This window comes from Pseudomonas sp. DVZ6 (genome assembly GCF_024259445.1).
GTDB lineage: Bacteria > Pseudomonadota > Gammaproteobacteria > Pseudomonadales > Pseudomonadaceae > Aquipseudomonas > Aquipseudomonas peradeniyensis.
The window spans coordinates 56,381-113,155 of sequence record NZ_JANCLM010000012.1 but is presented as its reverse complement, the minus strand read 5'-3'; the positions used below and the strand labels follow the sequence as shown (position 1 = coordinate 113,155).

48 protein-coding genes and 1 pseudogene (1 of these 49 running past the window's edge) are annotated in these 56,775 nt (G+C 65.7%); 25 read left to right on the top strand and 24 right to left on the bottom strand.

Going from position 1 to position 56,775, the window contains the following annotated elements; genetic code table 11:
• From NMG10_RS09455 to pcaC, 8 genes are all read left to right on the top strand, one after another.
• Positions 1–780, top strand: the 3' portion of a protein-coding gene (locus NMG10_RS09455) for an MFS transporter (RefSeq protein ID WP_203647857.1). It extends 567 nt beyond the left edge of the window; 780 of the gene's 1,347 nt are visible here — the last part of the coding sequence; its start codon lies beyond the left edge, outside the window; it ends in the stop codon at positions 778–780.
• Positions 781–947: 167 nt separating this feature from the next.
• Positions 948–1,808, top strand: a complete 861-nt coding sequence (locus tag NMG10_RS09450) for a CoA transferase subunit A (RefSeq protein WP_203647856.1) — start codon at positions 948–950, stop codon at positions 1,806–1,808.
• A complete protein-coding gene (locus NMG10_RS09445; RefSeq protein WP_203647855.1) occupies positions 1,805–2,584 on the top strand; it encodes a CoA-transferase subunit beta in 780 nt (259 codons plus the stop codon). The genes NMG10_RS09450 and NMG10_RS09445 overlap by 4 nt, the downstream gene beginning before the upstream one ends.
• A complete protein-coding gene (gene pcaF / locus NMG10_RS09440; protein ID WP_254464239.1) occupies positions 2,581–3,786 on the top strand; it encodes a 3-oxoadipyl-CoA thiolase in 1,206 nt (401 codons plus the stop codon). The genes NMG10_RS09445 and pcaF overlap by 4 nt, the downstream gene beginning before the upstream one ends.
• 214 nt (positions 3,787–4,000) lie before the next feature.
• Complete coding sequence (locus NMG10_RS09435) at positions 4,001–5,290, top strand: MFS family transporter (protein ID WP_203647854.1); 1,290 nt, start codon at positions 4,001–4,003, stop codon at positions 5,288–5,290.
• A 9-nt stretch (positions 5,291–5,299) separates the two neighbouring features.
• Complete coding sequence (locus tag NMG10_RS09430) at positions 5,300–6,652, top strand: 3-carboxy-cis,cis-muconate cycloisomerase (RefSeq protein WP_254464231.1); 1,353 nt, start codon at positions 5,300–5,302, stop codon at positions 6,650–6,652.
• 12 nt (positions 6,653–6,664) lie between these two features.
• Positions 6,665–7,456, top strand: coding sequence for a 3-oxoadipate enol-lactonase (gene pcaD, locus NMG10_RS09425; protein ID WP_254464230.1), 792 nt, complete (start codon positions 6,665–6,667; stop codon positions 7,454–7,456).
• Between the two features lie 10 nt (positions 7,457–7,466).
• The gene (pcaC, locus tag NMG10_RS09420; protein WP_234560689.1) at positions 7,467–7,859 is read left to right on the top strand and encodes a 4-carboxymuconolactone decarboxylase; all 393 of its coding nucleotides are present in this window, start codon (positions 7,467–7,469) and stop codon (positions 7,857–7,859) included.
• Positions 7,860–8,000: 141 nt separating this feature from the next.
• Here pcaC and NMG10_RS09415 read toward each other — a convergent pair whose 3' ends face one another.
• On the bottom strand, positions 8,001–8,525 hold the full coding sequence (locus tag NMG10_RS09415) for a DUF962 domain-containing protein (protein WP_203647851.1): 525 nt from the start codon (positions 8,523–8,525) through the stop codon (positions 8,001–8,003).
• A gap of 92 nt (positions 8,526–8,617) precedes the next feature.
• Here NMG10_RS09415 and NMG10_RS09410 point away from each other — a divergent pair, with 92 nt between their 5' ends.
• Positions 8,618–9,304: a Crp/Fnr family transcriptional regulator gene (locus tag NMG10_RS09410; protein WP_254464229.1), complete on the top strand. Its 687-nt coding sequence runs from the start codon at positions 8,618–8,620 to the stop codon at positions 9,302–9,304.
• On the opposite strand, the gene NMG10_RS09405 is transcribed toward NMG10_RS09410, so the two are convergent.
• From NMG10_RS09405 to ttgA, 5 genes are all read right to left on the bottom strand, one after another.
• Complete coding sequence (locus NMG10_RS09405) at positions 9,204–10,187, bottom strand: LysR family transcriptional regulator (RefSeq protein WP_232854637.1); 984 nt, start codon at positions 10,185–10,187, stop codon at positions 9,204–9,206. The two genes, NMG10_RS09410 and NMG10_RS09405, sit on opposite strands and share 101 nt — an antisense overlap.
• A 212-nt stretch (positions 10,188–10,399) precedes the next feature.
• Positions 10,400–11,653, bottom strand: coding sequence for an OprD family porin (locus NMG10_RS09400; RefSeq protein ID WP_254464228.1), 1,254 nt, complete (start codon positions 11,651–11,653; stop codon positions 10,400–10,402).
• A 324-nt stretch (positions 11,654–11,977) separates the two neighbouring features.
• A complete protein-coding gene (locus NMG10_RS09395) occupies positions 11,978–13,423 on the bottom strand; it encodes an AdeC/AdeK/OprM family multidrug efflux complex outer membrane factor (RefSeq protein ID WP_232854635.1) in 1,446 nt (481 codons plus the stop codon).
• Positions 13,420–16,572, bottom strand: coding sequence for an efflux RND transporter permease subunit (gene ttgB / locus NMG10_RS09390; RefSeq protein WP_203647847.1), 3,153 nt, complete (start codon positions 16,570–16,572; stop codon positions 13,420–13,422). Before ttgB ends, NMG10_RS09395 begins: the two co-directional genes overlap by 4 nt.
• 3 nt (positions 16,573–16,575) lie before the next feature.
• A complete protein-coding gene (gene ttgA, locus NMG10_RS09385; protein ID WP_011535416.1) occupies positions 16,576–17,730 on the bottom strand; it encodes a toluene efflux RND transporter periplasmic adaptor subunit TtgA in 1,155 nt (384 codons plus the stop codon).
• Between the two features lie 247 nt (positions 17,731–17,977).
• On the opposite strand from ttgA, the gene ttgR reads away from it, so the two are divergent.
• Complete coding sequence (gene ttgR / locus NMG10_RS09380) at positions 17,978–18,610, top strand: efflux transport transcriptional regulator TtgR (RefSeq protein WP_028690203.1); 633 nt, start codon at positions 17,978–17,980, stop codon at positions 18,608–18,610.
• Between the two features lie 159 nt (positions 18,611–18,769).
• Here ttgR and NMG10_RS09375 read toward each other — a convergent pair whose 3' ends face one another.
• A complete protein-coding gene (locus NMG10_RS09375; protein ID WP_254464227.1) occupies positions 18,770–20,221 on the bottom strand; it encodes an MDR family MFS transporter in 1,452 nt (483 codons plus the stop codon).
• A gap of 428 nt (positions 20,222–20,649) precedes the next feature.
• Between NMG10_RS09375 and NMG10_RS09370 the strand changes: the two genes are divergently transcribed.
• Positions 20,650–21,519 carry an oxaloacetate decarboxylase gene (locus NMG10_RS09370; RefSeq protein ID WP_197866695.1) on the top strand — a complete coding sequence of 290 codons (870 nt, stop codon included), beginning with the start codon at positions 20,650–20,652 and terminating at the stop codon, positions 21,517–21,519.
• A 6-nt stretch (positions 21,520–21,525) separates the two neighbouring features.
• Here the strand turns inward: NMG10_RS09370 and NMG10_RS09365 are convergent, their stop codons facing one another.
• Both NMG10_RS09365 and NMG10_RS09360 read right to left on the bottom strand, forming a co-directional pair.
• Positions 21,526–21,699, bottom strand: a complete 174-nt coding sequence (locus tag NMG10_RS09365) for a hypothetical protein (protein WP_177330819.1) — start codon at positions 21,697–21,699, stop codon at positions 21,526–21,528.
• Positions 21,700–21,775: 76 nt separating this feature from the next.
• The gene (locus NMG10_RS09360; protein WP_110737414.1) at positions 21,776–22,684 is read right to left on the bottom strand and encodes a LysR family transcriptional regulator; all 909 of its coding nucleotides are present in this window, start codon (positions 22,682–22,684) and stop codon (positions 21,776–21,778) included.
• A 103-nt stretch (positions 22,685–22,787) separates the two neighbouring features.
• Here NMG10_RS09360 and NMG10_RS09355 point away from each other — a divergent pair, with 103 nt between their 5' ends.
• Together NMG10_RS09355 and NMG10_RS09350 are read left to right on the top strand one after the other, a co-directional pair.
• On the top strand, positions 22,788–23,663 hold the full coding sequence (locus NMG10_RS09355) for an MBL fold metallo-hydrolase (RefSeq protein WP_254464226.1): 876 nt from the start codon (positions 22,788–22,790) through the stop codon (positions 23,661–23,663).
• A gap of 28 nt (positions 23,664–23,691) precedes the next feature.
• A complete protein-coding gene (locus NMG10_RS09350; protein WP_254464225.1) occupies positions 23,692–24,306 on the top strand; it encodes an NAD(P)-dependent oxidoreductase in 615 nt (204 codons plus the stop codon).
• Between the two features lie 126 nt (positions 24,307–24,432).
• Here the strand turns inward: NMG10_RS09350 and NMG10_RS09345 are convergent, their stop codons facing one another.
• Positions 24,433–25,314 (bottom strand): LysR substrate-binding domain-containing protein, encoded by an 882-nt coding sequence (locus NMG10_RS09345; protein ID WP_203647842.1) that lies wholly within the window; start codon positions 25,312–25,314, stop codon positions 24,433–24,435.
• A 112-nt stretch (positions 25,315–25,426) separates the two neighbouring features.
• On the opposite strand from NMG10_RS09345, the gene NMG10_RS09340 reads away from it, so the two are divergent.
• A complete protein-coding gene (locus NMG10_RS09340; protein WP_254464238.1) occupies positions 25,427–27,064 on the top strand; it encodes a 5-guanidino-2-oxopentanoate decarboxylase in 1,638 nt (545 codons plus the stop codon).
• A gap of 72 nt (positions 27,065–27,136) precedes the next feature.
• Here NMG10_RS09340 and NMG10_RS09335 read toward each other — a convergent pair whose 3' ends face one another.
• Complete coding sequence (locus NMG10_RS09335) at positions 27,137–28,057, bottom strand: AraC family transcriptional regulator (protein WP_110737424.1); 921 nt, start codon at positions 28,055–28,057, stop codon at positions 27,137–27,139.
• A gap of 202 nt (positions 28,058–28,259) precedes the next feature.
• Between NMG10_RS09335 and NMG10_RS09330 the strand changes: the two genes are divergently transcribed.
• Positions 28,260–28,553, top strand: a complete 294-nt coding sequence (locus tag NMG10_RS09330) for a putative quinol monooxygenase (protein ID WP_050703928.1) — start codon at positions 28,260–28,262, stop codon at positions 28,551–28,553.
• 42 nt (positions 28,554–28,595) lie between these two features.
• Positions 28,596–28,829 carry a hypothetical protein gene (locus NMG10_RS09325; protein ID WP_232854631.1) on the top strand — a complete coding sequence of 78 codons (234 nt, stop codon included), beginning with the start codon at positions 28,596–28,598 and terminating at the stop codon, positions 28,827–28,829.
• Here NMG10_RS09325 and NMG10_RS09320 read toward each other — a convergent pair whose 3' ends face one another.
• The 7 genes from NMG10_RS09320 to bglX form a co-directional block, all read right to left on the bottom strand.
• On the bottom strand, positions 28,830–29,435 hold the full coding sequence (locus NMG10_RS09320; RefSeq protein WP_203647840.1) for a flavin reductase family protein: 606 nt from the start codon (positions 29,433–29,435) through the stop codon (positions 28,830–28,832).
• Between the two features lie 118 nt (positions 29,436–29,553).
• The gene (locus NMG10_RS09315) at positions 29,554–29,958 is read right to left on the bottom strand and encodes a heme utilization protein (RefSeq protein WP_254464224.1); all 405 of its coding nucleotides are present in this window, start codon (positions 29,956–29,958) and stop codon (positions 29,554–29,556) included.
• A 350-nt stretch (positions 29,959–30,308) separates the two neighbouring features.
• A complete protein-coding gene (locus NMG10_RS09310; RefSeq protein WP_254464223.1) occupies positions 30,309–31,460 on the bottom strand; it encodes a Fic family protein in 1,152 nt (383 codons plus the stop codon).
• A gap of 126 nt (positions 31,461–31,586) precedes the next feature.
• Positions 31,587–32,888: an MFS transporter gene (locus tag NMG10_RS09305; RefSeq protein ID WP_203652700.1), complete on the bottom strand. Its 1,302-nt coding sequence runs from the start codon at positions 32,886–32,888 to the stop codon at positions 31,587–31,589.
• 276 nt (positions 32,889–33,164) lie between these two features.
• Positions 33,165–34,499, bottom strand: coding sequence for a sigma-54 dependent transcriptional regulator (locus NMG10_RS09300; RefSeq protein WP_232854628.1), 1,335 nt, complete (start codon positions 34,497–34,499; stop codon positions 33,165–33,167).
• Positions 34,493–36,250, bottom strand: a complete 1,758-nt coding sequence (locus tag NMG10_RS09295) for an ATP-binding protein (RefSeq protein WP_203647835.1) — start codon at positions 36,248–36,250, stop codon at positions 34,493–34,495. The genes NMG10_RS09300 and NMG10_RS09295 overlap by 7 nt, the downstream gene beginning before the upstream one ends.
• A gap of 118 nt (positions 36,251–36,368) precedes the next feature.
• Positions 36,369–38,660 carry a beta-glucosidase BglX gene (gene bglX / locus NMG10_RS09290; RefSeq protein ID WP_234560680.1) on the bottom strand — a complete coding sequence of 764 codons (2,292 nt, stop codon included), beginning with the start codon at positions 38,658–38,660 and terminating at the stop codon, positions 36,369–36,371.
• Between the two features lie 203 nt (positions 38,661–38,863).
• Here bglX and NMG10_RS09285 point away from each other — a divergent pair, with 203 nt between their 5' ends.
• The 4 genes from NMG10_RS09285 to NMG10_RS09270 all read left to right on the top strand — a co-directional run bounded on the left by NMG10_RS09285 (position 38,864) and on the right by NMG10_RS09270 (position 41,822).
• Positions 38,864–39,472 carry a TPM domain-containing protein gene (locus NMG10_RS09285; protein WP_234560679.1) on the top strand — a complete coding sequence of 203 codons (609 nt, stop codon included), beginning with the start codon at positions 38,864–38,866 and terminating at the stop codon, positions 39,470–39,472.
• 195 nt (positions 39,473–39,667) lie between these two features.
• Positions 39,668–40,888: an SAM-dependent methyltransferase gene (locus NMG10_RS09280; RefSeq protein WP_203647834.1), complete on the top strand. Its 1,221-nt coding sequence runs from the start codon at positions 39,668–39,670 to the stop codon at positions 40,886–40,888.
• 167 nt (positions 40,889–41,055) lie between these two features.
• A complete protein-coding gene (locus tag NMG10_RS09275; RefSeq protein WP_232854625.1) occupies positions 41,056–41,328 on the top strand; it encodes a hypothetical protein in 273 nt (90 codons plus the stop codon).
• Positions 41,328–41,822 carry an AlpA family transcriptional regulator gene (locus NMG10_RS09270; RefSeq protein WP_062572979.1) on the top strand — a complete coding sequence of 165 codons (495 nt, stop codon included), beginning with the start codon at positions 41,328–41,330 and terminating at the stop codon, positions 41,820–41,822. The genes NMG10_RS09275 and NMG10_RS09270 overlap by 1 nt, the downstream gene beginning before the upstream one ends.
• A 33-nt stretch (positions 41,823–41,855) precedes the next feature.
• On the opposite strand, the gene NMG10_RS09265 is transcribed toward NMG10_RS09270, so the two are convergent.
• The 4 genes from NMG10_RS09265 to NMG10_RS09250 form a co-directional block, all read right to left on the bottom strand.
• Positions 41,856–44,408, bottom strand: a complete 2,553-nt coding sequence (locus tag NMG10_RS09265) for a TonB-dependent receptor (RefSeq protein ID WP_232854624.1) — start codon at positions 44,406–44,408, stop codon at positions 41,856–41,858.
• A gap of 120 nt (positions 44,409–44,528) precedes the next feature.
• Complete coding sequence (locus NMG10_RS09260; RefSeq protein WP_203647832.1) at positions 44,529–45,476, bottom strand: FecR domain-containing protein; 948 nt, start codon at positions 45,474–45,476, stop codon at positions 44,529–44,531.
• The gene (locus NMG10_RS09255; protein WP_203647831.1) at positions 45,473–45,994 is read right to left on the bottom strand and encodes an RNA polymerase sigma factor; all 522 of its coding nucleotides are present in this window, start codon (positions 45,992–45,994) and stop codon (positions 45,473–45,475) included. Before NMG10_RS09255 ends, NMG10_RS09260 begins: the two co-directional genes overlap by 4 nt.
• A 76-nt stretch (positions 45,995–46,070) precedes the next feature.
• Positions 46,071–47,087 (bottom strand): DUF4917 family protein, encoded by a 1,017-nt coding sequence (locus NMG10_RS09250; protein ID WP_254464222.1) that lies wholly within the window; start codon positions 47,085–47,087, stop codon positions 46,071–46,073.
• A gap of 142 nt (positions 47,088–47,229) precedes the next feature.
• Between NMG10_RS09250 and NMG10_RS09245 the strand changes: the two genes are divergently transcribed.
• From NMG10_RS09245 to NMG10_RS09225, 5 genes are all read left to right on the top strand, one after another.
• Complete coding sequence (locus NMG10_RS09245; protein ID WP_203647829.1) at positions 47,230–48,288, top strand: glycerophosphodiester phosphodiesterase family protein; 1,059 nt, start codon at positions 47,230–47,232, stop codon at positions 48,286–48,288.
• 406 nt (positions 48,289–48,694) lie between these two features.
• On the top strand, positions 48,695–49,231 hold the full coding sequence (locus NMG10_RS09240; RefSeq protein ID WP_203647828.1) for an RNA polymerase sigma factor: 537 nt from the start codon (positions 48,695–48,697) through the stop codon (positions 49,229–49,231).
• Entirely contained in the window at positions 49,224–50,186 is a 963-nt protein-coding gene (locus NMG10_RS09235; protein ID WP_203647827.1) for a FecR family protein, read from the top strand. The genes NMG10_RS09240 and NMG10_RS09235 overlap by 8 nt, the downstream gene beginning before the upstream one ends.
• 76 nt (positions 50,187–50,262) lie before the next feature.
• Positions 50,263–52,626, top strand: coding sequence for a TonB-dependent receptor (locus NMG10_RS09230; RefSeq protein ID WP_254464221.1), 2,364 nt, complete (start codon positions 50,263–50,265; stop codon positions 52,624–52,626).
• A gap of 7 nt (positions 52,627–52,633) precedes the next feature.
• On the top strand, positions 52,634–54,229 hold the full coding sequence (locus tag NMG10_RS09225) for an esterase family protein (protein ID WP_254464220.1): 1,596 nt from the start codon (positions 52,634–52,636) through the stop codon (positions 54,227–54,229).
• A gap of 355 nt (positions 54,230–54,584) precedes the next feature.
• Here the strand turns inward: NMG10_RS09225 and NMG10_RS09220 are convergent.
• Positions 54,585–54,782 (bottom strand): annotated as a pseudogene (locus NMG10_RS09220) (helix-turn-helix domain-containing protein); the annotation flags it as partial.
• A 108-nt stretch (positions 54,783–54,890) separates the two neighbouring features.
• A complete protein-coding gene (locus NMG10_RS09215) occupies positions 54,891–56,591 on the bottom strand; it encodes a SulP family inorganic anion transporter (protein ID WP_254464219.1) in 1,701 nt (566 codons plus the stop codon).
• Between the last annotated feature and the right edge of the window lie 184 nt (positions 56,592–56,775).

Sequence of the window (56,775 nt, the reverse complement as noted above, 5' to 3'; positions counted from 1 at the left end):
GGGGTGCTGCCGTTGCTACTGGCACTGGTGCTGCTGGTCTGGCTGCCGGAGTCGGCGCGGTTCCTGGTGGTGCGCAACCGTGGCACCGAGAAGGTGCGCCGGACCCTGGCGCCGATTGCTCCGGCGCTGGTGGCACAGGCCGCGAGCTTCAGTGTGCCGGAGCAGAAGGCGGTGGCGGCGCGCAACGTGTTCGCGGTGATCTTCTCGGGTACCTATGGCCTGGGCACCGTGCTGCTGTGGCTGACCTATTTCATGGGCCTGGTGATCGTCTACCTGCTGACCAGCTGGCTGCCGACCCTGATGCGTGACAGCGGCGCGAGCATGGAGCAGGCCGCCTTCATCGGCGCGTTGTTCCAGTTCGGCGGCGTGCTCAGCGCGGTGGCCGTGGGGTGGGCGATGGACCGCTTCAACCCGCACAAGGTGATCGGCGTCTTCTACCTGCTGGCGGGTGTGTTCGCCTATGCCGTGGGGCAGAGCCTGGGCAACATCACCTTGCTGGCCACGCTGGTGCTGGTCGCCGGCATGTGCGTGAACGGCGCGCAATCGGCCATGCCGTCGTTGGCGGCGCGGTTCTACCCAACCCAGGGGCGCGCCACCGGGGTGTCGTGGATGCTCGGGATCGGTCGCTTCGGCGCGATTCTCGGTGCCTGGAGCGGGGCGACGCTGCTGGGTCTGGGGTGGACCTTCGAGCAGGTGCTGACCGCGTTGCTGGTGCCAGCGGCGCTGGCCACCATCGGCGTAGTGGTGAAGGGGCTGGTGAGCCACGCCGACGCGACCTGAGGCGATAGGTACGCGTTAGATAGTAGAGTAACAAATGGTTCGATAATCGCACGAAAGTGCGATTATCGGATTGTTACCATCCCGACAGCCGCCGTAATCTGGGCCCATCGCAGCGACGCAATGGCCCGCTGCTCACTGACTCGACTCGACCTGACCAGGAGTCTCCAATGGCAGCAATCCTCTCGCTTCACGAGGCCGTGAAGCAGTTCATCCAGGATGGCGACAGCGTCGCCCTCGAAGGCTTCACCCACCTGATTCCGACGGCGGCCGGTCACGAGATCATCCGCCAGGGCAAGCGCGACCTGACCTTGGTGCGCATGACCCCGGACCTGATCTACGACCAGCTGATCGGTGCCGGCTGCGCGCGCAAGCTGATCTTCTCCTGGGGCGGCAACCCCGGCGTTGGTTCGCTGCATCGCCTGCGCGACGCGGTGGAGAAGCAGTGGCCGCACGCCATCGAGATCGAGGAACACAGCCACGCCGACCTGGCCAACGCCTATGTCGCCGGCGCCTCCGGCCTGCCGTTCGCGGTGCTGCGGGCTTACGCCGGCTCCGACCTGCCGAAGGTCAACCCGCTGATCAAGAGCGTCACCTGCCCGTTCACCGGCGAGGTGCTTGCCGCCGTGCCGTCGGTGCGCCCGGACGTCACCGTGATCCATGCGCAGAAGGCCGACCGCAAGGGCAACGTGCTGCTGTGGGGCATCCTCGGCGTGCAGAAGGAGGCGGCCCTGGCGGCCAAGCGCTGCATCGTCACCGTCGAGGAGATCGTCGATGACCTGAATGCGCCGATGAATGCCTGTGTGCTGCCGACCTGGGCGCTCAGCGCGGTGTGCCTGGTGCCCGGCGGCGCCCACCCGTCCTACGCCCACGGCTACTACGAGCGCGACAACCGCTTCTACCAGGCCTGGGACCCGATCGCCCGCAACCGCGAGTCGTTCACCGCCTGGATCGATACCTTTATCCATGGCACCCGGGACTTCACCGAATTCCAGGCCAAGCTGGCCAGCACCGCGGAGGCCGCGCAATGAGCTACTCCACTTCCGAAATGATGACCGTCGCGGCGGCCCGTCGCCTGCGCAACGGTGCCGTGTGCTTCGTCGGCATCGGCCTGCCGTCCAAGGCCGCCAACCTGGCACGCCTGACCTCGTCGCCTGATGTCGTGCTGATCTACGAGTCCGGCCCGATCGGCGCCAAGCCGAGCGTGCTGCCGTTGTCCATCGGTGACGGCGAGCTGGCCGAAACCGCCGACACCGTGGTACCGACCGGCGAGATCTTCCGCTACTGGCTGCAGGGCGGGCGCATCGACGTCGGCTTCCTCGGCGCGGCCCAGGTCGACCGCTTCGGCAACATCAACACCACGGTGGTCGGCGACTACCATGCGCCGAAGACTCGCCTGCCGGGTGCCGGCGGTGCACCGGAGATCGCCGGTTCCGCCAAGCAGGTGCTGATCATCCTCAAGCAGTCGCCGCGGGCGTTCGTCGACAAGCTCGACTTCATCACCTCGGTCGGCCACGGCGAAGGCAGCGACTCGCGCAAGCGCCTTGGCCTGCCCGGCGAGGGACCGGTCGGCATCATCACCGACCTGTGCATCATGGAGCCGGAAGCGGGCACCCATGAATTCGTGGTCACATCGATCCACCCGGGCGTGACTCGCGAGCAGATCGTTGCCGCCACCGGGTGGGCGATCCGCTTCGCCGACGACGTGCAGCAGACTGCGGCACCCAGCGATGTCGAGCTGTCCGCCCTGCGCGACCTCGAAGCGCGCACCGCCGCCGCCCATGGCCAGACGGCAGGAGAAGCCTGATGCGTGACGTCTTTATCTGCGACGCCATCCGCACCCCCATTGGCCGCTTCGGCGGCGCCTTGGCCAGTGTGCGCGCCGACGACCTGGCGGCGGTGCCGCTCAAGGCGCTGGTCGAGCGCAATCGGCAGGTGCAGTGGGAACTGCTCGACGAAGTGTTCCTCGGCTGCGCCAACCAGGCCGGCGAGGACAACCGCAACGTGGCGCGCATGGCGCTGCTGTTGGCCGGCCTGCCGCAGAGCATTCCCGGCGTGACCCTCAACCGCCTGTGCGCCTCGGGCATGGACGCCATTGGCAGTGCTTTCCGCGCCATCGCCAGTGGCGAGATGGAGCTGGCCATCGCCGGTGGCGTCGAGTCGATGTCCCGCGCGCCGTTCGTGATGGGCAAGGCCGAGAGCGGTTACTCGCGCAACATGAAGCTCGAGGACACCACCATCGGCTGGCGCTTCGTCAACCCGTTGATGAAGGCGCAGCATGGCGTGGACTCGATGCCCGAGACCGCCGACAACGTCGCTGACGACTACCAGGTGTCGCGCGCCGATCAGGACGTCTTTGCCCTGCGCAGCCAGCAGAAGGCCGCCGCCGCGCAGGCTGCCGGTTACTTCGCCGAAGAGATCGTGCCGGTGCGTATCGCCCATAAGAAAGGCGAGACGGTGGTCGAGCAGGATGAGCATCTGCGCCCGGACACCACGCTGGAGGCGCTGAACAGGCTCAAACCGGTCAATGGCCCTGACAAGACGGTTACCGCAGGCAATGCCTCGGGCGTCAACGATGGCGCCGCCGCATTGATCCTGGCCTCGGCCGAGGCGGTGAAAAAGCATGGCCTGACCCCACGGGCCCGGGTGCTGGGCATGGCCAGTGCCGGCGTGGCGCCACGGGTGATGGGCATCGGCCCGGTGCCGGCGGTGCGCAAGCTGACCGAGCGGCTGGGTGTGGCGGTGGCAGATTTCGATGTCATCGAGCTCAACGAGGCGTTTGCCAGCCAGGGGCTGGCGGTGCTGCGCGAGCTGGGCTTGGCGGACGATGCGCCGCAGGTCAATCCCAACGGCGGTGCGATCGCCCTGGGGCACCCGCTGGGGATGAGCGGGGCGCGCCTGGTGCTGACGGCGCTGCATCAGCTGGAGAAGAGTGGCGGGCGCAAGGGGCTGGCGACCATGTGTGTGGGCGTCGGGCAAGGGTTGGCGCTGGCCATCGAGCGGGTCTGAAGTTGGACTCGCCCCCTGTAGGAGCGGCCTTGTGCCGCGAAAGGGCTGCGCAGCGGCCCCGAGACTTGTGTTCCAACGCGAATACCGCCGGGGGCTGCTACGCAGCCCTTTCGCGGCACAAGGCCGCTCCTACAGGGATCCATGTCCGGCAGGGAACGAGATTGTTACTGGGTATGTCTAGACTTTGCAGTGACCTCCCAGGAGTAAAAACACCATGACTTCCAGCTATTACACCGGCGAAGAACGCAGCAAGCGGATCTTCGCCATCGTCGGCGCCTCGTCGGGCAACCTGGTCGAATGGTTCGACTTCTATGTCTATGCCTTCTGCGCGATCTACTTCGCCCCGGCCTTCTTCCCCTCCGACGACCCCACGGTGCAGTTGCTCAACACCGCCGGTGTGTTCGCCGCAGGCTTCCTGATGCGCCCCATCGGTGGCTGGATCTTCGGCCGCCTGGCCGACCGTCACGGGCGCAAGAATTCGCTGATGATCTCGGTGCTGATGATGTGCGGCGGCTCGCTGATCATCGCCTGCCTGCCCACCTACGCCAGCATCGGCGCCTGGGCACCGGCGCTGCTGCTCCTGGCACGGCTGATCCAGGGCCTGTCGGTGGGCGGCGAGTACGGCACCACCGCCACCTACATGAGCGAAGTGGCCTTGCGCGGCCAGCGCGGCTTCTTCGCCTCGTTTCAGTACGTCACCCTGATCGGCGGCCAATTGCTGGCGGTGCTGGTGGTGGTGATCCTGCAACAGCTGCTCAGCGAGGATGAGCTGCGCGCTTATGGCTGGCGCATCCCGTTCGTGGTCGGCGCCATCGCCGCGCTGATCTCGCTGATGCTGCGTCGCTCGCTGAAGGAGACCAGCAGCGCCGAGACCCGCCAGGACAAGGACGCCGGCACCATCAGCGGGTTGTTTCGCAACCATGCCGCCGCCTTCATCACAGTGCTGGGATACACCGCCGGTGGCTCGCTGATCTTCTACACCTTCACCACCTACATGCAGAAGTACCTGGTCAACACCGCCGGCATGAACGCCAAGAGCGCCAGTTTCGTCATGACCGGCGCGCTGTTCGTGTTCATGATCCTGCAGCCGGTGTTCGGCATGCTCTCCGACCGCATTGGCCGACGCAATTCGATGCTGCTGTTCGGCGCCCTGGGGACGATCTTCACCGTGCCGTTGCTGATGGCGCTGAAGACCGTGAGCAGCCCGTTCATGGCCTTCGTGCTGGTGACCCTGGCGCTGTGCATCGTCAGCTTCTACACCTCCATCAGCGGCCTGGTGAAGGCCGAGATGTTCCCCCCGCAGGTCCGTGCGCTGGGGGTAGGGCTGGCCTATGCCGTGGCCAACGCGGTGTTCGGCGGTTCCGCCGAATACGTGGCACTGGGCTTGAAAACCTTAGGGATGGAGAACACCTTCTACTGGTACGTGACCGCGATGATGGCGGTGGCCTTCCTGTTCAGCCTGCGCCTGCCCAAGCAAGCGGCGTACCTGCACCATGATCACTAAGGACGTTGCATGAGCAACCAACTGTTCGATGCCTACTTCACCGCGCCGGCCATGCGCGAGATCTTCTCCGACCGTGGCCGGCTGCAGGGCATGCTCGATTTCGAGGCCGCCCTGGCCCGTGCCGAGGCGGGTGCCGGACTGGTGCCGCACACCGCGGTGAGCGCCATCGAGGCGGCCTGCAAGGCCGAGCGCTATGACGTGCGTGCCTTGGCCGATGCCATCGCCATTGCCGGCAACTCGGCGATTCCGCTGGTCAAGGCCCTGGGCAAGGTGGTCGCCAGCGGCGTGCCCGAGGCCGAGCGCTACGTGCACCTGGGCGCAACCAGTCAGGATGCGATGGACAGCGGCCTGGTGCTGCAACTGCGTGACGCCCTGGCGCTGATCGACCGCGACCTCGGCAAGCTGGCCGACACCCTGGCCCGCCAGGCGCTGCAGCATGCCGACACGCCGCTGGTGGGGCGCACCTGGCTGCAGCATGCGACGCCAGTGACACTGGGGATGAAGCTGGCCGGTGTACTTGGCGCCCTGACCCGTCATCGCCAGCGCCTCAAGGAACTGCGCCCGCGCCTGCAGGTGCTGCAGTTCGGCGGCGCCTCCGGCAGCCTGGCGGCGCTGGGCAGCAAGGCCTTGCCGGTGGCCGAGGCCCTGGCCGCGCAGCTGAAACTGTCCTTGCCCGAACAGCCGTGGCACACCCAGCGGGACCGCCTGGTGGAGTTCGCCTCGGTACTGGGCCTGGTCGCCGGCAGCCTGGGCAAGTTCGGCCGGGATGTCAGCCTGCTGATGCAGACCGAGGCGGGCGAGTTGTTCGAGCCCGGCGCGCCGGGCAAGGGCGGATCCTCGACCATGCCGCACAAGCGCAACCCGGTGGGCGCGGCGGTGCTGATCGGTGCCGCCACCCGCGTGCCGGGGCTGGTCTCGACCCTGTTCACCGCGATGCCCCAGGAGCACGAGCGCAGCCTCGGCCTGTGGCATGCCGAATGGGAAACCCTGCCGGAAATCTGCTGCCTGGTCTCCGGCGCCCTGCGCCAGGCGCAGCTGATAGCCGAGGGCATGGAGGTGGACGCCGCCCGCATGCGCCGCAACCTGGACCTGACCCAGGGCCTGGTGCTGGCCGAGGCGGTCAGTATCGTGCTCGCCCAGCGCCTGGGGCGCGAGCGTGCCCATCACCTGCTGGAGCAATGCTGCCAGCGCGCCGTGGCCGAGGGGCGCCACCTGCGTGCCGTGCTGGGCGACGAACCGCAGGTCAGCGCCGAACTGTCCGCTGAGGAGCTCGACCGTCTGCTCGACCCTGCCCATTACCTCGGCCAAGCGCGTGTCTGGGTGGCACGCGCCGTGGCCGAACATCAACGATTCACTGCCTGAAAGGAGACCGCTGTGGCGCACCTGCAACTGGCCGATGGCGCATTGCATTACCAACTCGACGGTCCGGACGATGCGCCGGTGCTGGTCCTGTCCAACTCGCTGGGCACCGACCTGCACATGTGGGATGCGCAGATCCCGGCCTGGGCCGAACATTTCCGTGTGCTGCGCTACGACACCCGGGGGCATGGCGGTTCGCAGGTGACCGAGGGCCCCTACAGCATCGAGCAACTCGGTGGCGACGTGCTGGCCCTGCTTGATGCCCTGGATATCGAGAAGGCCCATTTCATCGGCCTGTCCATGGGTGGCCTGATCGGTCAGTGGCTGGGCATCAACGCGGGTAACCGCCTGCTCAGCCTGGCGCTGTGCAACACGGCGGCGAAGATCGCCAGTGACGAAGTGTGGAACACCCGCATCGACACCGTGCTCGCGGGGGGCCGGCAGGCCATGGCCGACTTGCGCGATGCCTCCATCGCCCGCTGGTTCACCCCGGCGTTCGCCGCCGCCGAGCCGGAACGCACCCTGCGTATCTGCCAGATGCTGGCGCAGACCTCGCCGGAGGGCTACGCGTCCAATTGCGCCGCGGTGCGCGATGCCGATTTCCGTGACCAGCTCAACCAGATCCAGGTGCCGACCCTGATTGTCGCCGGTAGCGCCGATGCGGTGACCACCCCCGAGCACGGTCGCTTCATGCAGGCCGGCATCCTCGGCGCCGAGTACGTGGAGTTTGCGGCGGCGCACCTGTCCAATGTCGAGATCGGCGCGCCGTTCAGCCGCCGTGTGCTCGACTTCCTGTCGAGCCGTTGAGGAGTACACCGTGGACGAGAAACAACGCTACGAGGCGGGCATGCAGGTACGCCGTGCGGTGCTGGGCGACGCCCATGTCGACCGCAGCCTGGAGAAGCTCAACGACTTCAACGGCGAGTTCCAGGAGATGATCACCCGGCATGCCTGGGGCGATATCTGGACGCGCCCCGGCTTGGCGCGGCATACCCGCAGCCTGATCACCATCGCCATGTTGATCGGCATGAACCGCAATGAAGAGCTCAAGCTGCACCTGCGCGCCGCCGCCAATAATGGCGTGACGCGGGAGGAGATCAAGGAGGTGATCATGCAGAGCGCGATCTACTGCGGGATCCCGGCGGCCAACGCCACGTTCCACCTGGCCGAGTCGGTGTGGGATGAACTGGGGGTGGAGTCGCGGCTGTAGGCTTGCGCGCTTCCCTGTAGGAGCGGCCTTGTGCCGCGAATGGGCTGCGCAGCAGCCCCATCGCGGGGGACGCCGAAGCTGCCGGGCCGCTTTGCGGCCCTTTCGCGGCACAAGGCCGCTCCTACAGGCCTCGAGGTGGGGTCAGATCGCCGCTTTCTTCTGGCGGATGGCCACCGGCCCGGCATTGGCCTCCACGGCCTTTTTCAGCTCAGGGCACAGCCCGGCCATGAACGCCAGCTCCGCCACCACGAACAGCGGTCCGATGATCAGCCCACTCAGGTCATCGACGAACGCCGGCTTGCGCCCTTCGTACCAGTGGCCGACGAACTGGATGATCCAGCCCACCACGAACGCACCCAGCCCGGCACTCAGCCACAGCCCGGTGCTCTGCACGGCCAGTGCCTGGCCGGCCCACAGGCACAGCCCCAGCAGCAGGCCCATCACCAGCCCGAAGCGCAGGTCCAGGCGCAGGTAGAACCACACCGACCAGCCCGCCAGCAGCAGGGCCGGCGACAGCCAGACGCCGGCCAGGTCCCAGCCGGGGCGCGACAGCAGGATGGTCACGGCCAGCACGATCAGCGGAATGCCGATGAAGTGGGTGGCGATGTTGCGCGGATCGCGGTGGTAGGCCGCGTATTGACTCAGGTGCTCGACGAGGTTTTTCATTGTTGTTCCTCCATCAGGGGTGAGCGCAGCTTGCCCCTGTTCAGTCACCGTCGTCTGTCGCCTGGCCGACAGAGTTCGTTTTGCGAGGCGCCATGCACGACCCGCGTACCCAGCTGCTGCATGGCCAGTGGTTCCGGCAATTGCCCGCTACCGTTCAGGATAGCCTGCTGGCCCTGGGCCGTGCGCGTGAGCTGGCGCCGGGGCAATGCCTGTTCCAGCGCGGTGATGCGCCCTGTGGCCTGTATGCGGTGCTGGAGGGGGCGATGCGGGTCGGCGCGGTCAGCAGCGAAGGCAAGGAGGCACTGTTGACGCTGGTCGAGTCGCCCCACTGGTTTGGCGAGATCAGCCTGTTCGATGGCCAGCCGCGTACCCACGACGCCTATGCCGAAGGGCCGACGCGCCTGCTGTGGAACCCCCAGGCGCCGCTGCTCGAGTGGCTGGCGCGCGAGCCTGTGCACTGGCGCGACCTGGCCTTGTTGATGAGCCACAAGTTGCGCTGGGTGTTCGTTGCCCTGGAGCAGCAGAGCCTGCTGGCCGCCGCGCCGCGGGTGGCCCAGCGCCTGCTGCAGATGGCCGAAGGCTATGGCGAGCGCGATGTCGCCCAGTGGCGGTTGCAGGTGTCCCAGGAACAGCTGGCGCTGATGTTGTCGCTGTCGCGCCAGACCATCAACCAGATCCTCAGGAGCTTCGAGCAGTCCGGCGTGGTGCGCCTGGGCTATGGCGAGGTGGAGATTGTCGATGCCCGGCGTCTGCGGGCGATGGGGCAGCATCCAGGCTGACCAGGGTGTCGATCATCGCCCGCGCCGCCGGTGACAGGCGATAGCCGCTGCGGCTGATCACCCCGCAGCGCACGCTGAGGACCTCCAGGCCCGGCGGCAGGTTGCGCCAGTGCAGGCGCACCAGATCGCCGGTGGCCAGGTCCTCGGCCACCGCCTCCTCGCTGGCCGTGCCGATGGCGTCGCTGGCCAGCACCACGCTGCGCAGCACCGCCAGGTGCTCGGTCTGCAGGTGCGGGGTGAAGTCGCTGCGTCCGCTGAGGTTGGCCAGGCGCTTGCGCACGCCCGGCGCCAGCAGCGCACTGGCCAGTGGGTAGGCGAACAGGTCGTTGGTCGACAGGCTGTCCTTGGCCAGCAATGGGTGACCCGGGCGGCAGAAGAACAGGCCGGGGCGCGGGGTCAGCGCTTCGGTGTGGAAGTTCGGATCGGCCTCGAAGGGGCGCACGTCATCGACGAAGAACTCGATCTGCTCTCGCCGCAGCGCCTGGCTCAGGCGTTCGGCGTTGTCCACCAGCAGCGCGGTGCGGATGCCTGGGTGGCGATCGATGAACTGTTGCAGGGCCTGGGGCACCAGGCGCACGGCCAGGGCCGGGCCACTGCCGAAATGCAGTTCGCCGGCATCGAGCTTGGTCATCTGCAGCACGTCGTTGTTCAACTGCGCCGCGCCTTGCACCAGGCGGCGGGCGTGTTGCAGTACCACCTGCCCCTCGGGGGTAGGGGGCAGTGACTTGTTGGCGCGATCAACCAGGGCGCATCCGAAGGTCTGCTCGAGGTTCTGGATGGCGCGGCTGAAGGCGGGTTGGGTGATGCCCATGGCTTCGGCGGCGCGGACGAAACTGCGGTATTCGGTGAGGGCGATGAAATAGCGCAGTTGGCGGAGGTCCATGCTCGGGCTCTGGTGCGGGGATCAGGGCTCGGTTTTAGCGGGTTGCCATATATAACGTCAAAGAATTTTATTTGATTTATATATTCCTTTAGATTCTTTAGTGTGGCCACCGGCCTCTTCGCGGGTAAACCCGCTCCCACAGGTATAACACTGGACTCCAAGGCTGTGCTGTCCCTGTGGGAGCGGGTTTACCCGCGAAGAGGCCAGACCTGCTAAAGCAGGTTCAGCGGATAACTGACAATCAACCGGTTCTCGTCGAACGCATTGCTGCTGAAGTCCCTGCGCATGGTCGAGTTGCGCCATTTCACCGACAGGTCCTTGAACGTCCCGGCCTGCACCACATAGGCCAGCTCGGTCTCGCGGGCCCACTCCTTGCCATCGTCCACCCCGCCGGCATGCACGTTGTCACCCTTGATATAGCGGTTCATCAGGGTCAGCCCGGGGATGCCCACGGTGACGAAGTTGAAGTCATGGCGCACCTGCCAGGAGCGCTCCTTGGCATTATCGAAGCTGGCGTTGTAGCTGTCGTTGGCCAGGGTACCGCCGCTGGTGCCGTTGACCCGCATCCAGGCGTCGTCGCCGCTGACCTTCTGCAGGCCGACGTAGAAGGTGTGGCCCTGGTAGCGCGCCGAGAGCATGGCCGAGGCGGTGCGGTTGTCGAGGTCGCCGGCGCGGGCGCTGCCGTCTTCCTTGCCGAGGAAGTAGCCCAGGTTGGCGCCCAGGGTCCAGTCGCCCAAGGGCTGGCTGTGCACCAGGTTCAGGTACTGCTGGCGGTAGATGTCCTTGAGGCGGGCGTCCCACAGGCCGACCATCGTGCGCTTGTCGTTGAAGCTGTATTCGCCACCGGCGAAGTCGAAGCGGTCGGAGGTGATGCCGGCGCGCCCCTGCATGAACATGTCTTCCATGCTCGCGTCGTTGCGCGGGCTGTTGCCGCGGAACTGGCCGGCATAGAGGGTCAGGCCGTCGAGCTCCTTGGAGGTGAGCTGGCCGCCGCGGAAGGTCTGCGGCAGCGAGCGGCCATCGTCCGAACGCAGGATCGGCAGCACCGGCATCCACTCGCCGACCTTGAGTTCGGTCTGCGACAGGCGCGTCTTCAATGCCACGCCCAGGCGGCCGAAATCATCGGCCGGGCGGCCATCGTCATGCACCGGCAGCAGGTGGGTTCCGGCCGTGCCCTTGCCGCCATCGAGCTTGACCGAGTACAGGCCCAGCACGTCCACACCGAAGCCAACGGTGCCCTGGGTGAAGCCGGAACGGGCGTCGAGGATGAAGCTCTGGGTCCATTCCTCGGCTTTGCCCTGGGGGTTGGCCGGGTCGACGAAGTTGCGGTTGATGTAGAAGTTGCGCAGGTTGAGGCTGGCCTTGGCGTCTTCCAGAAAACCGCTTTCGGCGGCGACGGCGGGCAAGGCGCAGGACAGGGCCAACAGGCCCGGCAGCAGCTGGCGTGCGGGTTGCAAAGTGCTCATCTGTCGTGGATCTCTTGTTTTTATTGGGCGAGCCGGTGCGCTGCGGGTGCGGGCCGCAGGGTCGGGCGTCTTTAGAGAGAGCTTGTGCAACGTTGCGTGGGCGATGGTGCGGGGGAGGGTGGGGGCGAGGCAATTCGCGGAACGCGGAATGGGGCGATTATCGAACGTAATGTTGGCCGACCGGCATCGCGGGGCAAGCCCGCTCCCACGTTGCGATACCTCAGGTTGAAGAGCAACGTGGGAGCGGGCTTGCCCCGCGATGAGGCCCGTGCGGGCAACAAAAAGCCCACCGCAAGGGTGGGCTTGATGCCGTTACCGCTCCAATCAGCCTTTCGGCGTCTGGATCGAGGCCTGCTGCTGGGTCTGTTCGTACCAGCCGCCACCGAGGGCCTTGTACAGGTTGACCTCGCTGACCAGCTGCGACAGGCGATCGCCGATCAGCGACTGCTGGGCGCTGAACAGGTTGCGCTGGGCGTCGAGGAAGGTCAGGTTGCTGTCGATGCCGATGCGGTAGCGACGCTCGGCCAGGCGGTAGTAGTCCTGGTTCGCCGCCACCAGGTCGCGTTGCGCCTGCAACTGCTCTTCGAACGTCTTGCGTGCGGCCAGGCCATCGGCGACTTCCTGGAAGGCGGTCTGGATGGTCTTCTCGTACTTGGCGACGTTGATGTCCTTCTGGATCTTCGAGTAGTCCAGGCTGGCCTTGAGGCTACCGGCATTGAAGATCGGCAGGTTGATCTGCGGCTGGAACAGCCAGGTGCCCGAGCCACCCTTGAACAGCCCGCCCATGTCCGGGCTCAGGGTACCGGCGTTGGCGGTCAGGCTGATGCTCGGGAAGAACGCGGCGCGGGCGGCGCCGATGTTGGCGTTGGCGGCCTTGAGCAGGTGCTCGGCTTCCTGGATGTCCGGACGACGTTGCAGGATGTCGGACGGCAGGCCGGCCGGCACTTCGGCCAGCTGGTCGGCATTGAGCTCCAGCGGCTTGGGCAGGGTGGCCGGCACGCCGGTGCCCACCAGCACGGTGAGGCTGTTCAGGTCCTGGGCGACCAGGCGCTGGTACTGCGACAGCTTGACCCGCGCGCCTTCGACGGCGGTGCGGGCCTGGCTCAGGTCCAGCGCCGAAGCCACGCCCACCTCATTGCTGCGGCGGGTCAGGTTGTAGCTCTCTTCGTACGTCTTGAGCGTTTCTTCGGTCAGCTTCAGCAGCGCCTGGTCGGCCTGCCAGGTGTAGTAGGCGTTGGCCACGCTGGCCACCAGGCTGATCTGCGTGGAGCGGCGCGCCTGCTCGCTGGACAGGTAGGTTTCCAGGGCCTGCTGGGTCAGGCTGCGCACACGGCCGAACAGGTCCAGCTCATAGGCGCTGACACCGAGGGTGGCCGAGTACTGGCTGCTGATGGTGGATTCGCCGGTCTGCGACATGTTGGCCGGCATCCGCTGGCGGCTGCCGCTGCCATTGGCCGTCACGGCCGGCAGCAGGTCGGCGCGCTGGATACGGTACTGGGCGCGGTAGGCGTCGATGTTCAACGCCGCGACGCGCAGGTCGCGGTTGTTTTCCAGCGAGGTCTGGATCAGCTGCTGCAGCGCCGGGTCGTGGAAGAACTGGCGCCAGCCTTGCTCGGCCGCGGCGACGTTGGCCGACTCGGTCGGCGAGTACGCAGGGCCTTGCGGCCACTGCGCCGCCACCGGCGCCTCAGGCGTCTGGTAGTCGGGGATCAGCGAGCAGCCGCCGAGGATGAAGGCGGTTACCGCCAGGGACAACAAAGACTTGGTCATTGCCCAGCCTCATAACGTGGAGTTTCAGGGGTGGCGTGTTCTTTCGGCTCTTTGCTGCCGAACAGCGACGACACTGCGACGAAGAATAGCGGTACCCAGAAGATCGCCAGCACGGTCGCACTGATCATGCCGCCGATCACACCGGTACCGATGGCGTGCTGGCTGCCGGCGCCGGCGCCGCTGGCGATGGTCAACGGTACCACGCCGAGGATGAACGCCAGGGAGGTCATGATGATCGGGCGCAGACGCATACGGCAGGCCTCGATGGCCGCGTCGTACAGGCTTTTGCCCTGTTCGTGCAGTTCCTTGGCGAATTCGACGATCAGGATGGCGTTCTTCGCCGCCAGGCCGATGGTGGTCAGCAGGCCGACCAGGAAGTACACGTCGTTGGACAACCCGCGCAGGCTGGTGGCGAGCAGTGCACCGATGATGCCCAGCGGCACGACCAGCACCACCGCGATCGGGATCGACCAGCTTTCGTACAACGCTGCCAGGCACAGGAACACGAACAGCACCGAGAGGGCGAACAGCGCCGGCATCTGCGAGCCGGAGAGTTTTTCCTCGTAGGACATGCCGGTCCAGGAGAAGCCGATGCCGGTTGGCAGTTCGCCGGCGATGCGCTCGACTTCGGCCATGGCCTCACCGGTACTGTAGCCCGGTGCCGGGGTACCGAGGATCTCGACCGCCTCAACGCCGTTGTAGCGCGACAGCTTCGGCGAGCCATAGCTCCATTCGCCCTTGGCGAAGGAGGAGAACGGCACCATCTCGCCCTTGCCGTTGCGCACGTACCACTTCTGCAGGTCTTCCGGGCTCATCCGCGAGTTTGGCTCGCCCTGGATGTAGACCTTCTTGACCCGGCCACGGTCGATGAAGTCGTTGACGTAGCTACCGCCCAGGGCGATCGACAGGGTGTTGTTGATGTCGGCGATGGTCACGCCCAGGGCACTGGCGCGTTCGTCGTCGATGGTCAGTTGGTACTGCGGCTCGTCGTTCAGCCCGTTCGGACGCACGGCGCTGAGGATCTTGCTCTGCGCGGCCTTGGCCAGGAACTGGTTGCGCGCTTCCATCAGTTTCGCGTGGCCGACGCCGGCGCGGTCCTGGAGGAACACGTCGAAGCCGGTGGCGTTACCCAGTTCGAGCACCGCCGGCGGGGCGAAGGCGAACACCATCGCGTCGCGGAAGCTGAAGAAGTGCATCTGCGCGCGCTGGGCGAGGGCGAACACGCTGTTCTCCTTCGAGCGCTCGTCCCACGGCTTGAGCATGATGAACGCCATGCCCGAGCTCTGGCCACGACCGGCGAAGTTGAAGCCGTTGACGGTGAACACCGATGCCACGGTATCGGCTTCCTTGTCGAGCAGATACTCGCGCATCTGGTCGACCACCACCTGGGTGCGTTCGGCACTGGAGCCGGCCGGGGTCTGCACCTGGGCGAACAGCACGCCCTGGTCTTCCTCGGGCAGGAACGCGGTGGGGATGCGCGCGAACAACCAGATCATGCCGACCACGATCAGGGCGTAGGCCAGCAGGAACGGGATCTTGTTGCGCAGGATGGTGCCGACGCTGCGTTCGTAGCCGACGACGCTGCGGTCGAAGTTGCGGTTGAACCAGCCGAAGAAGCCGCGCTTGGCCACATGGTGCTCGCCCTTCTTCAGCGGCTTGAGCATGGTGGCGCACAGGGCCGGGGTGAAGATCAGCGCCACCAGCACCGACAGGCCCATGGCCGAGACGATGGTGATGGAGAACTGGCGATAGATCACACCGGTGGAACCGCCGAAGAACGCCATTGGCAGCAGTACCGCCGACAGCACCAGGGCGATACCCACCAGGGCGCCCTGGATCTGCTCCATGGAGCGCTTGGTCGCCTCCTTGGGCGGCAACCCTTCCTCGGACATCACCCGCTCGACGTTCTCCACCACGACGATGGCATCGTCCACCAGCAGGCCGATGGCCAGGACCATGGCGAACATGGTCAGGGTGTTGATGCTGAAGCCGGCGGCGGCAAGGATGCCGAAGGTACCCAGCAACACCACCGGCACGGTCATGGTGGTGATGATGGTGGCGCGGAAGTTCTGCAGGAACAGGTACATCACCAGGAACACCAGGACCACGGCCTCGATCAGGGTGTGGATCACCCCGCTGATCGATTCGGTGACCACCGGGGTGGTGTCATACGGGAACACGGCCTTCACGCCCGGCGGGAAGAACGGCTCCAGGTCGCTGATGGTGGTGCGCAGCGCCTTTGCGGTGTCCAGGGCGTTGGCGCCGGTGGCCAGCTTGACCGCCAGGCCCGAGGCCGGCATGCCGTTGTACTGGGCACTGATGGCGTAGTTCTCGCCGCCCAGGCCGACCGTGGCGACATCCCCCAGGCGGACCTGGGAACCGTCGTTGTTGACCTTGAGCAGGATCTTCTCGAACTGCTCGGCGGTCTGCAGGCGGGTCTTGCCGATGATGGTGGCGTTGAGCTGGGTACCCGGCAGTGCCGGCAGGCCGCCGAGCTGGCCGGACGAGACCTGGACGTTCTGCGCGGCCACGGCGGTGCGCACGTCGACCGGGGTCAGCTGGAACTTGTTCAGCTTGGCCGGATCCAGCCAGATGCGCATGGCGTACTGCGCACCGAACACCTGGAAGTCACCGACGCCCGCGGTCCGCGAGATCGGGTCCTGCATGTTGGAGACGATGTAGTTGGCCAGGTCGTCCTTGCTCATGCTGCCGTCTTCGGACACCAGGCCGATCACCAGCAGGAAGTTCTTCACTGCCTTGGTGACGCGGATACCTTGCTGCTGCACTTCCTGCGGCAACAGCGGGGTGGCCAGGTTCAGCTTGTTCTGGACCTGGACCTGCGCGGTGTCGGAGTTGGTGCCCTGCTCGAAGGTGGCGGTGATGGTCATGCTGCCGTCGGAGTTACTTTCCGACGACACATAACGCAGGTTGTCGATACCGTTGAGCTGCTGCTCGATCACCTGCACCACGGTGTCCTGCACCGTCTGCGCCGAGGCGCCCGGGTAGGTCACGGAGATGGCGATGGCCGGCGGGGCGATGCTCGGATACTGGTTGATCGGCAGCTTCAGGATCGACAGGGCGCCGACCAGCATGATCACCAGGGCGATCACCCAGGCGAAGATCGGGCGATCGATAAAGAACTTCGACATGGTTTACTCCGCTTTGGCGTCGGCTTTGGCCGTGTTGGCCTGAGCAGGGCCGGCCGGCTTCTTGACGTTGGTGGCTTCGCTGACCTTGACCTCGACGCCCGGTCGCACGAATTGCAGCCCTTCGGTGATCAGACGGTCGCCCGGGTTCAGGCCTTCCTCGATCAGCCAGTCGCTACCCAGGGTGCGGCTGGCCTTGAGCTGGCGCAGTTCGACCTTGTTCTCCTGGTTGACCACCAGCGCGGTCGGCGCGCCCTTGAGGTCGCGGGTCACGCCCTGTTGCGGGGCCAGGATGGCGTTGGCGTTGACCCCGGCCTTGAGCCGCGCATGGACGAACATGCCGGGCAGCAGGGTGTGGTCGGGGTTGGGGAAGATCGCGCGCAGGGTGACGGAACCGGTGGTCTCGTCGACCGCGACTTCGGAGAACTCCAGGCGACCCTGCTGCTTGAACAGGCTGCCGTCTTCCAGCACCAGCTGCACCTGGGCGGCGTTGTCGCCGGCCTTCTGCAGTTGGCCGCCTTCCAGGTCACGGCGCAGCTTGAGCAGCTCGGCGGTGGACTGGGTGACGTCGACGTAGATCGGGTCGAGCTGCTGGATGGTGGCCATGGCGTTGGTCTGGCCGTTGTTCACCAGGGCGCCTTCGGTGACCGAGGAGCGACCGATGCGGCCACTGATCGGCGCCAGCACCTTGGTGTAGCGCAGGTCGATCTGGGCGCTCTTGAGCGAGGCCTCGGCCTGCAATCGTTTGGCGTTGGCGTCGTCGTATTCCTGCTTGGAGACGGCCTGCTCGTCGATCAGTTGCTTGTAGCGTTCGGCCAGCGAGCGGGTAGCCTGCAGGTTGGCCTGGGCGTTGGCCAGGGTCGCCTCGTAGACGGCCGGGTCGATCTGGTAGAGCTGCTGCCCTTCCTTGACGTCGGTGCCTTCCTTGAACAGGCGCTTGAGAATGATGCCGTTCACCTGCGGACGAACCTCGGCCACACGGTAGGCGCTGGTGCGCCCCGGCAGTTCCGAGGTCAGGGTGAAGGCTTGCGGTTGCACGGTCACGACGCCGACCTGAGGAGCCTGGGGCGCTGGCGCGGCTTCCTCTTTCTTACAGCCACTGAGCAGGGTTGCCAGGGCCACGGCGGAAACCAGGGCGGTTACGGCTGGCTTGAATTGCATGAGGATCCTCGGGTCGCAGGAGCAAGGGAGCTCAAGAATATAGTGGAAGTGTCTTATGAGAAAAACGCTATCCGGTGGATAAATAGCTTGCTAATGAATATACTTACATTCATGGTTGTTTGTAAATACCGTCGGTGAGTCGCCGCGGATCGTCCACATGCACCCGGGAGCGGCCCATGTAGCGCCTGCCCCGGCCTGATTCCCGCCCGCCGGATGCGCAGGCGGGGCCTGATGAGGTTGTACTGCCATGGTCCGTCGAACCAAAGAAGAAGCCCAGGAAACCCGTGCCCAGATCATCGAGGCGGCGGAAAAGGCCTTCTACAAGCGCGGGGTCGCGCGCACCACCCTGGCCGACATCGCCGAGCTCGCGGGGGTGACCCGCGGGGCAATCTACTGGCATTTCAGCAACAAGGCGGAGCTGGTGCAGGCGCTGCTCGACAGCCTGCACGAGACCCATGACCACCTGGCCCGGGCCAGTGAAAGCGAGGACGAACTCGACCCGCTCGGCTGCATGCGCAAGCTGTTGCTGCAAGTGTTCAACGAGCTGGTGCTCGATGCCCGTACCCGGCGTATCAATGAAATCCTGCATCACAAGTGCGAGTTCACCGACGACATGTGTGAGATTCGCCAGCAACGCCAGGGCGCGGTGCTGGACTGCCATCAGAGCATCGCCTTGGCCCTGGGCAATGCCGTACGTCGTGGCCAGTTGCCCGGGGAGCTCGATATCGATCGGGCTGCCGTGGCCATGTTTGCCTATGTGGATGGCCTGATCGGCCGCTGGCTGCTGCTGCCGGACAGCTTCGATCTGTTGGCCGATGTCGAAAAATGGGTCGATACCGGGCTGGATATGCTGCGCTTGAGCCCGGGCTTGCGCAAATGACACTTTGTTAAGGATTGTGAGGAAGTGTTACTCCCATCCTATTAACGCAGAATTAATAACGTGGGAGCGGCGGTGCGCCGATGCGACTTGCCCCGCGATGAGCCCTCTCAGGCCATGATGTCGCCAGGGCGGACCTATCGCGGGGCAAGCCCACAATCCTCAGCGCCCACGCAACTGCGGGTCCGGCAGTGCCAGCGCCGCCAGCAGTCCGATCAGCGAAGCCCCGGCACTGACCAGCAACAGGTCGCGGAAGGTTTCCAGCAAGCGCAGCTGGGTCTGCGGATCCGCCTCGCCCGCCTTGAGGCTGCCCAGCAATGGGTTGCCCAGCATCTCCAAGCCGCCCTGATGCAGCAGCGCCAGCAGCAGGCTGGACATGCACGCCACGCCCATCGCCCCGCCGAGCGAGCGGAACAGGTTGGTGGTGCTGGTCGCCACGCCGATGTCCCGGCTGTCCACCGCGCTTTGCGTGCCCACCAGCGAGGTGGGGAACTGCAGGCCGCAGGCGATCCCGGTCAGTAGCATGAACAGTGCGCTGAGCAACCCCGATTGCGGCGGCGTCAGCGCCATGGCGGCGATGGCCAGCGGCATCAGCAGCGCACCGGTGAGGATCTGCGGCTTGAAGCGGCCGGTGCGGCTGGTCATGCGCCCGCCGGTGAAGGCACCGATGGGCAGACCCATGGCCAGCGGCAGCAGGTGCAGTGCCGCGCTGTCAGCGCCGGCCCCGGTGATGCCCTGGTAGCGCAGGGGCATGAGCATGGTCAGCGAGATCGATTGGAAACTGGCGAAGGAAATCACGCACCAGCACAGCACCGCGACCCGGTTGCCGAACAGGCCCAGCGGCAGCAGCGGCTCACGGCAACGGCGCTCGTGGGCGATGAATGCCAGCAGCCCGAGCAGCGCGCAGCCCAGCAGCGCCAGCACCTGCGGCGACAGCCAGGCATGCCCCTGGCCGACCAGGGTGATGCCCAGCAGCAGGCTGCCCAGGCCGAGGATCATCAACACCGCGCCCAGGTAGTCCACCCGGGCCTCGCGGCGCTTGACCGACAAACCGTCCAACGCCCGGTGGATCACCCAGAGCGCCACCAGCCCCAGCGGCAGGTTGATCCAGAACACCCAGCGCCAGGAAAGATACTCGGTCAGCCAGCCGCCGAGCACCGGCCCGGCGACACTGGCCAGGGCATACATGCTGCTGAAATAACCCTGGTAGCGGCCGCGCTCGCGGGGCGGCACGTAGTCGCCGATGATCGCCTGGCTCACCGACACCATGCCGCCAGCGCCGATGCCCTGGAGCACCCGCGCCAGCACCAGCTGCGGCATGTCCTGGGCCAGGCCGCAGGCCACCGAGGCCAGGGTGAACAGGGCAGTGCCGGTGAGGATCATGCGCCGCCGGCCATACAGGTCGCCGAGCTTGCCGTAGATCGGCACGGCGATGGTCATGGCCACCATGTAGCCGGAGATGACCCAGGCCAGCAGCCCGACATCATTGAATTGCGCGGAAATCGCCGGCATGGACACGGCGACGATGGTCTGGTCGAGGGCGCCGAGGAAGATCGCCAGCATCAGGGCGGTCAGGACGCTGCGCAGGACGGTGGGGGGCAGGGCGGCGGTCACGTTCGGTTCCTTTTTCTTGTAGGAGCGGGCTTGTCCCGCGAACACCGGCCAAGCCGGTGCCATGCAGTGCGGTGTGGCCATCGCGGGGCAATCCCACTGCCACCAGCGAGACAATTGTACCCTGAGTTACATAGCTACCTATGTACTCCGTGCATCCCCTATGCAAGATCGGCATTGGCGCATTCATCCAGTGCTGCATGGCCGCGTGATATCGTGGCTAGGCCGCAGAGGCTGAAATCCGGGGCCTGCACCAGCATGGTGCAGCCATTTGCCGCAGGATTTCGCGTCGCTGTATGTCCACACCTTCTATTCCTCTGCCTGCATGTCGAGCATGACCGCCCAGATGGCGACGGTTGGAACAGTCAGGTAGACCCGATTCAGGGGTCGGTTGTCAGCCGTTCACAAATTTCATTACAAGCGGAGTGATCATGCCCAAGGCTTCCCACCACGATCTGCGTTTTGCCTTCCGCGAACTGCTTGCTTCAGGTTCGTGCTATCACACCGCTTCGGTCTTCGACCCGATGTCCGCCCGTATCGCCGCGGACCTGGGCTTCGAAGTCGGCATCCTCGGCGGCTCGGTCGCCTCGTTGCAGGTCCTGGCCGCGCCGGACTTCGCCCTGATCACCCTCAGCGAGTTCGTCGAGCAGGCCACCCGCATCGGTCGCGTCGCCCAGTTGCCGGTACTGGCCGATGCCGACCATGGCTATGGCAATGCGCTCAACGTGATGCGCACGGTCATCGAACTGGAGCGCGCCGGCGTGGCCGCGCTGACCATCGAGGATACCTTGCTGCCGGCCCAGTTCGGTCGCAAGTCCACCGACCTGATCTCGGTGGAGGAGGGCGTGGGCAAGATTCGTGCGGCGCTGGAGGCGCGTGTCGATTCGGCGCTGGCGATCATCGCCCGGACCAATGCCGGCGTGCTCACCACCGAGGAAATCATCGTCCGCACCCAGAGCTACCAGAAGGCCGGCGCCGATGGCATCTGCATGGTGGGGGTGAAGGACTTCGAGCAGTTGGAGCAGATCGCCGAGCACCTGAGCGTGCCGCTGATGCTGGTCACCTACGCCAACCCGAACCTGCGTGACGACGAGCGCCTGGCGCGCCTGGGCGTGCGCATCGTGGTCGATGGCCATGCCGCCTACTTCGCCGCGATCAAGGCCACCTACGACTGCCTGCGCCAGCAGCGCGGCCAGCAGCACAAATCGGACAACCTCGGCGCCACCGAGCTTTCGCACACCTACACCCAGCCCGAGGACTACATCCGCTGGGCGAAAGAGTACATGAGCGTCGAGGAGTGATCCTCTCTACCTGACGGCGCTCAGCGTGGCGCTATGAGGGACGCAGTGCTCGTGGACGCAGCTGGCGGCCGCGTTGGGCTGGCTGCGCAGCAGCTCGACCCGCCAGCAGGCCGAGCCGTAGAGCCCGGCCACCGCGACCAGGGCAAAGACGAGGGCGCAACGCCTGGATTTGATGCTCATGGTGCGGACCTCCTGTTGGTGCAACAGGTGATACCTTCAAGCATAGGCCTTGTGCGCGGATCTGCATGGCCTGGACTCAGCTCAATCCCTTGTCCCACTCCGGCTCGTCGCCGAACCGCTGCGCCAGGAAGTCCAGCATGCTGCGCAGTGTCGCCGGCATGTGCTTGCGCGAGGTGTACACAGCGTTGAGCGTCAACTCTCGTGGTTTGGCGTACGGCAGCAACCGCACCAGGTCGCCATTGCGCAACGCAGCAGCCGCCTGGTAGGTGGGCAGCATGGCGATGCCGGCGTGGGCCAGGGCGGCTTTCTGCAGGGTCATGGCCTCGTTGGCGCTGATATTGCCCTGCACCGGCACGGCGACGTTCTGCCCGTCCACCTCGAAATGCCACAGGCTGTGACCGAAGTAGGCATGGGTCAGGCAGTTGTGCCGGCTCAGTTCCTCGACCTGGCGCGGCGTGCCGTGCTCGCGCAGGTAGGCGGGGCTGGCGCAGACCACCGAGCGGCACACGCTCAGGCGTCGGGCGATGAGGTTGGGGTCGACGTCGTTGCTGGTGCGGATGGCCAGGTCGATGCGCTCGTCCACCAGGTTGACGGTGCGGTCGAGCATCTGCAGTTCCACCTTCACCCCGGGGTAGCGTTTGACATAGGCGGCCAGCGCATCCACCAGCTGGGCCTGGCCGAATGAGGTGCTGACACTGATGCGCAGTTCACCACGGGGCGCGTCGTCCGGCTGGCGCACGGCGTTCTGCAGGTCGCCGGCCAGCTCCAGCAGCTGGCGACAGCGGGGCAGGGTCTCGAGGCCTGCGGCCGTCAGGCTGAGCTTGCGCGTGGTACGTTGCATCAGGCGCGCGCCGACCCAGTCCTCCAGCTCCGCCAGGTAGCGTGAGACCACGGGCCTGGAAAGCTCCAGATGATCCGCCGCGGCGGACTGGCTGCCCAGGTCGACGACGGTGACAAATACGCGCATGGCATTGAGGCGATCCATGATCTGTCCGATTTCAGAAACAAACTATGTCGAAGCATCGCATTTTTTGTATTGGTTCGGGCAACTAAGCTTGCCTGCATCGTCCCACTCACAGGATCTTGCGATGTCTCTCCTCACCCCCCTGCGCGGCCTGCTGCTGGCCTGTATAACCCTCGGCGGCCAGGCCATGGCCGGCGAACCGCTCAAGCTCGAAGCCTACAACCCTGGCCACGCGGCGATCTTCCCGGTCAGTTCGGTGATCGTCAGCGGCGCCCACGACGCCATCCTGGTCGACGCCCAGTTCGGCAAAGGCCAGGCCGAGCAGGTGGTCGAACGCCTGCGTGCCAGCGGCAAGCAGCTGACCACCATCTATGTCAGCCATGGCGACCCCGACTACTACTTCGGCCTGGACACCATCACCCAGGCGTTTCCCAAGGCCCGGGTGGTCGCCTCGGCCGCCACGGTCGAGCACATCCGCAAGACCATGGACGCCAAGCTGGCCTACTGGGGCCCGCAGATGGGCGCGGACAAGCCGGCACGCCTGGTGGTGCCGCAGGTCCTCGAGGGCAATCGCCTGGAGCTTGAAGGCCAGGCACTGGAGGTTGTCGGCCTGGACGGTCCACAGCCGGACCGCAGCTTCGTCTGGATTCCCTCGATCAAGGCAGTGGTCGGTGGCGTGGTGGTTTCCGAACATATCCACGTGTGGATGGCCGACACCCAGACCGCGCAATCCCACGCCGACTGGCTGAGCACCCTGACGAAGATCGAGCAGCTGGCCCCGCGCACGGTGATCCCCGGGCATTACCTGGGCGACAGCAGCCGCTCGCTGGACGCAGTGCGCTTCACCACCGGCTACATTCGTGACTTCGATACCGAAGCCGCCAAGGCCGCCGATTCCACCGCGCTGATCGCGGCGATGAAGCAACGCTACCCGAACCTTGCCGACGAGAGCTCCCTGGAACTGGGGGCCAAGGTCGCCAAGGGCGAGATGAAGTGGTAATCCCTTTCAACCTGTTGGAGTGTTTCCCATGAGCAAGATCGCAATCATCGGCGCCACCGGGCGCGCCGGCAGCCAGTTGCTGGAAGAGGCCCTGCGTCGTGGCCACAGTGTGGTGGCCATCGCTCGGGATCCGGGCAAGCTGCAAGGCCGTGACGGCGTGACGGTCAAGGCGCTGGATGCCAAGGACAGCGCCGCCCTGCAGACGGCCGTGACTGGCTGCGATGCGGTGTTGAGCGCGGCGCATTTCTCCACCCTCGAGCCTGGCGCGATCATCGAGCCGGTCAAGCGTGCCGGGGTCAAGCGCCTGCTGGTGGTGGGTGGTGCCGGCAGCCTGCTGCTGCCGTCCGGGCACCGGGTGATCGACAGCCCGGACTTCCCGGAGGCCTACAAGGCCGAGGCCAGTGCCGGGGTGCGCTTCCTCGAAACGCTGCGCCGCGAGCCGACCCTGGACTGGACCTTCCTGTCGCCGTCGGCGGAGTTCGTCGAAGGTGAGCGCAGCGGGCACTACACCCTGGGCAAGGACCACCTGCTGATCGGCGCTGATGGCAAGAGCTGGATCACCTTTGCCGATTACGCCATCGCCATGCTCGACGAGCTGGAGAAACCGGCGCACTCGCGGGCGCGGTTCACGGTCGGCTACTGAGTCGCGCGGTACCCTGTAGGAGCGGCCTCGTGCCGCGAAAGGGCTGCACAGCAGCCCCAGGCTTTCAGCGACAAATCAGATATCGCCGGGGCCGCTATGCGGCCCTTTCGCGGCACAAGGCCGCTCCTACAAAGGTTGCGCAAGGCTTGAGGCGCGCGTCTGCAGCCACTCCACCAACTCGACCAGCCCCGTGGGCATGGTCTTCGACGGGCTCACCAGGTAATAGCCCTTCCCGGTCGTCACCTTCAGCTCGAACGGCATGCACAACCGGCCTGTGCGCAGGTCGTCGCCGATCAGCGAGAAATCGCCGATGGCGATCCCCGTCCCCTGGGAGGCCATGGCCATTGCCATGTCCAACGTCTCGAAGTGCTGCTTCGGCCCCTGGGGCTCGAACCCGGCGTTGGCCGCCTGCAACCACAGCTGCCAGTCGTGTTCGTCCCGCGAGGGGTGCAGCAGCATCTGCCGCGCCAGGTCCTGCAACTGCAAGAGGTCGCTTGATACCGATGGCGCGCAGACCGGCGTCAGTTGTTCATCGAACAGCTTGCGTACCTGCAGCCCATGGTTCGGCGCCGCGCCATACACCACGGCCGCATCGAAGCCCTCGCGGCGAAAATCCACGCCGTGCTGCACCGTGGTGGTCAACTCCACCGGCACGTCCGGGCGCAGTGCCTGCCATTCCAGCAAGCGTGGCAGCAGCCAGCGCATCACGCAGGTCGGCGCCTTTAGCTGCAGTGTCGCGCTACGCCCGCCGACCTCGCGCACGCCTTGCTCGATCAGGGCAAAGATCTGCTGCACCCGGGGCAGCCAGTCCTGCCCTTCGCGGGTCAGCGCCAGGCCCCGGGCCTGGCGCTGGAACAACGCGTAGCCCAGGTGCTCCTCGAGCCCGGCGATCTGCCGGCTGACCGCGCCCTGGGTGATGTGCAGCTGTTGCGCGGCGCGGGTGAAGTTGCAGTGCCGGGCGGTCACCAGGAAGGTGTGCAGGGCGGGGAGGGGCGGCAGGCGTTTCATTGTGACAAGCCATGATGTGAGGTCATGGCTAGTATGTGTTTTTTTGCATTGTGGCGGTAGTCGGCGCTTGGTTCCATGAGCACAGGTCTCAACAAGAATCGGGTACTCGATGATGGCAACCTGTGGTGAAGTGCTGGTCAAACTCCTCGAAGGCTATGGCGTCGATCATGTCTTCGGCATTCCCGGCGTGCATACCGTGGAACTCTACCGCGGCCTGGCCGCCTCCTCGATCCGTCACATCACCCCGCGCCACGAGCAGGGGGCCGGGTTCATGGCCGACGGCTACTCGCGTACCCGGGGCAAGCCTGGGGTGTGCTTCATCATCACCGGCCCGGGCATGACCAACATCACCACCGCCATGGGCCAGGCCTATGCCGACTCGATCCCGATGCTGGTGATTTCCAGCGTGCAATCGCGTAGCCAGCTGGGCGGTGGACGCGGCAAGCTGCACGAGCTGCCCAACCAGGCTGGCCTGGTCGCGGGGGTGGCGGCGTTCTCGCACACGCTGATGAGCGCCGATGACCTGCCCGAGGTGCTGGCCCGCGCCTTCGCCGTGTTCGATGGCGCCCGACCTCGCCCGGTGCATATCGAGATCCCGCTGGATGTGCTGGTGGAACCCGCCGATCACCTGTTGCCGGGCCGCGTGGTGCGCACCACCCGGGCCGGCGCCGCGCCACAGACCGTGCAACGCATGGCCGTGCGCCTGGCCAAGGCGCGGCGTCCGCTGATCCTGGCCGGTGGCGGTGCGCTGGAGGCGGGCGCCGGGCTGGCGCGGCTGGCCGAGCACCTGCAGGCGCCGGTGGCGCTGACCATCAACGCCAAGGGGTTGTTGCCCGCGAACCATCCGCTGCAGATCGGCTCGACCCAGACCCTGCCGGCCACCCGTGCGCTGGTGGCCGAGGCCGACGTGGTGCTGGCCATCGGCACCGAACTGGCCGAAACCGACTACGACGTGACCTTCAAGGGCGGTTTCGAGATCCCCGGCAGCCTGCTGCGGATCGATATCGACCCGGACCAGACGGTGCGCAACTACCTGCCCGAACTTGCCCTGGTAGCGGATGCCGCCCAGGCTATTGAAGCGCTGTTGGTGGCCCTGAACCTGCAGGCGCAACCGCCGCGCGAAAGCGATTGGGGAGCGGCGCGGGCCGCCCGTCTGCGCCAGGACAACGCGGCCAGCTGGGACCAGCCGACCCTGAGCCAGACCCGTCTGCTGACCAGCATCCTGCAGACCCTGCCGGACGCCATCCTGGTGGGCGACTCGACCCAGCCGGTCTATACCGGCAACCTGACTCTGGACATGGCCAGGCCGCGTCGCTGGTTCAATGCCTCCACTGGTTACGGCACGCTGGGATACGCGTTGCCGGCCGCCATGGGCGCCTGGCTGGGCAGCGCCGAGTCGCCCGCCGTACGCGCGCCGGCGGTGTGCCTGATCGGTGACGGCGGGCTGCAGTTCACCCTGCCTGAGCTTGCCAGCGCGGTCGAGGCGCAGGTGCCATTGATCGTGCTGCTGTGGAACAACCAGGGGTACGAGGAGATCAAGAAGTACATGGTCAACCGGGCGATCGAGCCGGTCGGCGTGGACATCCATACCCCGGACTTCATTGGCGTGGCGCGGGCGTTGGGGGCCGAGGCAGAGGACGTGGGTGATGTGGCGCAACTGCAGGCAGCGTTGGGCAGGGCGGTGGAGCGCAGGGGGCCGACCTTGATCCAGGTGGATCAAGGTCAGTGGCAGCGGGCGGTTCAGGGCTGAAGCTGCAGCGAGGGCTTTGCCCTCGATCGCGGGGCAAGCCCGCTCCTACAGTCGCCCGATGTTTGTCTCTTTTCAGCTGGCGCTGGCGCGCAGGCGCGCCACGTCGCGAATCGGCGGCGCGCCGTACAGGCGGCTGTACTCGCGGCTGAACTGCGACGGGCTTTCATAACCTACCCGGTAGCCAGCCACCGCGGCCTCCAGCCCGTCGTTGAGCATCAGTCGCCGCGCCTCCTGCAGGCGCAGCTGCTTCTGGTACTGCAACGGGCTCATTGAGGTCACGGCCTTGAAACGGTGGTGCAGGGTCGAGGTGCTGAGGTTGACCTCGCGCGCCAGGTCCTCGATGCGCAAGGGCTCCTGGTAATGCCGATTGAGCCAGGCGATGGCCTGGCATACCCGGTGGGTCTGGCTGCTGGACAGGGCGATCTCGCACAGCCGCCAGCCCTGGGGGCCACGCAGCACGCGATACATCAGCTCGCGGCGCACCAGTGGGGCGAGCACGGCAATATCTCGTGGGCTGTCGAGCAGGCGGACCAGGCGCAGCAGCGTGTCGAGCAACTGCGGATCGCTTTTCTCCACGAACAGCCCTCGGCCGGAGGATTGGCCGGGGACCAGTATCGGCCCGCTCTCGGCGATCAGCTGGCTGATCTGCGCCGGGTCGATGTCCAGGCGCAAACCCAGGCAGGGGTTCTCGGGGCTGGCTTCGAGCAGGGCGCCGGTGATGGGCAGCGTTACCGAGACCACCATGTAGTGCAGCGGGTCGTAGGTATAGCGCTCGTCGCCCAGGAACAATGTCTTGCTGCCCTGGGCCAGGATGCACAAGGCCGGTTGCGCCAGGGCCGGCATGCCGCGCACATCTTCTTCATAGCGAGTCAGGTACAGGTCTTCGATGGCCGACACCGCGCCATAGGGGCCGTTGGCGTGACGTCGGATCAGCCCGGCCAGCTCCTGGCGTTGCTGTTCCAGAAGCGGATCGAGGGGCGTGGATGAACTCATGGCGGGATTCCTCTGCTGACCGACGCAGCATAGGTTTGGGCAATGGCAGGCGCTAGTCGAAAGCTGCAGATCGATTGCCTGATCCTGCCGCGTTGCAGGATCAGGCAATCGGCCGGCAGTAATGGCCTAACGTCCCGCGCGGGCGAACCTCTAACCTTGGCAGCCTGGTTTTCCCGTCCGTAGTGCTTCAAGGAGATCGTTCATGACCCAGCAACAACCGGTCACACACCTGGCTTTCATCCGCGCCAGCAACGGTCGATCCGCAGAACTCGGCGTGCGCCTGCGCGACTTGCTCGAGCCGTCGCGACGTGCGCCGGGCTGCCTGAGCTTCAGCGTGCAGCGCTCGCAGGTCGATGCCGACCTGTGGCTGCTCAGCGGCAGCTGGTGCGACCAGCAGGCGATGAGTGGCTATTTCGCTTCGCCCACCCTCGACGTGTTCGGGGAGCTGGTGCAGGAGCAGGTGGTCAGCAGCCTGGACCTGCATACCTTCGCCTAACGTGTAGAATGCCGCCCCTCGATCACACAGGCGCAAAGCGACATGGCACGTAGAGAATTCCCCCACTTCGAAGCGGTTTCGGCAATGGTTCCGGTGCAAGGCGGCGGCTACCACGCGGCGATCGCCGTGAAGGCCCTGGTCATGGGCGGTGCGCCGCGCTTTCACAAAGTGCTGGACGGGCAGGTGTTCCAGTCGGCGATCGCGGCCGACCAGGCCGCTTGTGCCGAACTCGAACGCCTGCAGGGCGTGAGCGAGGAAGGTGAACTGGTCTTCTGATCAGACCTGTGGGCGAGCCATCTTGAACAGCTCGCCCAGCGCGAAGTAGTCGGCCGGGCCGCCGCCACGCAGGATCGGCTCGGCGGCGGCGGTGTCGTAGATGCCGTCCTTGAGCAGATGCTCGGCAATGTGCACCGCCACCACCTCACCGAGGATCAGCCAGCTGGGAACCACTTCCTGGTCGGCGCGCTTGAGCTGGACGATCTGGCTGACCTTGCATTCGAAGCTCACCGGGCTTTCGCCCACGCGCGGCACCTTGACCACATTCGAGGCGGTCGGGGTGAGGCCGCTGAGTGTGAACTCGTCGACATCCGCCGCCACGGCGGCGCAGCTCTGGTTCATCTGCTGCGCCAGCGGACGGGTGGCCAGGTTCCAGACGAACTCACCGGTCTGCTCGATGTTGTTCAGGCTGTCTTTGCGCCCGACGCTGCAGAAACCGATGATCGGAGGGATGTAGTTGAAGGCGTTGAAGAAGCTGTAGGGCGCCAGGTTCAGGCGGCCTTCGCGGTCGTGGCTGGAGATCCAGCCGATGGGCCGTGGGCCGACGATGGCGTTGAACGGGTCGTGGGGCAGGCCGTGGCCTTTGGCGGGTTCGTAGTAGTACATCTGCGCAAGGCCGCGAGGCCCTTCCTGGTGGGAGACAAGGCGCCTAGTGTGCCAAGGCTTGGCCCGGCTGCAAATGATCAAGCCCGGCCGAAGCCGGGCTGGTAGCGCGCATCAGCGATCAGCTGATGCGGTGGCCGTTGGTGCGGTCGAAGCCATCTTCGGCGAAGCGTTGGCCGCCGGTGCGATCAAAGCCGTCTTCGGCGAAGCGTTGGCCGCCAGTGCGATCGAAGCCGTCTTCGGCGAAGCGTTGGCCGCCGGTGCGGTCGAAGCCGTCTTCGGCGAAGCGTTGGCCGCCGGTGCGGTCGAAGCCGTCTTCGGCGAAGCGTTGGCCGCCGGTGCGGTCGAAGCCGTCTTCGGCGAAGCGCTGCCCACCGGTACGATCGAAGCCATCTTCTGCGTAGATAGCCGACTGACTCTGCACGGCAGCGAAGGTGTGGGCGCCGGTACGGTCGAAACCGTCTTCGGCGAAGGCACCCGTGGACAGAACAGAGAGGGCGAGGGTGAGGATCAGTTGGTTTTTCATGGCCGTTGCTCCGGTGGATTGCTTGGGGTTGTTGTTTCTATGGGTTTAATGCTACGCCTATTAATTTGATTAAAAAGCGCAAAAAACCACGTATAAGAATCGATTAAGTCGATTGTTTTTGGCGCGGGTAACTGCAGGAAGTTGCCATTGGCGCCCCGGCCGCCGCCCAGCATCGCTCCCATCGGTTTTCGGGAGGGCCAGGCGGTGGCAGGGCCATTTCAGAATGAGCCCAGGCAGTTAATTGGGAATTAAGGGAGGAGGCGGCTTTTCACGAGAGGGAGGCCTGTTACCCGTGATGCGAGGTTCAGCGAGCGGTCGAGCTTTTCAGAGTGCTCGTTGAGCAGCCCCGCTCATGTCTCCTGGGTATTCACCCTGTAGCGGGTGCTTCGTCCGCCGCCGGGCAGACGAACCAGGCAGTGCTTGTCCAGCAGGTCGGCAAGGTGCCGGGTGGCTGTGGCCTTGGAGACCTTGGCCACAGCCTGGTACTGGCTGGCGCTGATACCCGCCTCGAAGCCGCGAGGGCCACCGTCGAGCAGGCGATTGAGCACTTTGACCTGTTCGGGCAACAAGCCGTCGCCACGATGGATCAGCCAGAAGCGTGCCTTGGCCAGCACCCGGTCGATGCGCGCCAGCGCTTGCTGGAGGCTGCGCAGCAAGGTGGCAAGGAACCAGGCCAGCCATTGTGTGACGTCCAGATCGCCGCGCTGGCTGCTTTCAAGGACTGCGTAGTAGCCGGCCCGGTCTTCCAGGATGCTGCTGGACATGGCGTAGAAACGGACCGCCCGCTGCTCGCCCTGGGCCAATGCCAGGTCTGTGATGGCGCGGGCCAGGCGGCCATTGCCATCGGTGAAGGGGTGCAAGGTGACGAACCAGAAATGGGCGAGCCCCGCGCGTAGCAGGGGGTCGAGTTGCCGATCACTGCGGCTTCTCTCGAACCAGTCGAGGAACTGCTGCACCTGCTGCTCCAGGCCGGCACGCGGCGGTGCTTCGAAATGCACCCTGGGTTTGTCGATACGACCCGACACCACCTGCATCGGGGCATCGTCGCGCCATGCGCCGACTGGCATGGGCGGTGCGAGCGTAGTGTCATGCTCGGGGAACAGCCAGCGATGCCACAGGAACAGGCGCTGCTGATCCAGTGGCCGAACATAGCCCATGGTCGCATCCACCATCAACTCGGCCAGGCCCTCGCTGCGTGTCGTGGTCGTTCCTGGCTCGGCAATCCCGAGCCGGCGGGCCAGGGAAGAGCGCACGGACTCCACATTGAGCTGCTCACCCTCGATGGCCGAGGACGTGACAATGTTCTGCAGCAGGGTATCGAGTGTATCGAGGTTGGCATTGGCCTCGGTCACCGCCCCCGCTCTGCCCAGCAGGCAGCCTTGCGCCTGGACGCAGTCCCTGAGCAAGGTTGCCAGTTGCGACGCGTCCCAACGAACGTCGGGCCAGTCGGCCTGCTGCCAGACCCAGACGGTGTCTGCAGCCGTGTGCGCTTTTGGGTTCATGAGCCAAATAATAGCGTCATTCGGCTCATGATGTGAGCCGAATGACGCTATTATTCGGCTCACAATCCATTAAAAAAGGGGCGCCCGGTCATCCGGAGCGCCCCTTTTCAGTTCTGCGAGGAGGGATCAGTCGGTGGTGATCCGCGAATGCTGCTTGGTGTCCTTCATGGTCGCGTACACCAGCAACGAACAGGCGATGCAGGCGGTGACGTACCAGTAGTAGCCAGTCTCCATGCCGGCGCTCTTGAACCACAGGGCCACGTACTCGGCGGTGCCGCCGAAGATCGACACGGTCAGCGCGTACGGCAGGCCGACGCCCAGGGCGCGGATCTCGGTCGGGAACAGTTCGGCCTTGACCACGGCGTTGATCGAGGTGTAGCCGCTGACGATGATCAGCGCGGCCATGATCAGGAAGAACGCGCCCCACCAGGTCTGGATGGTGTGCAGGGTGCTGAGGATCGGCACGGTGAACAGGGTGCCGAGCACGCCGAAGGCGATCAGGATAGGGCGTCGACCGATCTTGTCGGACAGCCCGCCGATCACTGGTTGCAGGCACATGAACAGGAACAGCGTGGCCGCCGAAATGGTGGTCGAGTCGCTGATGCTCATGCCCACGGTGTTGACCAGATACTTCTGCATGTAGGTGGTGTAGGTGTAGAAGGCCAGGGTTCCGCCCATGGTCAGGCCGACCACGGTCATCAGCTCCTTGGGATGGCGCAGCAGGGTGCGCATCAGGTTTTCCTTGGATTTTTCCTTCTTGGTGAAGGACGCGGTTTCTTCCATGCCGCGACGCAGGTACAGGGCGACCACCGCGCACAGCGCGCCGATCACGAACGGCACGCGCCAGCCCCAGGCATACAGCTCCTCGGTGGTCAGGGTGTTCTGCAGGACGATCAGCACCGCCAGGGCGATGAGCTGACCCGAGATCAGGGTGACGTACTGGAAGCTGGAGAAGAAGCCACGGCGTTCCTTGCTGGCCATCTCGCTCAGATAAGTGGCGGAGGTACCGTATTCGCCACCCACCGACAGGCCCTGCATCAGGCGGGCGATGACCAGCAGGACTGGCGCGGCGACGCCGATGGTCTCGTAGCCCGGGGTCAGGGCGATGACCAGGGAGCCTGCGCACATCAGCAGCACCGATGCCATCAGTGCCGCCTTGCGGCCCTTGCGGTCGGCGTACAGGCCCATCAGCCAGCCGCCGATCGGACGCATGAGGAAGCCCACGGCGAAGATCGCGGCGGTGTTGAGCAGTTGGGCGGTGGTGTCGCCGGCGGGGAAGAAGGCCTTGGCGAAGTACAGCGAGAATGCGGCGTAGACGTACCAGTCGTACCATTCGACCATGTTGCCGATGGAACCACTGAAGATCGATTTGAGGCGGCTGGCGGTGGACTTTTGCGCGGCGGGCGCAACGGCCGCCCCGGTGGGCAGAGTGCTGGCGTTATCCATCAGGGATACCTTCTCGTTGTTTTTGTGGAGCGCGCTCGAGGCGCAGCTTGAGAAGGGTTTTGCAGGAGGTGTGCCAGGTGGGGGCGCAGTGATCCGTTTGGGTGCATCGCGAGCCGGTCCGCTCCCACGCAACCCCTGTAACCTGCGGGTAATGCATATCCTTGTAGGAGCGGGCTTGCCCCGCGAAGAAGTGCCTCGGAGGATCAGTGAGTGAGCGGAATTTCGCTTGTTCTCGCCAATGGATAGGCAAGAATCCGCTCATTCGCGCTCAAGAAAGTCCTCTCTCGCCAACCCATGCCGCTGCATCTTTTCATTGAGTGTGCGCCGCGGCAGTTGCAGTGCCTCCATCACGCCCTTGATCTCACCCTTGTGCTGACGCAATGCAGCGCGCAGACACTGGGCCTCGAACGCTTCCATCTGCTCGACCAGGGATTGCCCGCCGGACGCGACCTCCAAAGCCGGCGAGCCCAACCCCAAGGCATGCCGTTCGGCGGCATTGGCCAGCTCGCGCACATTGCCCGGCCAATCGTGGGCCAGCAGGCGCGCCAGTTGCGCGCCGCTCAGCGGTGGGGCGCTGCGCCCCAGGCGTTCGGCGGCGCCGCGGGCAAAATGCTCAAACAGCAGCGGGATGTCCTCACGCCGTTCGCGCAGGGGCGCCAAGCGCAGTTCGGCGACGTTCAGGCGATAGGCCAGGTCTTCGCGGAAACGCCCGGCGCGGGCTTCTTCAAGCAGGTCCGGCTTGGTCGCGGCAATGATGCGCAGGTCGACGCTGATGCTCTGATTGGCGCCCAGCCGCTCAAGCTTCTGTTCCTGGATCACCCGCAGCAGCTTGGCCTGCTGGGCCAGTGGCATGCTTTCGATTTCGTCGAGGAACACGGTACCGCCATTGGCGTACTCCAGTTTGCCGATTCGCTTGCCCTGGGCACCGGTGAACGCGCCGCTCTCATGGCCGAACAGCTCGGCCTCGAACAGCGTCTCGGGAATGGCCGCGCAGTTGAGGGCGACGAAGGGTTTGTCGGCGCGCGGGCCGAAGTCGTGCAGGCAGCGCGCCACGCGCTCCTTGCCGCTGCCGGTTTCACCGCGGATCAGCACGTTGACCGGCAGGCCGGCCAGCTCCAGCACTTGGCGGCGCAGTTGCTGCAAGCCCTGGGACATGCCCAGCAGGGTGTTCTCCAGCTGCGCCTTGAGGTCGGCCTGCTCATGCAGGTGGCGGTTCTCCAGGACCAGCTGGCGCTTTTCCAGGGCCCGGCGCAGGCTGCCCATCAGGTGCTGTGGTGTGAACGGCTTTTCCAGGAAGTCATAGGCGCCATTGCGCATCGCTTCCACGGCCATGGGCACATCGCCATGGCCGGTGAGCAGGATCACCGGCAGGTCGGGGTCGTTCGCCTGCAGCTGTTCGAGCAGTTGCAGGCCGGACATGCCGGGCATGCGTACGTCGCTGAGGATCACCCCGGGGAAGTGCGGCTCGAGCCTGTCCAGACAGTCTTCGGCGCGGGCGAACAGTTGCACGCTGAAGCCCGACAGGCTCAGCCACTGTTCCACCGCGGTGCGGATGCTCGCTTCGTCGTCGACGACAATCACCGAATTCAACATACAGGCTCCAGGTCGCGGGGCAGGGTGAGGCTGAAGCGGGCACCGCCCGGCAGGTTCTCGACCTGCAGGCGGCCACCGGCGTCGATGACGATGCCATAGGAGATGGCCAGGCCCAGGCCCAGCCCTTCACCGACCGGCTTGGTGGTGAAGAACGGATCGAAGACCCGGTCCAGGTCGCAGTCGAGGATGCCACCACCGGAATCGAGCACGCTCAGGCGCCATTGCCCATCGTCTGCCTCGATGCGGATCTCCAGGCGTTTGTAACGTTTGTCGGCCATGGCGTCGATGGCGTTGCGCAGCAGGTTGATCAGCACCTGCTCGAGGCGGATCGCGTCGCCGCGGACCCAGGCCGGGCGGGCCAGGTACAGCGCCACTTCGACGCCTTCGGCGCGGATGCGGGTATCCAGCAGGTGCAGCGCCTGGTCGACCACCGTGGCCAGGTCCAGACGTTCGCGCAGGCCGCCGGGGCTGTTGCGGGCGAAGGTCTTCAGGTGGCCGGTGAGCGCGGCCATGCGGGTCAGCATCTGCTCCAGCGGCTCCAGGGCCTGGCGGGCTTCGTCATGGCGGCCATGGTCGAGCAGCAGGCGCAGGGTTTCCAACTGCATGCGCTGGGTGGTCAGCGGCTGGTTGATTTCGTGGGCCAGGGCTGCCGACATCTGCCCCAGCGCCGCCAGCTTGGCCGATTGCACCAGGCCTTCCTGGGCGGTATGCAGCTCACGGGTGCGCTCCTCGACCAGGCGCTTGAGCTCTTCGCGGCTGCGTTGGCGTAGGCGGGCCAGGCGCAGGCGCTGGCTGACGAACAGCGCGGCGAACACCAGGCTCAGCCAGATGGCTGCAGCGGCGAGGGCGGCGTTGCGGCCATCCTCGGCGACCTGCGGCTTGCGCAGCAAGTGCAGGGTCCAGCCTTCGGCCTCCAGGGGCAGGCGCTCCCACAGGTACTCGGCGGTGCCATCCGGGCCTTGCACGCGGGTCAGGTGGCTGGTGTCGGTGAAGCGGGTCAGGGCCTGGTGCTGCAGGGGCACCAGCGGTTGCTTGTCGTACTGGCGGGTTTCGGCCAGTTCGGCGCGGTCGGCGCCGGACAGCGGTTGCAGCTCGCGGTAGCGCCAGCCGTCCTGATTGGCGATGAAGGTGATGCCGCGGGCATCGCTGACCAGCAGGATATCGCTGCCCTGGCGCCACTCGCGTTCCAGCTCCGGGAACTCAAGTTTGACGACCATGGCGCCGAGGAAGCGGCCATGTTCGTCGTTTACCGCGCTGGACAGGAAGTAGCCCGGCACGCCGCTGGTCACGCCGACGGCATAGAACCGGCCGCTGCCCTGGCTGCGGGTCTGCTTGAAATAGGGGCGAAAGCCGTAGTTGGAGCCGACATAGGTGGTCGGCAGGCGCCAGTTGCTGGCGGCGATGGCCAGGCCCGTGCGGTCGAGCAGCTCCAGGGTGGAGGAGTTGGCGGCGCCGTTGATGCGTTCGAGCTTGCGGTTCAGGGCGTCCTGCACCGGCTCGGTGATCGGACCGCGCAGGGCCGCGATCAGCTCCGGATCCAGCGCCAGCACCGCAGGCAGGGCGCGATAGCGCTCGATCAGGGTGTGCAGGGCGTTGGCATACAGGCCCAGTTGCTCGCTGGCCCGGCGGGCGTCGGTTTCCATGGCCTGGCGCTTGGCCTGGTGCATGGCCCAGCCGGCGCTGAGGGTGGTGCCGACCAGGATCAGCAGGATGATCAAACCCAGGCGCAGGGCGCGGAAGGATGAGGGCATGGGGCGGATCCGGGATCTCGGTTGTCTGTGCCGGCCTCATCGCGGGGCAAGCCCGCTCCCACAGGATTGCAGATGTTCCTGTGGGAGCGGGCTTGCCCCGCGAAGGGGCCGAACCTGCTTAACGCAGCTCGAAGCTCTGCTGCTGCACCGCCTGCGAGTCGAGGCCGATCTGCACATTGAACTGGCCAGCTTCGGCGACGTGCTGCAGTTGGCCATTGTAGAACTTCAGGTCCTGCTCACTGATGTCGAAGGTCAAGGTTCGCGCTTCGCCGGCCTTGAGCATGACTTTCTGGAAGTTCTTCAGTTCCTTGACCGGGCGGCTCATTGACGCACTCTGGTCCTGGATATACAGCTGCACCACGGTCTCGCCGTCACGCTTGCCGGTGTTCTTCACCGTCACCTTGGCCTGCAGGGTGCCGCCACGCTTGAGTTCCTTCTGCGACAGCGCCAGCCCCGACAGCTCGAAGCTGGTGTAGCTCAGGCCGTAGCCGAACGGGTACAGCGGGCCGTTGGGCTCCTCGAAGTACTGCGAGGTGTAGTTGCCCGGCTTGCCCGGGGTGAACGGACGGCCGATGCGCATGTGGTTGTAGTACATCGGGATCTGCCCGACCGAGCGTGGGAAGGTGATGGCCAGGCGACCGGACGGGTTGTAGTCGCCGAACAGCACGTCGGCGATGGCGTTGCCGCCTTCGGTGCCGCTGAACCAGGTCTCGAGGATGGCGTCGGCCTGCTCGCGCTCCCAGGCAATCGACAGCGGACGGCCGTTCATCAGTACCAGCACCAGGGGCTTGCCGGTGGCCTTCAGCGCCTTGATCAGGTCGCGTTGCACCGCCGGGATCTCCAGGGTGGTGCGGCTCGACGATTCGTGTGACATGCCGCGGGACTCGCCGACCACGGCCACCACCACATCCGACTGCCTGGCGGCCTTGACCGCTTCGTCGATCAGCACGGCGGCGGGACGTGGGTCATCGACGATTTCCGGTGCGTCGAAGTTGAGGAAGTTCAGGTAGTCGAACATGGCCTTGTCGCCGGTCACGTTCGAACCCTTGGCGTAGACCAGCTTGGCCTTGCCTTCCACGGCACGGCGCAAGCCCTCGCGCACGGTGACCGAGTGCTGCGGTTTGCCGTCGGCGGCCCAGCTGCCCATCATGTCGATCGGCGCATCGGCCAGGGGACCGACCAGGGCGATGGTGCCGGCCTTTTTCAGCGGCAGGGTCTGCTCGCGGTTCTCCAGCAGCACCAGGCCACGGCGTGCCACGTCGCGGGCGGTGTCACGGTGCAGGCGGTCTTCGGCGTAGTAGTCCTTCAGGTCGGTTTCGGCCTTGGGAATGCGCACATAGGGGTCCTTGAACAGCCCCATGTCGTACTTGGCGCCCAGCACTTCACGCACCGCCTGGTCCAGTTCGTCCTGGCTGACTTCACCGGACTTCAGCAGCCCTGGCAGCTCCTCGCCGTAGAGGGTGTCGTTCATGCTCATGTCGATGCCGGCCTTGATCGCCAGCTTGGCGGCCTCACGGCCGTCGCGGGCAACGCCATGGCGGATCAGTTCCTGGATGGCGCCGTGGTCGCTGATGGTCACGCCCTTGAAGCCCCACTCCTTGCGCAGCAGGTCGTTCATCAGCCAGGTGTTGGAGGTGGCCGGCACGCCGTTGATCGAGTTCAGCGCCACCATCACCCCGCCGGCACCGGCGTCGAGCGCGGCGCGGTAGGGCGGCAGGTAGTCGTTGTACATCTTCGGCAGGCTCATATCGACCGTGTTGTAGTCGCGCCCCCCCTCCACCGCGCCGTACAGGGCGAAGTGCTTGACGATGGCCATGATGCTGTCGGCGTTGGCCGGGCTCGAGCCCTGGAACGACTTGACCATCACCTGGCCGATCTTCGAGGTCAGGTAGGTGTCCTCGCCGAAACCTTCACTGGTGCGGCCCCAGCGTGGGTCGCGGGCGATGTCGACCATCGGCGCGAAGGTCATGTCCAGCGAATCGGCGGCGGCCTCGATGGCCGAGGTGCGGCCGACCTTGGCGATGGCGTCCATGTCCCAGGACGAGGCCAGGCCCAGGCCGATCGGGAAGATGGTGCGCTCGCCGTGGATAGTGTCGTAGGCGAAGAACATCGGGATCTTCAGACGGCTGCGCATGGCCGCGTCCTGCATCGGCCGGTTCTCGGGGGCCGTACGCGAGTTGAAGGTGCCACCGATGCGTCCGGCGGCGATTTCCTCGCGGATCTTCTCGTGGGGCATCTCGGGGCCGATGCTGATCAGGCGCAGTTGGCCGATCTTCTCGGCCTCGGTCATCTGGCCGACCAGATGGTCGATGAACGCCTGCTTGTCTTGCAGGGGCGCGGCGGTTGGGGCGGCAAGGGCCGCCTGACTGGCAAGGCCCATGGCCAGGCCCAGCAAAGACAGTTTCATCATCAATTCCGTTGTCGAGTGATATGCGGCTGGCCGAGACGTTTCGTACGCCTGTTATTGTCGCGTCCGCTGGCGGTTCTGTGGATCATTCATCCATGATCCGGCGCAGTCGCGGATTATGCCTTATATGAGGCGTTTGTTGAGATACACTCTCGCCCACCCGATTGCCGGGATAACAACGATAAGAACGCTCGAGAGACGATGGCATGACCGAATACGAACAGCGCCAGATCGCCGAGGCGATCGCCCGCGCCGAGCGGCGTACCGATGCGGAGCTGGTGACCGTCCTGGCCCGCCGCGCCGACGACTTTCCCTACCTGCCGTTGCTCTGGGCCGCCCTGCTGGCCTTGCTGATCCCTGGCGCGTTGCACCTGTGGCTGGGCGGCATTGGCGTCAATGGCCTGCTGCTGGCGCAGATGCTGACCTTCATCAGCCTGTGCCTGCTGTTGCGCCACCCGCGCCTGGCGGCCTGGGTGGTGCCGGTGGTGCTGCGGCGCCGGCGTGCGTCGGGCCTGGCCCGCCAGCAGTTTCTCGAGCTCAACCTGCAGCGTACCGCTGGTGCCACGGGGGTGCTGATCTTCGTCAGCGAAGCCGAGCGTCATGTCGAGATATTGGTTGATGAGGGCATTGCCCGGCACCTGCCCGAGCAGGCACGCGAGGCGATCGTCGCCCGCTTCACCGATCAGGTGCGCCAGGGCCATACCCTGCAGGGTTTCGTCGAGTGCATCGAGGCCTGCGGCGAGCTGCTCAGCGAACACGTGCCGCCCACCCATGCGCGCAACGAGCTGCCCAACCGCCTGGTGATTCTCGACTGATTCTCGTGGTCTGAATCAATGCTTGTTGTCGTGGGAGCGGGCTTGCGCCGCGAACACCGGCGAAGCCGGTGTCATGCATCGAGTTATCGGCTTCGCGGGCAAGCCCGCTCCCACAGGGGTTCGCGATGGCCTGACATCGACGTAGAATGCCAGGCATTGCGCATCGCGCCCCCGCATTCCGAGGCACCCGTTCCCATGTCGTCCCCTTCTTCCGCCCCCACCGCGCCGGACCCGCGTGCCCAGTTCCTGAGCCTGCTAGCCGATGCCCTGGCTGATGGCAGCCTGAGCAAGCTGGTGCTGGCCCGTCATGTCGGCGCCGACCAGACCCTGCAGCGGATCATCGCCAAGCCGGTGCAGATCAAGGGCCAGGCCTGTCTGTCGCTGGTCTACCGTCACCAGACCCGCGACATCACCCGCAACCTGGGGCTGGACCCGGCGCTGGCGCTGGTGGCCGAGCTGCTGCCGGAGAGTTTTCGCAACGCGCACCTGTTCACCGCCGCCGGCGAGGTGCAACTGGAGTTCAGCAAGAAGGGCAAACCGATGCTGCGCCGTCACCTGGCCCAGCCGGCGCCGCGTGAGGCGGGGGCTGGCGGGCACGACCGCGAGAAAAAGCGCTACCTGGAACTGTCGCGACCGTTCCTGCGCGACCTGGGGGTGACCGATGGGCAGGGCGCGCTGATCCCGTCGATGTCGCGCAAGTGGAAGCAGATCAACAAGTTCATCGAAGTCTTCGACCATGCCTTGAGCGGTGCGCCGGTGGATGCGCAGCAGGCGCTGAAAGTCGCCGACTTCGGTTCGGGCAAGGGCTACCTGACCTTTGCCATGCACGACTACCTGCGCAATACCCTCGGGCGTGAGGCGCAGGTCACCGGGGTCGAGTTGCGTCCAGACATGGTCGAGCTGTGCAACGCCGCCGCCGCGCGCCTGGAGCATCCGGGCCTGGTGTTCGAATGCGGTGATGTGCGCAGCGTGGTGCCTGAGGCCATCGACGTGATGATCGCCCTGCATGCCTGCGACATTGCCACCGACTACGCCATCCACACCGGCATTCGCTGCAACGCCGCGATCATCATGTGCTCGCCGTGCTGCCACAAGCAGGTTCGTCCGCAACTGCGCAGCCCCGGCCTGTTGCAACCGATGCTGCAATACGGGCTGCACCTGGGGCAGCAGGCCGAAATGCTCACCGACAGCCTGCGCGCGCTCTATCTTGAGGCCTGTGGCTACGAGACCAAGGTGTTCGAATTCATCTCGCTCGAGCACACCAACAAGAACAAGATGATTCTTGCGGTCAAGCGCCGACAGCCCCAGGACAATGCCGCGCTGCTGGAGAAGATCGCCGAGCTCAAGGCGTTCTATGGGGTACGCGAGCATTGCCTGGAAACCCTGCTGCAGGCGGATGGTCTGATTGCTGGGTGATTGAACCTACAGCACCTTCCCAGTTTCGGTTAGGCCGTTTCCGAAAGAGTCTTTCTGAGCCTGTTGCAGCCTCTCTGGCACCTAGTCTGGCTTGTGGTGACGCCCGTCGGCGTCGCATGGTTGTCACTTGACAACCTTATTCCCATGCCCATACTGGAGCTCAATCGATGGCCCGTCCTCTCCATCCAAACAAGGAAGTCGAGCAGTCCCTGACACACGCTGAGGCGCAGGGCTGGAAAGTCACGGTGCGGGGCGGCCATTGCTGGGGGCGGATCTATTGCCCCAACAACGACCGCGAATGCCGCTGTGGCGAGTTCTGCATCACCAGCGTGTGGAGCACACCCAGAAATCCGGGCACCTTCGCTCGCCAGTTGCGCCGGGTCGTGGACAACTGCACGTCGATGCGTGGGATCGTCAATCAGCCAGTGGAGCGAAAGTGATGGAGTACGAATTCACCCTCAAGTACCAATTGCACGACGGCGTGGATGTCGATGCACTGATCGAGCTTCTGGGAGAGGCCGGTTGCGATGACGCGGTGGTCGGTAGTGGTCAGCCCGGTCGCCTGGCCCTGGCCTTCGCCCGCGAGGGCAAGACTGCGCGGGAAGCGATGCACAGCGCCCTGGAGAATGTCCGGCAGGTCTTGCCGGAGGCCCGCCTGATCGAAGCCAGTCCGGACCTGGTCGGCCTGACCGATGTGGCGGCGCTGGTGGGGGTGTCCCGACAGAACATGCGCAAGCTCATGCTCACGCATCACCGCACTTTCCCGGCCCCGGTGCATGACGGCAGCCTTTCGCTCTGGCACCTGGCCGACATCCTGGCCTGGATGCAGGAACGGGGTACCCACGCCGTTGCCCAGGCGCTCCATGAACTGGCTGTCGTGGCGATGCAGGTGAATGTCGCCAGGGCCCAGGAACGGGTGGCGAGTGGCAGGTGATGCAGTCCATTGCATCATCGCCGTTGCGCAGGATCAGAAGAACCGGGTCACGCTGATCTTGGCATTGCGCCCCTGGGTGTAGGCGTTCTCGCCCGACAGCTCCGGCCGGATGGCCTTGTTGAACAGGTTGTCCACGGTCAGGTTGACCTCGGTGCCCTTGAGGTACGGCTGCTGGGGTTTCCAGTTGGCGAACAGGCCGTGAATCTCGTACTTCTCATTGCCGAAGTTGTCGTAGTAGCGGTCGCCCAGGGCACTGGCCGGGCCCTCGAAGTACTTGTCACTGGGCAGGTGGTGGGTGGCGCCGACGAACTGCGCGGTCCAGCCGACACGGGCGTCCCAGGACGGAATCTTGACCCCCAGGGTGGTGATCCATTTCGGCGCAGGCACATCCTTGGCCCACACGTCGGGGCCCCAAGGGTTGGTGTAGGCGCCCTCGTGGCGACCTTCCATCCAGGCGTACGACACCGCGCCGAACAGGTAGGTGGAGTCGTAGAACGTCTCGATCTCGAAGCCCTTGTACTCTACGTCGCCGATGTTGCGGTAGTTGCCCATCAGGCCGCCACCGCAGGTGTTGGCGATGCTGCCGCCGGTGGCCAGTTGCTCCTGGCAGCCGACCCCGGTGGCCTTGAAGATCTCGTCGGTGATCTTGTTGCGGAACAAGGTCGTGCGTACCTGGGCGCTGTCGCCCTGGACAAACACGTTGGAGAAATCGCTGATGCTGCCCACGCGCACGCCGGTGATACGTTCCGGGTCGAGATTGCGGCTGGTGGATGTACGGCTTCCCACGCCTTGCACCTCGTACTGCTCATCCAGCACGGGGGCGCGCCAGGTCTTGCTGTAGTCGGCGAACAGCACGGTCTGCTCGGTGGCCTTCCAGAACAGCGACAGGCGTGGCGACCAGCCGCTGTAGGTCTTGTCGCTGTAGTCGTGGCCGGCCGCCGGGTTGTTGTAGTAGGGCGCCTGGTTGGGCTTGCCCTCGTTGGTGACGTGGTCATAGCGCAACGACGGCGTGATGGTCACGCTGCCCAGGGTGACCGCGTCCTGCAGGTAGTAACCCTGGCTGTCGACCTGGCCGCTGGGCATGAAGTACGGCTGGTAGTGGCCATAGTTGTACTTGGGCACTTCATAGGTCTTGCCGGGCATCCACATCTGCGTGTCGCGATCGTGGCGGCGAACCTGCACGCCTGCGGTGAGCGCGTGTTCCAGCGGACCGGTGAGGAAGCTGCTGGTGTTCTTCACATCGAGCATGCGGTCCTTGTACTCGGTGTCCATCTTGCGACCACCGGTGGACGGCTGGAAGAACGCCGTGGCTTCACGCTCGTCGGTCTGCTTGGTGTCGGACTCGGAGTATTTCACCTGCAAATCGACCCACGGATTCTCGATGGGCTGGTACTTGTAGGTGGCCGACCAGGTGGTGTCGATGGTGGTGCGATAGGCCAGGAAGCGTTTGAGAGAGCCTTCATAGCCGTACTTCCTGATGTCCGCCGCCGAGGGGGGCGCCGGGTAGGCGGTGGCGGCGAAGGTGGTCCAGCGGTCGGTTTCGGAGCGCGAGTAGGAAAGGCCCAGGCTGTGCTCGTCGGTGAAGTGGACGTTGCCCTTGAGCAGCATGCCGTCCAGGTCCAGGGCGCTGTAGGGCACGCGCTTGGGGTTGACCGGCCACTGGTTGTTCGGGTCCGGCAGGTTGTCGGCCATTTTCAGGTTGCCGCCGTCGCGCTTGGTGTAATAGACCAGGCCGTCGAAGCGCCGGTCATCGCTGCGGCCGAAAAGCGCCGAGCTGTAGATCTGCTGATGGTCGTTGCTGGCATAGCCATACTTGAGCATGGCGCCGCTGTTGCGGCCTTCCTGCAGCAGGTCGCCGGCGTCCTTGGTCTCCATGTTGACGCTGCCGCCGAAGCCGCCGTTGCCGGTCTTCACCGAGTGCGGGCCTTTCTCCACCTCGATGTGCTTGATCAGTTCCGGCTCGATGAAGATCGTGCCTTGCTGGTAACGCTCGAAGCCGCTCTTGGGCGCGCCATCGAGGGTCATCGGCACGTCCTCGGCGTCGCCCAGGCCCCAGATGTTGATGGTCTGGCCGCCGGGCTTGGCCGAGCCACCCATGTTCACGCCTGGCAAGGTGGCCAGCACGCTGGGGATGTTGTTCGGCTGGTAGCGGTCGATCTGTTCCTGGTCGAGGGTCGAGCGTCCGACGTTGCCGGGCTCCACCTGCTTGCCGTCGCCAACGATGCTCAAGGCGCCGAGCTGGATGCTGTTGTCGGCACTCGGGGCGTCCTCGCGCAGGCGCACCACGTAGGTGTTGCCCATGCGTACGACACTGAAGCGGCTGCCCACCAGCAGGCGCCCGATGGCCGCCTCGGCCTCGAAGTCGCCCTTGAGCGCCGGTGCCTGGGCGCTGCCGAGCAGGGCCTCGTCGAACAGCAGCTGGACCTTGGCCTGCTGGGCCAGCTGGCTCAGCGAACGGGCCAGCGGTTGCGCCGGCAGGTCGAAGGGCACCGGCGCGGCTTCGGCGGCCAGGCTCATGGCCAGGCACAGGGCCAGCAGGGTGGGTCGGGCAGGCAGGCAGTGCAATGGACGCAACGCGGACAACATGAATTCCCCCAAACGGCAAAAGGCCGGAAAAAGCCCGCCATCACGCGGCAGGCGGGGAGGAAGACGCGGCGTTGCGACAAAACCTCACCTGCGAATGATAAAAATTCTCAAATTATTTTTTTAGCGTCGCTCGATGCGCAGGCGCCCGTCGGCGAGCAAGGTGGTCTTGACCGGCAACAGCGCCGGCAGGGCATTGAGCAGGGCGTCCGGGTCGTGCACGTCGAGGTTGCCGGACACCTTGTAGCGGCCGAGCGCCGGATCGGCCAGCACCACCGGGTGCTGGCGATACAGGCCGAGCTCGTCGACCAGGCTGGCCAGTTCGCGGTTGCGGAAGCTCACATGGCCCTCGCGCCAGTCGGCGACTTGCTGCTCACCGAGTTCGTGGCGTGTCAGGCTGCCGCGCGCCAGGTCGTAGGTGGCACCCTGACGGGCTCCGAGCAGCACGGGCGGTTGTCGTTCGCCCGGCGTATCGAACGCCACCTGGCCGTGGGCAACCGCCACCACCAGTTCACGCTCGCCACGGCGCAGGTCGAAGCCGGTACCGACCACGCGCACCCGGCCGCTGCCGGCGTCGACGAACAATGGGCGTTCCTTGTCGGGCGCGACCTCAATGTACAACTGGCCGCGGTCGAGGTGGATCAGCCGCCGTTCGGCGCTGAAGTCCAGGCGCAGGCGGGTCTGGGCGTTGACGTAGAGCTGGCTGCCGTCGGGCAGTTGCAGGGTCTGCAAGGCCTGGCCGGCGGCGATGCGCTGGCTGAAGGCGGTGCTGCCCGCCCCCAGGTTGCCCGCCAGCACCGCGCAGAGCAGGGCCGCCGCGGTTGCCAGGGCCGGGCGCCAGCGTGGTGCGCGGCGCACCGGCAAGGGCACGGGGCGGTTGGCCTGCTTGAGCGCGGCCAGGTCATCCCACAATTGTTCGAACTGGCGGTAGGCGCGGGTGTGCTCGGGCGTCTGCATCCACAGGGCGAACGCCTTGCGCTCCTGGCGCGAAGGCTGGTTGCGGTTGCGGCTGAACCAGCTCGCCGCCTGGGCGTCGATCGGCCGCGGGTCGAGCTCGTCGGTGGGGGTCATGGGAACTGCTCCGTGCCGTTGTCACTGTCCAGGCGTTGCTTGCATTGCAGCAGGGCGGCGGCGATGTGCTTCTCGACCATGCTGACGGAAATGTTCATGCGTTCGGCGATCTGGGCCTGGGTCAGGCCTTCGAAACGGTGCAGCATAAGGGCTTCGCGGCGTCGCGGCGAGAGTTCGCTGAGCACCTGGCGCAATTGATTCAGCCGCTGTTGCTGCTGGGCGTGGTCCAGCGGGTCATTGGCGGGAGTGTCATGTGCCTCGGGCAGGGTGTCGTCGGCCAGCACCGCGTGGCGGACTTTCTGCCGTCGCCAATGGTCGCTCAGCAGGTTGCGGGCCACCTGGAACAGGAACGCGCGCGGCTGCTCCACCTTGGCTCGGTCCCGGTAGCCCAGCCACTGGGCGAACACATCCTGGGTCATGTCCGCGGCATCGCTGGCATTGTCCATGCGCTTGCGCAGGAAATGCAGGATGTCGGCATAGAAACCGTGGGCGACAGGGTCGGGCTTGGGGCGCTGCATGCACGCTTTCCGGGCTGGCGTGGAGGAAAGGGTGCGGATCTTATCGAGAATTATTTACATTTGCAAAGTGATCGATTCAGCGCCGACGAGCGTGGTTGACGGGCACGGCGATCGCCAATTCTGCCAGCCCGAGGGGGTGACTGGCTGAGTCGAAGAAATGCAGGGGAACCTGGGCAAGATCGGCGAAGCGGTCGATAAAGTGCTGCTTCTGGTTGATGATCGAAGCCTCGCTCAATGGCCGGATGGCGATGGCCAGGTGCTGGGGCCGTGCCTGACGGATGGCCTCGAGCAGGTGTTGGTCGCTGGCATCCAGGTGCTGGCCGAACAGGCACAGGCCACCCTGTTCGCGGGCCAGTTGCCCCAGGCTCCAGGACAGGTAGTCGCTGTTGCGGATGGCGCGCAGCTTGTCCTCGCTGCGGCTCTCGTTGACGAACAGCGGCACTTCGCCGGGGATGTTGACGGCGAAGCCTTCGAGCAGCTCGGCCTGTTCCGCGCCGCGCTGGCGGGTGCTGCCGTCGGGTAGTTTAAGCAGGTGCATGCCGCCATGCAGGTGCAGCACGCGAATGCCTTCGACCTGGCTGCGGCGCACATCGAAGAAACCCTGCTCGTCGAACAGGCTGGCGAAACCTTGCGCATCCTGGGCCATGGCCCAGGGCAGGATCAGGTCGTAGTTGCTGGTGTAGACGGTGCGGTACTGGCGCAGCGCCTGGTTGATGGCCGTGCGTGTCGCGTCGGGGAACAGCGGCCAGGGCAGGTGCACGGCGCGCACCGCGTGGATCAACGCTTCCTTGATCGAGTAGTAGCGGTTCAGCGGCGCGGTGGAGTTGATCGCCAGCGCGGCGTTGGCCCGTACCGTGGTGTTCAGGGTGCTGAGCACCGGCTCGAACAGTTCGCTGCCCAGGGCCTTGAACAGCGCCTGGTCGCTCACGCCCAGCGCCTTGTGTCGCACCTGCTGGGCTTGCTCGAACAACGAGAAGTAGCCGAACGGTTTCCACAGCGCGCGGCTGGCGCCGTTGCCCAGCAGCAGGGCCGTGCTGGGGTGGCGCTGGTTGAGGTCGGCCCAGGAGGGCAGGTGGGCGTCGAGTGCGGGCATGGGCGGTCCGTTGGGTGGGGCGGAAAACGCCGGGGACTTTAGCATGTCATGCAGAGTGTGCGAGGCTTGCGCCTTCAAGGACTGCACCGTTGACCTTGCCGGCGTCTTCCGGAGGCCGGCCCCGATCTGCAAAGGACTACCCATGTACAAGACCCTTCTCCTGGCCACCCTGCTGGCGAGCTCTGCCGCCCATGCCACTGATGGCAAGGCCCTCGCCAGTGCCCAGGACATCCCTCACCCGGCCGTGATCGCCCACCGCGGCGCCTCGTTCGACGCCCCCGAGTCCACCACTCCCGCCTACCTGCTGGCTCGTGAACTGGGCGCTGACTACCTGGAAATGGACCTGCAGCGCACCCGCGATGGCGTGCTGGTGGTAGTCCACGACGATGTGCTGGCGCGCACCAGCGACGTCGCCGAACGTTACCCGGAGCGCAAGGCCAGCCCGGTCAGCGCCTTCACCCTGGCCGAGCTCAAGGCGCTGGATGCCGGCAGCTGGTTCAACAAGGCCTATCCCCAGCGTGCCCGGGATGCGTTCAAGGGCCAGCGCATCCTGACCCTGGACGAGGTGATCGACATCGCCGAAGGCAACCCCGAGCGTCACCCCGGCCTGTACATCGAGACCAAGGAACCGGCCCAGTTCCCTGGCATCGAACAGGACCTGAAGAAACGCCTCGAAGCCCGCGGCTGGCTCGACAAGCCGGGCCGGGTGGTGTTGCAGACCTTCGACCGCAACAGCCTCAAGCTGCTGCACCAAGCCATGCCGCAGGTGCCGAAGATCCTCTTGCTGTGGGTGGCCAAGGGCAGCATCGAACCGGCCTCCGGGCAGGACTTCGCCGAGTCCGGCGAGCAGGACAAGTCGGCCTTCTACGCTCGCCAGCAGCCCAAGGACCGTGCCGAGTTCGAGCGTTGGCTCGACTACGCCAAGGCCGGCGGCGCCATCGGTACCGGCCCTTCGGCGATCCGCACCCGCCTGGGCGAGCAGAGCTATTCCGACCTGATCCAGCCGTGGATGAACCAGGCCAGCCATGCCAAGGGCCTGCTGGTGCACGTCTACACCCTCGACGAGGCGGTGGATTTCGACAAGGCGATGAAAGCCGGCGTCGATGGCATCTTCACCAACCGCGCCGCTGAGCTGATGCGTTTCTACGGCCGGCCGTTGCCGCAGAACGAGGGCCAGTTGCTGCGCAAGCTGGGTTACTGATCGACACGATGATGCTAGTGTGGTGTTTCACAAATAACGACCATAACTCGCGGCGTTTTTTGCGCTCATGCGGCGTTGTCGCTCCTCGCCGTAGCTGGGCTACGACTCGTCGCGACGCCTTGCCTGAGCGCAAAAATCGCTCGCGATTTATTGGTCGTATTTGCAAAACACCACACTAGTGTCCTGTCTCGGAAATAAGCTGTTCACTTTTGGCGGCGTCTTGGGCGCCCGGCCGGCGTTACCACTCCTCGCCATAGCCCTGCTATGACTCGTCGCGGCGCCTTGGCCGAACACCCAAGCCACTCGCCAAAAGAGAACGTATTTCCGAGACAGGACACTAGCGATGGCCGATTGGCATGTGTGAGAATGATAGGAATTCCTATTAACGGCCCTCGCCACATCCGCAATGACCTCCCTTTCCCGCGTTTGGCACGCCCAGCCTGCCCTCAAGGCGGCCGTCGATGATCTGCTCGCCCATTACAGCGATCTGCGCCGCTACCTCTGCGGGCGGCTGCGCAATCCTGACGACGCCGCCGATATCGCCCAGTCCAGCTTCGCCCAGGCCTATGCCCACGCGCTCAACGCACCGGTGATCAATGCCCGGGCCTTGCTGTTCCAGGCGGCGCGCAACCTGTGCATCGACCAGTACCGTCGGCGCAGCACCGAACTGGCGGCGCTGGAAGACTGGCTGGCGCGGGCCGATTGGCTCAGCCCCAGCGTGGAAGAGATCATGATCGCGCGCGAGCAGCTGCAGCACCTGATCGCCCGCATCGAACGGATGCCCAGGCTGCGCCGTGAGGTGTTCGTTCGCGTGCGCCTGCACGGCCACAGTCACCGTGAGGTGTGCGAGGCCCTGGCGCTGTCGGCCAAGTCGGTGGAGCTGCATATCGCCCGGGCGGTCTTCGACCTGTCCGAGCTGCGCCTGGCGAGCCTTCATGACTGAGCCGGCTGCGCCGCGCAAGGTGCAACAGGCGCTGGTCTACCTGGCGGCGCTGCAAGGGGACGATCCGGAGCGCGTGCGCAAGACTCACGGCTTGGCGCAGCGCTGGCGCGGGCGCAGCGCCGAGCATGAGCGCGCCTGGCTGGAAGCCGAGCAGCGTTGGCAGCTGGTTCACCGCCTCGCGCCGCAGCTGCGTGGCGCGTTGCAGCCGCAGGCCTGCGATGTCGGTCGCCGGCGGGTGTTGCGCCAGGGCGGCGCGCTGGCCTTGCTGCTGGCTGCCGGTGGCTGGCTGGGCTGGATGTACAAGCGCACCGCAGCGTTCCAGCAGGACCTGCAGACGGCCCACGGGCAAGCGCCGGAGGCGCTGGCGTTGCCGGACGGCAGCCAGTTGCTGGTGGCGGCCGAAAGCAACCTGCGCGTGTGTTTCGATCATGGCCAGCGCCAGGTCCTGCTGCTGCACGGCAACGTGTTCTTCGATGTCGCCCATGAGCTGTGGCGACCGTTCCTGATCAGCACGCGCCTGGGCCTGGTGCAGGTGCTGGGCACCGCCTTCACGGTCAGTGACCGTGGCGACCGGGTCCAGGTGGCGGTGGCCAGGGGGCGGGTCCAGGTGCGCGACCTGCAAGGTGGCGAGCAGGTGCTGCAGGCCGGCGAACGCATCTGCCTGGATGGCCAGGGGCGGCTGGGCAGCTTGCGTGCCGGTGGCCGGTTTGGCCCGGACCTGGCGCACTGGCAGCGGGGTTGGTGGTCGTTCACCGACCAGCCGCTGGTCGAGGTGATCGGCGAGCTCAATGCCTATGTCGGGCGGACCGTTCGGGTCGATCCGGGGGTGGCCAACCAGCGATTGACGGGCAGCTTCCCGAGCGACCGCCCCGAGGTGTTGCTTGAGGCGTTGCCGGGGATCCTGCCGGTCAGGCTGCTGGAGCAGGGTGGCGAGCGTCTGGTCGTGCCGCGCTGACGCCCAAAAAAGTTTGAGGGGTAAACCGCCGCTGCCGCGTCATCAGCTGTGAACCCACCTCCTGCAAGGACCGATCATGTCGCTTTTCACCCCCCGCTTCCCCGGCACCCTGCGGCGCCTGGCCCTGGCCTGCGCCCTCGGCGGCAGTGGCCTGGCCCTGGCCGATAGCCAGCCGCTGAACCTCGACCTGCCGGGGCAGTCGCTGGAGGCCACGGTGCATGCCCTGGCCCATGAATCGGGGGTGGCGATCGCCGCCGACAGCCGTGTGCTGGCCGGGCGCAGCGCGCCTGCCTTGCAGGGCCGCTACACGGTGTTGCAGGCCCTGCGCCAGCTGCTGGCCGGCAGCGACCTGGTGGCGGTGGAAGAAAACGGCGTGATCATCCTGCGCGGCCCGACCGACCAGGGTGCCCTGACCCTGGGGGCGACCACGGTCAATGCCTCGGGCTTCAACAGCGACCTGCCGGAAAGCTACAGCGGTGGCCAGGTGGCCCGTGGCGCGCGCATCGGCATGCTGGGCAACCGTGACCTGATGGACACCCCCTTCAGCGTCACCGCCTACACCGCCAAGACCATCGAGAACCAGCAGAGCGGCACGGTCGGCGCGGTGTTGCGCAACGACCCGTCGATCCGCTTCAGCACCGGTGAAGGGCATGCCTACGAGAACTTCATGATCCGTGGCTATGCCCTGGACTCCACCGAGCTGGCGCTGGGTGGACTCTACGGCCTGGCGCCCGATGGTCACGTGCCGACCGAATTCCTCGAGCGCGTCGAAGTGCTCAAGGGACCGGGCGCGCTGCTCAATGGCATGGCGCCCAACGGTGGTGTCGGCGGGGTGGTCAACCTGGTGCCCAAACGCGCCGGCGATGCGCCGTTGACCCGCCTGACCACCAGCTACGTGTCCGATGGTTATGTCGCCGAGCATATCGATGTCGGCCGGCGCTTCGCCGATGGCCGCTTCGGCATTCGCTTCAATGGCGTCTACGGCAGCGGCGACACGGGTGTCGACGAACAGTCCAAGGACCGTACCCTGGCGGCGCTGGCCTTGGACTATCGGGGCGATGACTTCAAGCTCGAACTGGATGCCTACGAAAACCACGAGAAACTGGAAAACGGCAGCCCGATGATGGCCGGCTTCAGCGGCCTCAACCACGTAACCCGCGCACCCAAGCCGGACACCAACATCCTCGAAGGCATCCACGCCCGGCAGATCAGCAAGGCCGTGGTGGTGCGAGGCGAGTACCAGCTCGATGACAGCTGGAGCGCCTACGCCAGCGTAGGTGGCGCGCGCACGCGCTACGATGGTTTCCTCAACGGCACGCGGGTGGTGGTGAACAAGGCCGACGGCACGGCTACGGGGGAAACCTACAACCAGGCCGGCTACACCCACAGCCTGTCTACCGAGGCCGGTCTGCGCGGCAACTTCATGACCGGCCCGGTCAGCCACCAGATGGTGCTCAGCACCACCTTGCTGCACCAGGACATCGGCCGTGCGCCAACGGTCACCGGAGCCAAGTACCCCACCAACATCTACCACCCGGGCAAGGCGATCATCGCCGGCGACCACGGCAGCAGCACCAAGACCGGCGACAACACCCTGTCGAGCTTTGCCGTGGCCGATACCCTGGGCTTCATGGACGAGCGTGTGCTGCTCACCCTCGGAGTCCGCTCCCAGCGCGTGCGGCAAAAGATGAGCAACCCTTCGTACGACGAGCAAAAGCTGACCCCGGCCGTGGGTATCGTGCTCAAGCCCTGGGACGCGCCGGTGTCGTTGTATGCCAACTACATCGAGGGCCTGACCCAGGGCGGCATGGTCACCGACCAGAAGGCCGCCAACTACGGCGAGCAGTTCGCGCCCTATGTCGCCAAGCAGATGGAGGCCGGGGTGAAATGGGACCTGGGCGACTTCACCCACACGCTGGCGGTGTTCCAGATCGACAAGCCCAGCATGATCTACGACAAGCCCAGCAATCGCTACAACGATGACGGCGAGCAGCGCAACCGAGGGGTTGAGTGGACGATGTTCGGCGAAGTCGTCCCCAGCGTGCGCCTGCTCGGTGGCGTGACTTACACCCGTGCGGTGCTGAGCAAGACCGCCAATGGCGCCATGGACGGCAACACCGCCCGCGGCGTGCCGGCCTGGTCGGCCAACCTCGGCGCCGAGTGGGACCTGCCCGGGGTCGAGGGCCTGACCCTGACCGCCCTGGGTATCCACAGCAGCTCCCAGTACCTCGATTCCGCCAACCAGTTGAAGATCCCGCAGTGGACCCGCTACGACCTCGGCGCGCGCTATGCGACCAAGGTGCTGAGCAAGGAGGTGACCCTGCGTGCCAGTCTGGAGAACGTCGAGAACCGCGCCTATTGGGCCGGCGTGTTCAACGATGGCTACGCCACCGTCAGCGAACCGCGCACGCTCAAACTCTCCGCCAGCGTCGACTTCTGAGGTGGGCATGCAGCGATTCAAGCGCTTGAGTGGTGCATGGCTGCTGGCTGCACTGTGCTCGAATGCGGCCCTGGCGGCCGCGCACGCCGATCTTGAGGTTGGAAAATCGGTCGCCGGCCAGGTCGACGCAGCGCATCCGCCAACCTGGCAGTTGGCGCTCAAGGCCGGGGACCTGGTGCGTGGTCGGGTCGACGGTGATGTCAGCCTGCGCCTGCTGGATACCGAGGGGCGGCCGTTGCGCCTGCTGATCGACGGCCTGGATCAACCCCGTGAGTTCCTGTTCGTCGCGCCGCAGGATGGCCGCTACGGAGTGCGCGCCGAACCCTTGGCGATCCGACCGGCAGAACGCTTCAGCGTGAGCTTGGAGCAGGTGCAGCCGGCCAGCGAGCAACGTCGAACTGCTGCGCCCCTGCTCAGCCCGACAATGCGTGCTCTGCAGCAGCAACTGGCGTCTGGTGGAGGCACCGATGCGTTCTGGAAAGCACGTGCGGGCGAAGGGACGCCGCTGGTCGAAGTAATTCCAGGGCAGCCGGACAAGCGGCTGGTCACTTTCCTCTGGCGTGGCGCACGGGACAATGTGCGGATGTTCGGTGCGCCTTCTGGCAACCACGAGCCCCTGTCCCGGATGGGTGCGAGCGATGTCTGGTTTCACAGCTTCGAGGTGCCAGCGGCCACCCGCCTGAGTTACCAGATGGCCCCGGATGTGCCGGTATCCGACGACCATCGGGTGATCCTCGCCAGCACCCGGCGCGACCCGCTCAACCCCAACACCTTCGCCGACGCCAGCGGCGATGCCTGGTTATCGCGCTCACGCCTGGAGCTTGCGGATGCGGCGCCCCAGCCCTGGGTCGCCGAGCGTGCCGGGGTGGCCCGTGGCAGCCTGGAGCGCAAGCGCCTGGCCAGCGAGGTGCTGGGCAACGAGCGCGATATCTACCTCTACCGCCCGGCGGGCTGGCGCCCGGGCAAGGCTGACCAGGCCTTGCTGGTGCTGTTCGATGCCCATGCCTACACCCGCCAGGTGCCGACCCCGACGATACTCGACAACCTGATGGCCGACGGCCTGATCCCGCCCACCGTGGCGCTGATCATCGCCAACCCCAGCAGTGAAAGCCGCGAGCGGGAGTTGCCGCCCAACCCACTGTTCGCCCGCTTCATGGCCGAAGAGCTGATGCCCTGGGCCAGCCGCCAGGGACTGGCGGCGCCGGCTTCGCGCACCGTGGTCGCCGGGTCCAGTTACGGCGGCCTGGCGTCGGCCTACATGGGCCTCAGGCACCCGGAATTGTTCGGTAATGTGCTGAGTATGTCCGGCTCCTACTGGTGGCCGATGGCCGGTGAAGAGCCTGGCTGGTTGACCCGCGAGTACGTCAAGGCGCCGCGTCAGCCGTTGCGGTTCTACCTGCAGGCGGGGCTGTTCGAGGGACCGAGGATCCTCGATACCAACCGCCATCTGCGCGATGTGTTGAAAGCCAAGGGGTACCGGGTGGAACAGGTGGAGTTACCTGCCGGCCATGACTATCTGCAATGGCGCGGGAGCCTGCCCTGTGGGTTGATCAGCTTGCTTGGGCAGGGGACACAGGCTGTGGCGCGGGCTTGTGTGCCGTAAGCGTTCGGCGATAGATCGTCCGCGCCTATGAGATCGAGCGCCGCCCGCGCGGCGCATCGCGACGCAAGGCCGCTCCTACATTTGTTGCAACGTGCCTAACCTGTCAGGCCATGGTTGCCCGCCTTGGTGCATGTCTTGAGACAGGTGAAGCGCCAGTAGTGCTCACGCTGAAACCGCGTCGTACCCACAAGGCGGACCCGGCAATGGCACAGGATTGACTGGCCCGAAACAGATGTAGGAGCGGCCTTGTGCCGCGATGCGCCGCGCGGGCGGCGCTCGGTCTTATAGGCGCTGCAAGGCTATCGTCTGGCACCTGGTCGCCTACATGAGGTCAAAAGTTCCTACCCAGGGGTCATTGTTCCCATTTGCGCAGGGTGGCCACCTGCACGTCGATCATCTTGGCAAAGCGTACCAAGGATAGCCCGGTCGCCTTGCGGATGTTCCTGAACTGAAGGGCGTCGATTTCAAACTGGCGGGAGGGGAGGCGTTTGCCATGGATGATCTCATCCATCTGTTCAACGCTTTCCATAAGCTCTTCGAAGTGGTGGCTCATATGGCTACCGTGCTCCTTTTCTGAGATTGATGGTGATCCTCGAAGTGTACTGATCATTACGAGCGCGGTTATGTCATTCCCTTCAGTTAGTGATGTAGTCCCTCTCCCTCAACCCGCCTCTCCCTCCCGCCGAGCCCTGTTGCGCCACACCCGATACGCCCGAATCCCCGCCCGTACCGAGCCGAACAGCAACTTCTCTTCCATTTCCCGCGCCATCCCGGAACGCACCAGCATGCGCAGGAAGGTGCCGCGGGCGCGGGCGATGGCGAAGTGGATGCCCTGGGCGGCGAGGGTGTCGCGCACTTCGCGCAGGGCCGCCACGCCACTGACGTCGATGCTGGTCACGGCCTCCGCGTCGAACAGCACCACCTGTGGTTTCTCCACGCCCTGCACGGCTTCGAGCAGGCGCATCTTGAAGTAGTCGGCATTGAAGAACAGGATCGCATCGTCGAAGCGATACACCACCAGGCCCGGGACGGTGCGGGCGTCCTTGTGCTGGCGCACGTCCACCTGGCCCTCGATGCCCGGCACCCAGCCCAGCACGGCGTCGGTGGGCTGGTAGATGCTGTAGAGCAGGCGCAGGATGGCCAGGGTCACGGCGAACACGATGCCCGGCAACACGCCCAGGCCGAGTACGCCGACCGTGGTCAGCAGGCACAGCCAGAACTCGAAACGGCTTAGCTTGCGGATGGTCTTGAGCGACTTCACGTCGATCAGCCCCCAGCCGGCCATCAGCAGCACCGCGCCCAGCGCGGCCTGGGGAATCCAGGCCATGGGCGCGGTGAAGAACAACAGGATCAGGGCGATCACCAGGGCGGCGATGATGCCCACCAACTGGCTCTTGCCGCCGACCATGTCGTTGACCGCGGTGCGCGAATCGGCGCCGCTGATGGCGAAGCCCTGGGATATGCCGGCGGCCAGGTTGCTCACGCCCAGGGCGAGGAACTCGTGGTTGGCGTTGATCGCGTAGCCATGGCGGGCGGCGAAGCTGCGGGCGGTGAGCATGGCGCTGCAGAAACTGATGGTGGCGATACCCAAGGCGTCGCGCAGCAGGCTCTTGGTTTCCGCCAGGCTGCTCTGCGGCCAGGCCAGTTCCGGGATGCCCGCCGGCACCGGGCCGAGGATCGCTACCCCATAACGGTCAAGACCGAACAGCCCGGCCAGGGCGGTGAACACCACCACGGTCACCAGTGCCGCCGGCAGTCGCGGGTAGCGTCGCGGCAGCCAGACCAGCAGGCCCAACCCGGCCAGGCCGATGGCCAGGGTCAACCAGTGGATCTCGCCCAGGCGCTGGAGGAAGTTGATCAGGCTGAGGATGAACCCATCGCCTTCGATCTTGAAACCCACCACCTTCGACAACTGCCCGGCGAGCAGGCTCAGGCCGATGCCGTTGAGGTAGCCGATGAGGATCGGCCGCGAGAAGAAGCTGGCGATGAAACCGGCCCGCGCCACCCCGGCGGCGATCAGCATCACGCCCACCAGCACGGTGACGATCACCGACAGTTCGGCGATGCGGTGCGCATCGCCCATGGCCAACGGCGCCACGGCCCCGCCAATCATGGCGCAGGTGGCGGCGTCCGGGCCGACCATCAATTGCCGTGAACTGCCGATCAGGGCATAGACCATCATCGGCAGCACGCAGGCGTACAAGCCGTACTGCGGAGGCAGGCCGACGATCTGCGCATAGGCGATGGCAATGGGGATCTGGATCGCGGCCACCGACAGGCCGGCCTGCAGGTCAGCGTGGAACCATTCGCGGCGGTAGTGCAACAGGTTGGCCAGGCCTGGTAGCCAGCGGGAGAGAAACATGCGCAGTCCTTTGGAATTGTTTCAGCAAGCTTAGCGGTTATGCACCGCGAATCACTGGGCATTCAAGCCAATCGGCGCGGCGCTGGCCATGGGCCAGATCAACAAAGGAACGCTGGGAACGAAAAAAGGAGCCGAGGCTCCTTTTGACAGCGACGACGTGGTTGGAACGTCGTGCGGGGAATGC

What these genes read in the sequence shown, in the direction of transcription:
- NMG10_RS09330 (WP_050703928.1), top strand. Translation starts at nt 28,260, where the DNA reads ATGACCCAGCAACAACCGGTCACACACCTGGCTTTCATCCGCGCCAGC.
- NMG10_RS09275 (WP_232854625.1), top strand. Translation starts at nt 41,056, where the DNA reads ATGGCCCGTCCTCTCCATCCAAACAAGGAAGTCGAGCAGTCCCTGACA.
- NMG10_RS09255 (WP_203647831.1), bottom strand. Translation starts at nt 45,994, where the DNA reads ATGCAGCGCCCCAAGCCCGACCCTGTCGCCCACGGTTTCTATGCCGAC.
- NMG10_RS09350 (WP_254464225.1), top strand. Translation starts at nt 23,692, where the DNA reads ATGAGCAAGATCGCAATCATCGGCGCCACCGGGCGCGCCGGCAGCCAG.
- NMG10_RS09310 (WP_254464223.1), bottom strand. Translation starts at nt 31,460, where the DNA reads ATGAACCCAAAAGCGCACACGGCTGCAGACACCGTCTGGGTCTGGCAG.
- NMG10_RS09450 (WP_203647856.1), top strand. Translation starts at nt 948, where the DNA reads ATGGCAGCAATCCTCTCGCTTCACGAGGCCGTGAAGCAGTTCATCCAG.
- NMG10_RS09395 (WP_232854635.1), bottom strand. Translation starts at nt 13,423, where the DNA reads ATGACCAAGTCTTTGTTGTCCCTGGCGGTAACCGCCTTCATCCTCGGC.
- NMG10_RS09410 (WP_254464229.1), top strand. Translation starts at nt 8,618, where the DNA reads ATGCACGACCCGCGTACCCAGCTGCTGCATGGCCAGTGGTTCCGGCAA.
- NMG10_RS09230 (WP_254464221.1), top strand. Translation starts at nt 50,263, where the DNA reads ATGTCGCTTTTCACCCCCCGCTTCCCCGGCACCCTGCGGCGCCTGGCC.
- NMG10_RS09340 (WP_254464238.1), top strand. Translation starts at nt 25,427, where the DNA reads ATGGCAACCTGTGGTGAAGTGCTGGTCAAACTCCTCGAAGGCTATGGC.
- NMG10_RS09300 (WP_232854628.1), bottom strand. Translation starts at nt 34,499, where the DNA reads ATGTTGAATTCGGTGATTGTCGTCGACGACGAAGCGAGCATCCGCACC.
- NMG10_RS09370 (WP_197866695.1), top strand. Translation starts at nt 20,650, where the DNA reads ATGCCCAAGGCTTCCCACCACGATCTGCGTTTTGCCTTCCGCGAACTG.
- NMG10_RS09320 (WP_203647840.1), bottom strand. Translation starts at nt 29,435, where the DNA reads ATGTACTACTACGAACCCGCCAAAGGCCACGGCCTGCCCCACGACCCG.
- NMG10_RS09225 (WP_254464220.1), top strand. Translation starts at nt 52,634, where the DNA reads ATGCAGCGATTCAAGCGCTTGAGTGGTGCATGGCTGCTGGCTGCACTG.
- NMG10_RS09295 (WP_203647835.1), bottom strand. Translation starts at nt 36,250, where the DNA reads ATGCCCTCATCCTTCCGCGCCCTGCGCCTGGGTTTGATCATCCTGCTG.
- NMG10_RS09240 (WP_203647828.1), top strand. Translation starts at nt 48,695, where the DNA reads ATGACCTCCCTTTCCCGCGTTTGGCACGCCCAGCCTGCCCTCAAGGCG.
- NMG10_RS09315 (WP_254464224.1), bottom strand. Translation starts at nt 29,958, where the DNA reads ATGAAAAACCAACTGATCCTCACCCTCGCCCTCTCTGTTCTGTCCACG.
- NMG10_RS09415 (WP_203647851.1), bottom strand. Translation starts at nt 8,525, where the DNA reads ATGAAAAACCTCGTCGAGCACCTGAGTCAATACGCGGCCTACCACCGC.
- NMG10_RS09445 (WP_203647855.1), top strand. Translation starts at nt 1,805, where the DNA reads ATGAGCTACTCCACTTCCGAAATGATGACCGTCGCGGCGGCCCGTCGC.
- NMG10_RS09365 (WP_177330819.1), bottom strand. Translation starts at nt 21,699, where the DNA reads ATGAGCATCAAATCCAGGCGTTGCGCCCTCGTCTTTGCCCTGGTCGCG.
- NMG10_RS09260 (WP_203647832.1), bottom strand. Translation starts at nt 45,476, where the DNA reads ATGACCCCCACCGACGAGCTCGACCCGCGGCCGATCGACGCCCAGGCG.
- NMG10_RS09360 (WP_110737414.1), bottom strand. Translation starts at nt 22,684, where the DNA reads ATGGATCGCCTCAATGCCATGCGCGTATTTGTCACCGTCGTCGACCTG.
- NMG10_RS09235 (WP_203647827.1), top strand. Translation starts at nt 49,224, where the DNA reads ATGACTGAGCCGGCTGCGCCGCGCAAGGTGCAACAGGCGCTGGTCTAC.
- ttgR (WP_028690203.1), top strand. Translation starts at nt 17,978, where the DNA reads ATGGTCCGTCGAACCAAAGAAGAAGCCCAGGAAACCCGTGCCCAGATC.
- NMG10_RS09250 (WP_254464222.1), bottom strand. Translation starts at nt 47,087, where the DNA reads ATGCCCGCACTCGACGCCCACCTGCCCTCCTGGGCCGACCTCAACCAG.
- bglX (WP_234560680.1), bottom strand. Translation starts at nt 38,660, where the DNA reads ATGATGAAACTGTCTTTGCTGGGCCTGGCCATGGGCCTTGCCAGTCAG.
- ttgA (WP_011535416.1), bottom strand. Translation starts at nt 17,730, where the DNA reads ATGCAATTCAAGCCAGCCGTAACCGCCCTGGTTTCCGCCGTGGCCCTG.
- NMG10_RS09245 (WP_203647829.1), top strand. Translation starts at nt 47,230, where the DNA reads ATGTACAAGACCCTTCTCCTGGCCACCCTGCTGGCGAGCTCTGCCGCC.
- ttgB (WP_203647847.1), bottom strand. Translation starts at nt 16,572, where the DNA reads ATGTCGAAGTTCTTTATCGATCGCCCGATCTTCGCCTGGGTGATCGCC.
- NMG10_RS09285 (WP_234560679.1), top strand. Translation starts at nt 38,864, where the DNA reads ATGACCGAATACGAACAGCGCCAGATCGCCGAGGCGATCGCCCGCGCC.
- NMG10_RS09405 (WP_232854637.1), bottom strand. Translation starts at nt 10,187, where the DNA reads ATGGACCTCCGCCAACTGCGCTATTTCATCGCCCTCACCGAATACCGC.
- NMG10_RS09335 (WP_110737424.1), bottom strand. Translation starts at nt 28,057, where the DNA reads ATGAGTTCATCCACGCCCCTCGATCCGCTTCTGGAACAGCAACGCCAG.
- NMG10_RS09435 (WP_203647854.1), top strand. Translation starts at nt 4,001, where the DNA reads ATGACTTCCAGCTATTACACCGGCGAAGAACGCAGCAAGCGGATCTTC.
- NMG10_RS09215 (WP_254464219.1), bottom strand. Translation starts at nt 56,591, where the DNA reads ATGTTTCTCTCCCGCTGGCTACCAGGCCTGGCCAACCTGTTGCACTAC.
- NMG10_RS09400 (WP_254464228.1), bottom strand. Translation starts at nt 11,653, where the DNA reads ATGAGCACTTTGCAACCCGCACGCCAGCTGCTGCCGGGCCTGTTGGCC.
- NMG10_RS09430 (WP_254464231.1), top strand. Translation starts at nt 5,300, where the DNA reads ATGAGCAACCAACTGTTCGATGCCTACTTCACCGCGCCGGCCATGCGC.
- NMG10_RS09270 (WP_062572979.1), top strand. Translation starts at nt 41,328, where the DNA reads ATGGAGTACGAATTCACCCTCAAGTACCAATTGCACGACGGCGTGGAT.
- NMG10_RS09345 (WP_203647842.1), bottom strand. Translation starts at nt 25,314, where the DNA reads ATGAAACGCCTGCCGCCCCTCCCCGCCCTGCACACCTTCCTGGTGACC.
- NMG10_RS09325 (WP_232854631.1), top strand. Translation starts at nt 28,596, where the DNA reads ATGGCACGTAGAGAATTCCCCCACTTCGAAGCGGTTTCGGCAATGGTT.
- NMG10_RS09355 (WP_254464226.1), top strand. Translation starts at nt 22,788, where the DNA reads ATGTCTCTCCTCACCCCCCTGCGCGGCCTGCTGCTGGCCTGTATAACC.
- NMG10_RS09265 (WP_232854624.1), bottom strand. Translation starts at nt 44,408, where the DNA reads ATGTTGTCCGCGTTGCGTCCATTGCACTGCCTGCCTGCCCGACCCACC.
- NMG10_RS09280 (WP_203647834.1), top strand. Translation starts at nt 39,668, where the DNA reads ATGTCGTCCCCTTCTTCCGCCCCCACCGCGCCGGACCCGCGTGCCCAG.